This window comes from Vibrio sp. LaRot3 (genome assembly GCF_027587025.1).
Taxonomy (GTDB): Bacteria; Pseudomonadota; Gammaproteobacteria; order Enterobacterales; family Vibrionaceae; genus Vibrio.
Genome location: NZ_JAPPTI010000001.1, coordinates 690,471 through 748,141, shown reverse-complemented (window position 1 = coordinate 748,141; position 57,671 = coordinate 690,471). Strand labels below are relative to the sequence as shown.

The window sequence follows — 57,671 nt, the reverse complement described above, 5'->3', positions numbered from 1 at the left end:
CGTCACTTGCTTACGGAACATAGCATTGTTGAATGGTAGCTTACGCCCACTTGGATCACTTCTGAAAATCACTGTTTGTCCATTAAGCGCTGCTAATCGCTTTTTGCTCTCACTAGTCGATTGCTTTCTTTTCGGGTTACGGTACTCACTCAAAATATCATTAAAGCTAATCATCTGCTCTTGATAGTTCATGATATCGGATAGTGGTACTAGCGGCTCAAACCCTAGGCCTTGCGTGATCAATCCTTCTACTCGATATATAAACTTAGGGTATCGACTCAAGTCCCTTGGTGAGCCCAAGCCATAAGGAAAACCTGTTTTCTGGTGAGCATATGATTCGCCCCATTTAGCTCGGTCACTACGTGACACTTTCTCTATATGCTTTAACGCAATGGTATAGTCCCAATCTTCATCTCCGGGACAATAATTGTCGCTATCACACATCCCTAAAAAAGGTGCAGTATTAAAGTAAGTTAAGCGCTTAGGATCTTGAGTAAAAATCCAGTTTAAGTTGATACCATTTGAACGTTTCAAATACTCTAAGCCAGCAATCCCTCTTGATTTCAGCCTGCCTTTTTTCTTACTCCAACGATAGGTGGCGTAGTTATCACGTAAGTTTTTCTTTCTCACCCTACTTTTTTGGTAACGTTTCTGCGCTGCTTGCTCCACCTGATACTCAAGCGATTGATAACCACCATTATAAAATGTTCGTTCAGCCTCCTTTAGATCTTCGAACACTAACCTTGGCTCTAAAGCATGGTTAAACGAGGGTAATTTATATCGCAGCATGTCGTTATGAACCGCTACATTAAACTCAACTAACTTGAGATAGTCATTCAGAGCTTGATACATCTGCTGCTCATTTTGCTTGAAACGAGCACGAGTTAAATCATCGACCCAATGGAGACTTTTCTGTTTCCGAACGTAAGCTTCCGCTTCCGGCTTAAAACCCATACGCGCGAAAGGCTGAAAAGCTAAGTATGTGAGTGTGTCCATTTCATGGTTATAGTCTCGGCTTTGATTTATCTCTTTTAGCGGAATGTAGCGCTCTGGAAATTGAATCGCAAAGTCACGTTGTTCAATCATTAGGTGCGCTAGATTAGCTTTATCTTTATTGCCCTGTACCACCAGCTCAACAAGAAAGTTCTGGATAATATGTGCCGCAGGAACGGAACAGATTAGTATCAAAGCTAAGCGACTAAACTTTTTACCCAACTCTAACTGAACAGGAATCGCAAGCGATGCGATCATGAGTCCAAGGCCTACTCCACTTAGTGTTCGACCAAAAAACTCAACATCATCGAAAGTTTCTTGACTCAGCACCAACCCGGAAGATACGCCAGCAATATTGGCATTAAAGATAATTTCAAAAAGTAGATATAAAACATCGATAACGATGATGACTTTCAACCATTGCAGCTTTTTTGCTCGACTGTCGGTTGTTAGATGGTCTTGATAACTGCCATTAAGTTCAACTTTCTGATCATGAGCGGTATTGTTATACGCTCGAAACATACCTTGGAATATTTGCAAAACCAGCGTGCAAGTGAAAAGAAATGCCCCTACATACAACACGAACTGTATCAAGAGACTAAAGCTTGACTCCCAGTAACCAAAGGCCCTCGCTAAATAATACGGCGCGACGCCTGTAACCAATAACGCGCCGCTCTGCGTCTGCAAGTTTTCTAAGTGCTTTTTGAGCTTAAACTCTTTGATACGTGTCGTTAAGCGACCTATATAACCGTAAAAGCCAACCATAAAACACGCACTTAAAGCCAGACTGACGACTGAGAGTCCAATCAAACCAATCGCAACCGCATAAGCAATTAGAACCTGTCGCTTCTCACTCAACTGGTTATCCATTGACTTGGAAAAAGTTGGTGATGGTTTAGGCTTATTCACCAAAATATCAGCAGTGTTGCTTTCCAATGCCTCAGATTGTTCAATTCTCTCCAACTTCCGATAGATTTCTCTCGCCATCTCCATCACCTGCTCAAAACAAGCGCAGCTAATTAGCTTGGGTACGCAATAGTCAGGCGTATCTGTGCGTTGTTTTTGCATCAGTTGAAATACGTAATAGACGGGTAAGCAAGTAGGGAGAACGCCAAGCAATTGCTTTTTACTTGGGTAAGTACTGAGTGCATTAAGTCTCGCTTTAAGCGCTTTTAATTGGTCAGCCACGTATTGATCAAACTTCGCCATGCAGCCTTCGCTAATAAGCACTTTTTGCGGCAATTGGTGGCCTGAATGCGGCGTAGTAAGTTGTCTCATTGCCTCAATATCAGGGACAACCAAAAATTGTAGCTTCTCTCCGCCAATGACCTTGATTCTAGGATCAACCGTGGCTTGTACTCGCGTCATTTCCCCCGAAAACTTCCACCGTACCAAACGATCAAATTCCGTTGGAATCTCTTGTTGTTCTGTATAGAAAATCGCATTCTGCCACTGTTTCACTTCATGGCTAGCGAACAATGACTTGGAATGCTTGGCTTTATACTGAGTTATACGCTCCACGCTAGGCGTAATATGCTTAACCGCTACCGATTTCAAATCAATCTTAGCAGCGACGTCATAGGCAAGCGATGGGCCATAAGATTTAATGAAATCATTAGCTTGGGATTTTGATAATTCACCGATATCAAAATCGACTTCCATATGAAGCAAAGCTGGAGCACTACTAGATTCAATATCAATCGACTCAAAGAACGCGCTCTCTATATTCCAATTGTTAGCAATTAACTGATGGTACTGCTGGGTAATATCGCGAGAGAATTCGTCAAAGGAATCTTTGGCAAGTTGGGGCATTAAAAACGTTGTTCCATACTGCAATAATTTAAGATTTGCCCACCTTGCTGGTTTATAATAAGACTCGTTTAAGAAGCTCGGTTTATGGTTAGGACAAAATCGATTTATTGATAAAATTATATCCTAGCAACAATTGATATTTCAAAGAGTTATTAATTGACTGTCTCAATCTATGCGATTACTTAGAGATTGATTAAACTATGCTTATGCTACTTTTGACTTTCTCCACAAGGTAAAGCCGTTGCCCCATTACCTAACCATCGCCAGCGCTAACTTGTTTAACTTTGTTGCGCCGCCCAATGCCTTTTATGACTTTGAAAACATCTATGACCAAGCTCAATGGCAGGCAAAATGTGAGTGGACCAAACGTCAGATAGAGCTTCTCAATGCCGATATTGTCGGAGTCCAAGAAGTGTTCAGTATCGCAGCGGCCGAAACACTGTTCGCTGAATTGGGTTACCCTTATTTTGTCACCGTCGACACACCCCATGTTGAAGACGACTATATCTATTCTAAGCCCGTTGTTATGCTCGCATCGAGATACCCAATAACGCACCATCAAGCAGTCACACCACTGACAAGTAGCCCAGAGTTACCTGCGCCCAATTTTAGCCGTCAACCGATATTCGCGGTTGTTGATGTGCCCGTAATTGGCCATGTCGCGGTTTATGTCTGCCATTTAAAATCGCAACGTGGGACTGAACTTGCAGAGAGTTCAATAACGCATCCATTGCTTGCCTCTTGGCTCTCTAGCCAACAGCGAGGCTGGGAAGCACTCATGCTTAGATTGTTTATGGAACAGCAATATAGCCAATCGCCATTACCTACAGTATTGATGGGTGACTTCAACCAATCGCTTACCAGCGACACCACCAGCTTATTCATCAAGCCTGTCGAGAGTGAGCCTCTGACATTAGTGCTAAAAGACAGCTGGGAGGTTTACCAAACGCTACAACCTACAACCTCTCGCCCCGCAACCCATTACCACTTTGCTAAAGGTAATGTGCTTGACTACATATTGGTTTCGCAAGAGCTGCAAATTGAATCGCCCTACTCTTTGGTTGAGTCGATTGACTACACGACCTTAGATCATCATCTTATCAATCCAAGCTTTGAACAAGATAAGCAGGCCAGCGATCACGCCTTTGTCTCAGCCAAGTTTCAGTTCTCATTATAAAAATGGGCAATAAAAAGGCGCTTCCAATAAGAAGCGCCTTAGCCATTACGTTCAATGAAAATCTAAGATAACTTAAACATCGCCACCTTATCGGTCAGCTCTTGAGCTTGACCTTTTAGCTGACCTGACTCCACCGAACTTTGCTGGGTATCGACCACCAACTGATCGGCAACATCTTTAATTGAAGTGATGTTTTGAGTGATTTCACCAGTAACATGAGTCTGTTCTTCCGCCGCCGTAGCAATTTGCGTTGCCATATCGCTAATGAGCGATACCGCTTGATGTATTTCATCAAGCGCTGCGGTCGCTTGGTCTGCATCAACCACTGAGGTATTTGCGAGGTCTGAACTGCTGCCCATCAAACCCACCGCACGATTGGTGATCTGCTGTAGCGTATCAATCGTTGCTTTAATCTCTTCCGTTGAAGAGTGGGTACGCTGTGACAGTACACGTACTTCATCAGCGACCACAGCAAAACCACGGCCTTGCTCACCCGCACGAGCTGCTTCAATCGCTGCATTCAAAGCAAGTAAGTTAGTTTGTTCAGCAATGCCCTGAATTGTTGAAAGTACTGTAGAAATCTCTTGCGCGTGACGGTCTAGATCGCCAATAACACTGCTTGCTTGTTCAAGCTCATTAGCCAAGCTATTGATTGAGTCTTTGGTTCTCAATACTAAAGATTGACCAGAGTTAGTGCTCTCTGTCGAACCTTGTGCCGCTTCTGCGGTTTGCTCTGCGTGAGAAGCAATTTCACGAGTAGCACTGGCAAGCTCAGTAACCGCCGTAGCAACCATGGTGATTTCTTGTTGCTGAGCATGAATTTCAGACACTGCGTTTTGCGCACGCTGAGTACTGCTATCTGATTGCACATTAATAGATTCAGATTGTTCACGAATGTGGCGAATTAAATTCTGCAAGCTGCCAACGAACGTGTTGAAATTGTGAGCAAGCTTGCCAACTTCATCATCGTTTTCAACTTCGATTCTCTGAGTAAGATCACCACTACCATTGGCAATTTGCTCCAAAGCTTGAGAGACATTGTTTAGCGGTCTAAATAGGATATTACACAACAAATTAAACAACAGCGTACAAATTACCACAACGATGGCTGTTGCTAATATTTGTCCCCAAACCGCATCAAATAACGGTGCGACAAGCGAACTGTAGTTAAGCACGGTCACGGTAGTTAGCGATGTCCCATCAATATCTTGTGCATACAGTACAAAATCTTGACCATTAATATTAATCAACTCGTCTTTACCTGACTGAACTGCACCTTTGATAGTATTAAAGTTCAGACCAAGCTCGCTCACTGGCTTGTTTAAAAGCTTGGTATTTGAGTGAGTAAATACGTTACCTTGCTCATTAGCAATGAACATGTAACCTTCACCCGGTAAAATCACCGTTTGTAAGCTATTTAGAATATCCGTAATTTCTACGTCTGCACCAAGCACCACTTTTTGACCATGCAAATCGAGTGCTTTACCCAGCGAGACCACATTTGCGCCCGTGGCGGCAGCGACGGTAGGGTTATCCATGAAGACTTGACTAGGGTTTGCCATGGCATTGGTGTACCAACCCCATTTACGAGGGTCATCATTACCCGGCGGAAGGATCACACCATTTGCGTTATCTTGGCTGCCATCAGGGTAAGCCAAAAACACGTTATCAAATCCTGCCGATGTTTTTACTTGTTTAAGGTGAACGACGATTGCCTCTTTTGATACCTCTTGAGAAAGCGATGTCAGTGCCCTCTCTTTAGATACCAGCCAATCCGTTACATATTGGTTGTAAGACGCAGTCGTACTTTCTAAGCGCTGTTCAACCTCGATGTCCATTCTTTGTAATGAAGCATTGAACGACAACGCCTCGACCAACAGTCCCCCGACAATAATGGCCGTACTTGCTGATATCGCAAGCTTGTTTTTAAGTGATAGTTTCTTAAGCATCCGAAACCTTATTATGTTTTTAAATATGTATGGAGTTCCAAATGGAACAAGCGAATAAAAGGGGGCAACTATAATTTCTAGCCATAAAATAAATCATGACATAGGTCTAGATCTCAGAAATTCGCGACAAAAAATAACGCCATCTGTAATTTCAGATGGCGTTTATAGGGGATAAATGGGATGACGAGCTACCTATAGAATGTTTATAGATGGCTATTGAAGCTGCCCGACACAGATCGATTATTGGTGATAATCATTGCGCTCTTCAGCTTTATCAGAGTAATACTCAATAAATTCAAACTGCACATTATGCTTATCGACATAGTAAACATTTTTCCGGTGCGGATGTTCAGCGCCCCAATGGTCTAACTCAAAACCCGCTTGAGACAAGCGCGCAATGAGATTATCGACACTTAGCACAGCAATGCCGATATGTTTAACACCGGTAAAGCGGTCGGTCCACTCTCCTTGCGTACCCTCTCCCAATGAGTTCAATGCGATATAGGAACGGTCATCGCCAATATGATTCCACTCAACGGTTTCACCATCAATATTCTGATATTCACCACCTCCTCTAACTTCCCAAGATGGAATCGCGGCTAATAAGAACTGTGTAGTATGTACCATGTCTACTACTGAGATATTTGCATGTTCAACGTAACTTGTCATAAAAGTGCTCCTTGCGTTTCGATTATTCCTTATTGGATATAAACACTCTAAAACCTCAACTTAACCTGAGGTAAAGCACTTTTTTACGATTTCTGAAATACCTTACAAAAGAGGCGCAATTTAAAACGAGTCAGCATCAAAGCGAGCACGACGCGCCTGCGCTTGAGTACAATTTGTCTCGCTCATTAGTTCACTGAGTGTGATGGCCGGTTTGGCTTCAATCAGTAATGCCAATTGTTGTTCTATTGATAGAGATGGTTTTAGGGAACTTAGGTGCAACTGGACTTTATCTTGAATAAAGCGGCTGTCCGACTGCTGAGATAAGTGTGAGCAAAAGTCAGAGAGGAGCGAAGCTTCACCAATCAACTGCCAATGTCGCGAACGGCGCACGCGTTTCAATTGGCACTGATACTGATGAGCTAAGGTTCGAGCAAGCTCAAGTTGCTCACGGCCTATGCGATGAATTAATGAAGGTAATGAGATAGTTTCTTTCATAAAAACAAACACCGAGCGCAATCGCTCGGTGTCTTCTAGAATCAACGGCGTTTGGTTTTACCAAACTAAGGTCTATACATAAAACCTTATAAACAACGCCTTATGAACAGCTCGCCAAAAGCTGACGCTTACGAGGTTCCTGAATCAGTTTCCAGTGAATACCTTCAATAGCACCTGCAAATTTCCAAAGTAGCTTCACATCTACGTCACTGCCGTAAGTTTGCTTAACTTTAGAGAACACAGTTGGCGCGCCCATTTCGATAAATGTATCGACGTCATCAATGCCAGCTTTCTTAACCATACGCTCAAGGGTAAGCTGCATGTTCGGCAAATCACGTAAGCGACGGTTTGCTGACGATCGTTTAAATTTACGTTGAGAAACCGATAGGTCAATCGACTTCTTAACGATAACATCTAACTGTTCGTTTCGGGAGTCAAACAGCTCAGTAATATCGTAATAGTTTACTGTTGCTGTAGTCTGTTTTTTTACATGACGATATTTCTCACACCCTAAAGCGATCAGGTCATCATCCAACTCTTTACCACCGCGGATAAAAATGCGATCCGCGCTAAGTAATGCGAACATGGCGTCATTTTGGAAAAGGCCAGTTCCGCCAAACATTGAACGCTTCTGAAAGCTCCCATATTTGCCAACATACTGAATAAACATTTGGTCTGTCATATCCATTGATCCTTCTAATCTAGAAAAGCCCCGATTATTTATGATCACCAGATAGCAGCGTTTTAAGCGAAAATATTAGGTTGAAAATGTAGTGTATTTTATGAAACTTCAACCCTTAAATTTGATAGCTGAAATGATAGTTAACGAAACAAAATAAGTCTGGTCATACTTCACATCAATAAGACCTAATTTCAGGAAATATGAGACTAGAATCACATCCTAAAATAAACTTGACGCCATGCGTCAAAAAAATCACTATTCGACGCAGTTAAAACAACCGTGCGAATTGTCAGCAACTGGGAATGAACGATTGCTTGTTTGGTCGGAGAAACGGTACACTATGTGCCTATAATTCATCATTATTTATTTATGACTCATTTATCTTTTTATTGGCTGCCAAATAACCAAGATCTCATCATTCAGAGTCTTGAGAGCGAGTTCGCAAATTTCCTAGAGAACTCTATCGAGTCAGGCAAAATCAATTTGCCACCGATTTCCGAAGTTGTACTAAACATTCAAAAACTCTGCACGCAGGATTCCGCTACCGTCGTTGATATCGCTGACTGCCTAGTGGCAGACCCGGGCTTAACCGCTGCGGTTATTCGCGTGGCGAACTCAGTTATCTTTAACCGCCGCAATATTGAATGCACCGAAATCATTACTGCTGTTTCACGCTTAGGCATGTTGCGAGTACGCGATATCGTGACGGCACAGGCGATTGAACAACTTAAAAACTCAGTCAACCTGTCTGAAGAATGTAATGCCATCCTACGTAAGAGCGCGATCACTTCTAAAGAATTATCAGCAACAATGGTGATGGTCACTAAAGAGTTTAAGAACGCAGACCCGCAACGTTATGGCATGCTCGATACTGACAAAGCTCTGTTGACCGGACTACTGGCTGATATCGGCTTGTTTTGCATCGTAAACGAATACTACCTGTACTCTGAAAGAGGTAACTACCTTGATTGGGATCTAGCCTTACGTGTATTCGATAACCTCTGTTCTTCTGCAAGTGAACTAGTGTTGAATAAATGGGGCTTTGATGCTGACTTCGTTGACGTCGCAACCAACCAAAATAATCAGCACCAAGACGCCGATATTTCTTATCTTGATATCGCGCGAATCGCTAACCACATCCTGATGTTCAGACGCCAAGATGAAGCCATCGACGAACATACTATAGAAATAGATGTGACCGGCGCAGATGTTCTGTACAAACTGACTAATTTAGGTGATATTGAGTTCAATACGAAAATTGATGAACTTATCAGCGCCAGCGGCATTTAGTGATCAGGAAGGACCATGTTCTCAGGGATGTTATTTATCTTTACCCCACTTGTTGTGGGGTATTTTATATCGATTTCAAACCAACGCTTACTAGAAAGAATCAACAGTACCACCTCTTACCTTATCTTGGTGATCCTCGCTTTGATGGGCTTAAGCCTTGCGGCGCTTGATAACCTTGGGCAAAACTTACAAACCTTAATCAAATACACTGCCACTTTCTTCTTCTGCTTAGGCGCATGTAATATCGCAGTTCTGCCGCTTATCGATAAATTTTTGCCCATCGAAACTGACACAATCAACAGTAAGCTGCCTCTCTCAAGCATGGCTTTGGAATCTCTCAAGCTGATCTTAGTCGTCGGTGCAGGTCTAGCCGTAGGTCTTTTATTGCCTATCGACCTCTCGTGGGTAGATACAGCCAGCGAATGGATCTTGATCGTGCTGCTGTTTTTTATCGGTATTCAACTTCGCAACAGTGGGCTTACCCTCAAGCAAATCTTAATTAATAAGCAAGGGATGTGCATCGCCGCACTGGTTATCGTCAGCTCTATGCTTGGCGGCGCGATTGCTGCGCTCATCTTAGGTATCGATGTCTTTCGCGGTTTAGCCATGGCTTCGGGATTTGGCTGGTATTCATTAGCCGGCATTTTAATGGGAGATGCTTTTGGCCCTGTCTACGGTGGCGTCTCTTTTATGATTGAGCTGTTACGTGAATTGGTTGCGTTGGTACTGATCCCTATGGTGATTCGCACTAAGCCGTGTACCGCGATTGGCTATGCCGGTGCAACAGCCATGGACTTTACCCTTCCAGTGATTCAATCAACAGGCGGTGTACGCTGCGTACCCGTAGCGATTGTTAGTGGCTTCATTCTTAGTTTGTTAGTACCAGTATTAATGTTGTTCTTTGTCTCTCTTGCAGGTTAGATCTCAGGATTTTCGACAAAATGCGCTTACAATAAAGCAATACTTATAACAATTAGGAAACCTTGATGAAACGGATGATTACGGCATTAGCACTTAGTGCCCTCGCCTCTACCAGCTTTGCCGCTGATAACACTTGTTTAGCGAACAAATATGATGCTTACGTCGACGCCTCTATGCGTTGGTATCAAGATCTGGCGCAACTGACATCAGAGCAATACCCGGAACTTGCTGAAGTCAGCCAATGGTATTTGGAAGGCAGACAGCACCATTTTGCTCTCAATGCTGCGGCAGTGAAGCACTATCTTGAACAAGACCCAAATAAAGTTGCCACAGAGCGCTCGGTAGAGGGCTGGCTGCAACTCGAGCAAAAAGACATCAAAGCGCTTGCGAAACGTGATGATGAACTGGGTAAGATTGCCGAGCAAACCTTCGCTGACCGTCAATCGAAGCCTCATCCAAAAAACTACGAGCTTCGTTCCGCGTTAGCCGATTTGCTTAGCCATCCAAGTAAAATCGACAAGGCACTGCAACGCTACAATCAATCTGTCAGTGCAATTGCGCAAACCGAGTGTCCTTAAACGACCTATATCGACATATATATTGACCAACTTAAAACCGTTAGCATGCCTAACGGTTTTCTATTTATAACCTTCCATCTTACAACTCATTCCTTTTAGTGAACAAAATCAAACCGATTTGCTCCTATTTACTGAATAAGAAATCTAAGATTATTCAATTAAGGCGGGACATTAGTCCCATTTTCGTTTAGATTGTTCGGCTGCAACAAGAATGATAAGAGCAGTGTATTTGCATGGTATCGGAACAAAGAACGGCTGACGTGAGCTTCGAGAGTTTACTCCGAATCTTCACCGTCCCAGAAGGCCCAGACTCAACACTCACTCAAATTGAAGAAAAACTATCGCGTAACTTGAACAAGTTTTTGCGAGAGCACATAGTGGCAGAAGAGAAACCACTGCGTGAGATTGAAAAAGACTTTTCTAACGCCGCGATACCTGAGCAACCTGAGTTTGTCTCAGACCATACCCAGCACCTGCTTGATAATCTTGTATCCCACTCGGTACATACCTCTGCACCAAGCTTTATTGGCCACATGACCTCTGCCCTGCCGTATTTCCTAATGCCGCTGTCAAAGATCATGATCGCCCTAAACCAAAACTTGGTGAAGATTGAAACATCAAAAGCATTTACCCCATTGGAACGTCAAGTTTTGGGTATGCTGCATCGTCTCATCTATGCGCAGCAAGATGGCTTTTACGATAAATGGATGCACAGTGCTAATCATTCGCTCGGCGCTTTTTGCTCCGGTGGCACTATCGCGAACATCACAGCTCTTTGGGTAGCACGCAACAATGCGTTACGCGCTCGAAACGGTTTTAAAGGTGTAGAGAAAGAAGGCTTGTTCCAAGCCATGAAACACTATGGCTACGATGGCCTAGCCATTTTAGTCTCTGAGCGTGGTCACTACTCTCTTAAGAAGGCCGCCGATGTATTAGGCATTGGTCAGCAAAGCCTCGTAGCAGTAAAAACCAACAGTGATAATCGTATCTGCCCTGATGATCTACTCGCGCAAATACAATCACTAAAAGCGAAGAACATTAAGCCTTTCGCTGTGGTTGGCGTCGCGGGTACAACAGAAACCGGCACCATCGATCCACTACGTGAAATTGCTAAAATATGCCAGCAAGAAGAGTGTCACTTCCACGTTGACGCAGCTTGGGGCGGCGCAACCTTGATGTCTAACAACTACCGTCATCTACTCGATGGTATTGAGCTGGCAGATTCGGTAACCATCGATGCTCATAAGCAGCTATACATTCCGATGGGTGCGGGCATGGTGTTGTTCAAAGACCCTAGCGCAATGAAATCTATCGAGCATCACGCACAATATATTTTGCGTAAAGGCTCGAAAGATCTTGGTAGTCATACGTTAGAAGGCTCTCGATCAGGCATGGCGATGCTGGTTTACGCCGCGATGCACATTATTAGCCGCCCAGGTTATGAGCTGCTTATTGATCAAAGTATCGAAAAAGCACGTTACTTTGCGGAATTGATTGAACAACAAGCTGACTTTGAGTTAGTGTCTCACCCCGAGCTTTGCCTGCTAACCTACCGCTATTTACCTGCGCATATTAAACACGCGCTTGAGGTTGCCAATGCGGATCAGCGTGCAGAACTGAACGGTCTATTAAATGAATGGACCAAGTTCATCCAAAAACGCCAACGTGAGAACGGTCGCTCTTTTGTATCACGTACAAGATTAACGCCAGCGCATTGGGACCGCTTGCATACGATTGTTTTCCGTGTGGTATTAGCTAACCCGCTAACTACTTGCGAAATATTGCAAAACGTTCTGCAAGAGCAACGAGAGATCGCGAAACAAGCACCTAAGCTGACGCAAAAGATCGAGGCTCTAGCACAGCAAATCTGCGCAAAGTGAAACTTTCTTTCTGATTTGTTGTAACTTCATATCATTACAAGCCTCAATTTCGCTACTTTTGGGCGAATTCAAACTAAATTGTGTAGTTTTCCGAAAATTTTGTTTGAGGCTTGTCATATTCTCATCAATTGATTCGTATAAAAATTACTGGAACAGCGCGGGATAGGTTTATACTGGCTCAATGGCGCTGGTGAATAGAATCCAATCGAAGTGAACATTTATTAACTCGATTTGACGTGTAAGTTGTTGTCCAGCGAGTTGTTCTCTATACCCCTGTGAACACTATGAATACATTAGAAAAAATCCAAAAAAATCTAGAGAATTTTAGTAAGTCTGAACGCAAAGTTGCCGAAGTTATTATGGCATCCCCTCAGACTGCAATTCATTCTAGCATTGCAACATTGGCAAAAATGGCCGATGTGAGTGAGCCTACTGTTAACCGTTTTTGTCGCCGCTTGGACACAAAAGGCTTCCCTGACTTTAAACTGCACTTAGCGCAAAGTCTGGCAAACGGCACGCCTTACGTAAACCGTAACGTTGAAGAAGACGACGGCCCAGACGCGTACACCCATAAGATTTTTGAATCAACGATGGCGTGTTTAGATGTGGCTAAAAACAGCCTTGACCCTATGCAGGTCAACCGCGCAGTGGATCTTCTCACTCAAGCGAAGCGTATTTCGTTCTTCGGTTTGGGCGCATCTTCAGCGGTTGCTAAAGACGCACAGAACAAGTTTATTCGTTTTAATATCCCTATTACTTGTTTTGAAGACATCGTAATGCAACGCATGAGCTGCATTAACTGTTCTGATAACGACGTAATCGTGCTTATTTCGCACACAGGTCGTACTAAGAGCCAAGTTGAGATCGCGAACCTTGCTCGTGAAAACGGCGCTACGGTTATTGCTGTAACAGCAAAAGATTCCCCGCTTGATAAAGCCGCTTCTCTATCTATTTCTTTAGATGTTCCTGAAGACACTGACGTTTACATGCCAATGGCAAGCCGCGTTGTGCAAATGACAGTCATTGATGTGTTAGCGACTGGCTTTACCCTTCGTCGCGGTGCAGGTTTTCGTGAAAACCTTAAACGAGTGAAAGACGCGCTGAAAGACTCTCGCTACGACAAGCTTTCGCACTTCTAAACGCGCTACTTTAAACGCACGAATAAACAAACGGAGCCCATCGGCTCCGTTTTTGCTTTACTCGAACTGTCCCAAATTGAGGTTATTTCATATCCGCTATCGGTGGTGATAGCCCTCGCCGTCCTGATTCATCTACCACTTCGGCCAACGAGTTACGTTCAATATCAGCACTTTCACTACATTCGCCTCCACATTGGCATACCTGTTGAAGAATGTAAGTTAATCGTTCTTGCGTCAGTGGAAGTGGATTGCCTTTAATCGCGACAGATTTAAGCGCATCGTTAGCCACATCATCAAACGATGTGCTGCACACTCCAAAGCTATTTAACTTAGGTAAACCCAGCTTATCTAGCATCATATTTACCCAGAGTATGCTGTCAGTACGGCAGGCATTGGTTCGCCCAGTGAGTATTTGCGCCACTTTCTGATAACGCGCCAACACGTCAGCCCGCCCTGCATCTTGAGCCGCACGGATATTCTCTTGCATTACGTAAGGCGCAAGACGTGCGGTGATGACACTATGAGGCGCGGCAAGCTTTCCGCCTAATGCAGAGGCTAAACCATGGGCTGCCCCTAATTTAGCATTAGTGATTGCCATACCACCCAGCATGGCAGCAAAAGACAAATCAGAGCGAGCTTTGAAGTCATCTTGCAAACAGCCCGCTAAAATAGCACTGCTAAGACGCCTTAACCCCTCTTCACAAACCATATCGGTTAGCGGATTTGGATCGCCGCACACATAGGCTTCCATTAAATGGGTAAAGGCATCCATCGCCCCGCGACCGGAGGTATAGCTGTCAGTACCATAAGTGAGTGTTGGGTCAACGATTGCAACATCGGCCAACATATCCGGGCTACGCAAACTCACTTTGACTTGATCTTGCCCAGAGCGAAGCACAGCATTTCGCGTCACTTCAGAGCCGGTGCTCGCCGTTGTGGGAATAGCAATAAAAGGGATCGGCTTGGTTTTTAAAGGAACGTTGCGCCCGACCACTTCAACATAATCGTAAACATCGCCTTGGTTAGGGATGATCGCCGCTAGCGCTTTCCCCATATCGATAACACTACCGCCGCCTATAGCTACCACCATATCTGGCTTAAACTTACGCCCTGATAAAGCGGTCTCTTCAACCATAGTGATGTTTGGCTCGCCAGAAATGGCCACATGCTGATAGCGCATGTTTTGCTGTTTTAGATAATTGATTAATGGAGAGGCGCGAGAGGTGTTTTGTCCAGTGACAAGCAGTACGCTGTAACCAAATTGGTTGAGAACGGAGAGAGACGATTGCAACGCACCTTCACCAAAGATGATTCGTGTGGAGGTCATAAATTGAAACACAATTACACTCCTTAGGCTTAAATTGGGCTAAATCTAGATTGCCTTGTGGCAAACAAAAAAAAATTGACCTACAGCGCTTTGTCGAAAATAACCCTATTTATTTTGATGCTTTCGCGACTTGTCCCACGGCTTTAATAGCAACATATCCTTATTCTCGCCTGCTTTTTCAGCAATAGATTCTACCTATCAAATCAAGAGGCAAATGCCACTTTATTTTCCCTCTCGATTAATGCATAGTTGCAGCTATCAAAATAAAGGAGAAAGAGTATATGTTCGTAGTTATTTTCGGTCGCCCAGCATGTCCATTTTGTGTTCGCGCAAAAGAGCACGCAGAAACGCTTAAAGCAAAACGTGACGACTTCAACTACCGCTACGTAGACATCCACGCTGAAGGCATCTCAAAAGCGGATCTAGAAAAGACAGTGGGTAAGCCAGTAGAAACTGTACCGCAAATCTTCATCGATCAAGAGCACATTGGTGGCTGTACTGAATTTGAAGAATACGCAAAAGAGAATCTTGGTCTTTTCGACTAATCTCACACTGCGAAACAAATTATTAAAAACCGCTGCTTTTGCAGCGGTTTTTTCATATCTAACAGAAACTTAGATCAAAACAAGAGATTCGTTCACTGCTACTAAAAATAATAGTACTTTCTACTTATCTTTTTTATTTTTTCAGCTACAATTTGCACAACCTATACTTGAGCTCAAAAAATGGCCTTAAGTATTTTTTTCTGGCACAGACACAAGAATTGCCCCTGTGAACATTGACGTCGTACACTTGCTCGAACAAAACCCTATCCTCCTCATCTTTGTCGTATTGGCCATTGGCCTTGCTATCGGCAAAATCCGCTTCGGAAACCTTCAACTTGGTAACTCGATTGGCGTATTGATCACCTCGCTGATCATGGGTCACTTAGGTTTTACCTTTAACGCAGATGCCTTAACCATCGGCTTTATGCTGTTTATCTATTGTGTCGGTATCGAAGCCGGGCCAAACTTTTTTGGTATCTTCTTCCGTGATGGTAAGCACTACTTCATCCTCAGTATGGTGGTGTTGTCTACGGCGCTATTTATTACCCATTTCTGTAGCCGCTACCTCGGGTTAGACCTTGGTTTATCAGCCGGTATGATGGCTGGTGCTCTCACCTCGACTCCTGTTCTAGTAGGTGCGCAAGATGCTCTCAATACAGGTTTGGCGACATTACCGAGAAACATGGACTTTGGGCTTGTGCTAGAGAACATCTCGGTGGGTTACGCAATGGCCTATTTGATTGGTTTAATCAGCATGATCATGTTCGCCAAGTTATTGCCAAAGCTGCAAAAAGAAAACCTATCTGACTCGGCTCAGCAGATTGCTCAAGAGCGCGGTTTAGGTAGCTCGGGGCAGCGCAAAGTTTATCTGCCTATCATTCGTGCTTACCGCGTTGGCCAAGAACTGATCGATTGGACAGATGGCAAAAACTTACGTGAGCTAGGTATCTACCGCCAAACGGGTTGTTATATTGAACGTATCCGCCGTGGTGGCATTTTGGCTCATCCTGATGGTGATGCGATTTTGCAAGAAGGCGATGAGATTGCTTTGGTCGGCTTCCCAGATAGCCATGCTCGTCTTGACCCGAGCTTCCGCAATGGCAAAGAAGTATTCGATCGAAACCTACTTGATTTACGCATCGCAGAAGAAGAAATCGTCGTTAAAAGTGACGCTATTGCAGGTAAACGCCTTTCTGATTTGAACCTCTCAGAATACGGCTGTTTCTTAAACCGCGTAGTTCGTGCGCAGATCGAGATGCCAATGGACCTCGATATCGTATTGGCAAAAGGTGATGTACTGCAGGTTAGTGGTGAAAAGAGTCGCGTACATGGCCTAGCAGAAAAAATCGGTTTCATCTCGATTCATAGCCAAATGGCTGATCTATTAGCCTTCTGTAGCTTCTTTATTCTTGGTCTGCTGTTTGGTTTGATTACCATGACATTTGGCCAAGTCTCGTTTGGTCTGGGTAATGCGGTTGGCTTATTGCTAGCAGGCATTTCGTTGGGCTTCTTACGAGCAAACCACCCTACTTTTGGTTACGTACCTCAGGGTGCGCTGAACATGGTCAAAGACTTAGGCTTGATGTTCTTCATGGTTGGGATTGGCTTAAGTGCGGGCGGTAAGATGTTTGAACATTTATCGCAAATTGGCCCACAAGTTATCGGTCTCGCTTTCTTAGTCAGCGTGGTGCCTGTCGTTGCCGCTTATCTAGTTGGCGCCTACGTGCTTAAGATGAACCGTGCGTTGCTATTTGGTGCCATCATCGGTGCTCGCACTTGTGCACCAGCAATGGACATCGTAAACGACTATGCGAAATCGACTATCCCTGCTCTGGGTTATGCCGGTACTTATGCCATTGCTAACATATTAATGACCTTGGCAGGCACAGTGCTGATCATATTGAGTTAGCCCTCCGATAAGAATAGAAAATCCCCGCTCTGGTTAACCAGTCGCGGGGATTTTTTTAGGTCTATAGATTTAAAATGTTTGAGCCTAGTCGTTATGCTTGGGCAAACTCTTTACGTAGCTTCTTCGCGGCTGACACCATATTGGCAAGCGAGGCTTCTGTCTCTGCCCAGTTGCGCGTTTTCAAGCCACAATCAGGGTTTACCCAAAGACGCTGCGCCGGAATTTGCTCAGCGGCTTTGTTAATTAAGCCTTCAATCCATTCTTCCGTAGGAATATTGGGTGAATGAATATCGTAGACGCCCGGGCCAATCTCATTTGGATAGTTGAACTCTTCAAAGGCTTTGAGTAACTCCATGTTAGAGCGCGATGTTTCAATGGTAATCACATCAGCGTCAAGCGCAGCAACCGAATCGATGATTTCATTAAACTCCGAATAACACATATGAGTATGGATTTGAGTTTCTGGTTTAGCACTTGCAGCTGAAATCTTAAATGCATCCACTGCCCATTCTAAATATTCTTTATGGTCACGCTTTTTCAGTGGTAAGCCTTCACGAATTGCAGGCTCATCAATTTGAATAATGTTGATACCCGCATCTTGTAGGTCAGACACTTCATCACGCAGCGCCAGTGCAAGTTGGTTAGCAATCTCTTTGCGTGAGATATCTTCCCGTGGGAATGTCCAACATAAGATAGTCACAGGGCCTGTTAGCATGCCTTTCATCTGTTTGCTCGTTAGCGACTGAGCATACGTCGACCACCCAACAGTCATTGGTTTTTCTCGCTCAATATCCGCTACCACTATGGCTGGTTTTACGCAGCGAGAGCCATAGCTTTGCACCCAGCCAAACTTAGTGGTCTGAAAGCCTGCTAAATTTTCAGCAAAGTATTCCACCATATCATTACGTTCTGCTTCACCGTGTACTAATACATCCAGATCCAGAGCCTCTTGGCGTTTAACTGCGTCTTCGATATGGCCTTTTAATGCAATTTCGTATTCAGATTCCGATAACTTACCAGTACGGAAGGCACTACGCTGAACTCGGATCTCACTGGTTTGCGGGAACGAGCCAATCGTCGTCGTTGGGAACAGAGGCAAACCAAGCACTTCCGCTTGATGGGCTGCGCGTTCATTGTAAGGTGCACTTCGCTCCGCTAACGCTTTGGTGATGCCATTAAGACGCTGCTGAACTTGCGGCTTGTTTACATGAGTCGCGGTCTTACGTGCTTGAATTGGCGCACTGTAGGTATCACAAGCGAGTATCGCGTTTTGATCGCCATCTAATGCAGCACCTAGCAATGACACTTCCGTCACTTTTTGCTTCGCAAAAGCAAACCAGCTTTGCACTTCATCCGTTAAATTTGGCTCTAGCTCCAAATCCACAGGGCTGTGAAGCAACGAACAAGATGAACCGACCCAAAGCTTATCACCTAACTTGTCTTTCAGCGGTTGAAGTGTTTGCAACTGAGCAGAAAGATCAGCGCGCCATACATTGCGACCATTCACAACACCCGCCGAGAGTATCCAGTCTTGCGGAAGTTTTTCTGCCACCTGTGCCAATTGGTTCGGCGCAGCAGACAAATCCACGTGAAGGCCATCCACTTCCAGTTCAATAATGCGGTCGAGGGAGTCTACAACCGAGTCAAAATAAGTCGTCAGTAGAACTTTAATATCACTGCGGATCACTTGGTATGCCAATTTGAACGAATCTAACCATGGCTTCTCGAGCTCAAGCGATAAAATCGGTTCATCGATTTGTACCCATTCGATGCCTTGTTTAGCTAGCTTCGCTAAGATTGCTTGGTAAGCGGTGAGCAAACGTGGCAACAGCGTCAGGCGGTCAAAGCCCTCTTCCACTTCCTTTCCTAAATATAAGTAGCTTAGAGGGCCAAGTAATACTGGTTTGACGGTATGCCCCGCTTTCACTGCTTCGTTTACTTCTTCAAACAATTGCGGCCAGCTTACTTCGAAACTCGTCTCTTTTTTAAATTCTGGCACAATGTAGTGATAGTTAGTGTTAAACCACTTTGTCATGTCAGACGCTGCGCTGCCCGCACAGCCGCAATTTGCTTGCGATTGACCACGACCCACTCGGAACAGGGTATCAAGGTCTGGAAAGCCTTGATCATGACGCTTAGGCACGTTTCCCAGCAAAAGAGTCGTGGTAAGAACATGGTCATACCAAGCAAAATCACCTGCACTTACAAAACTCAAATTAGCGTCGGCTTGGGTTTTCCAGTTTTTCGCTCGTAGGTCCGCACCCACTTGTTTGAGTTCTTTCTGTTCAATCTCACCGCGCCAATACTTTTCTAGCGCAAATTTGAGTTCGCGTTTTTCACCAATTCGTGGGTAACCTAAGATGTGCGTTGTCGTAGCCATAATCCAAATCCTTCATTCAATATTTTATTTCGTATGTTTGGTTCAGCGCCCTTGCGTTGCTCGGTGGAGCTTTCTTAGAACCTATCGGGCGTCTGGATGGCTAAACTATCTCTCTTAGCGCCAAGATGAACAATGTCCAATTATTCAACTTGTTTATTAGAAAAATTCATAGTCACCATTCTTAACCTTGAGAAAAATAAAATAGACTTATGGACGTCTAGATGTTTACTTTTCTTAATGACAAAGGTAAGTTAGAAATATTCATGGAATGAAATACTGGATTAAAGGGATTGATGATAGAACTCAAGCATCTAAGAACACTCATCTCTTTGCGCGAAACGGGCTCATTAACCGCAACCGCAACCGCGCTGCATCTCACCCAATCAGCTCTGTCTCATCAAATTAAAGATTTAGAAGCACGTATCGGTGGTCAGCTATTTTTACGTAAAACACGACCGGTAAAATTCACCTCTGAGGGTGAAATTCTACTGCGCCTTGCTGACGATGTGTTACCTCGTTTGGCGAGAGCGGAAAATGAACTGGCAAGTTTAAAAGAAGATGTGAATGGCCGATTACATATGGCGATTGAATGCCACTCTTGCTTCCAATGGCTCATGCCCGCACTCAAGGAATATCAGGTGACATGGCCAAGCGTCACTTTAGATTTCTCATCAGGCTTTGGCTTTGAGCCTTTACCTGCTCTACTCAATGGCGAACTGGATTTGGTGATCACATCCGACATTCAACCAAGATCGGAAGTTCATTATGAGCCGTTGTTTGATTTTGAAATGCGCCTTATAACCTCAATCAATCACCCGTTGGCTGAGCTGAAACAGGTATCACCTGAACATTTAGCCGATCAAACAATGATTTCTTACCCCGTGCAAAAACAACGTTTGGATGTGGTGAAACACTTTCTACAACCTGCCGGGGTAGAACCTGCGAAATGGAAGCAATGCGATAACACATTAATGTTGGTACAAATGGTATCCGCTGGGTTAGGCGTCGCCGCATTACCAAACTGGGCAATCAGCGAGTTTTCTCGCCAAGGGTTAATAACCAGCATTCCGCTCGGGGATGGCTTACAACGCAGGCTGTTTGCCGCAACGCGCAATTCAGAAAAGGATAAACGCTACCTTCAGGCATTCTTTTCTACCGCTAAACAACAGTGTAAAGCCCATTTAGAAGGCATAAAGCTCGCCTAAGAGTAATTTGAAAAACGAAACCAACAAAAAAGGCGCTTAAAGCGCCTTTTCTCTTTCATCGTTCGTATGATTTAAATTGATTGGTGAGCGGGTCATATTGATAACCGAGTACGTCCAGTTTACCCACTACATTCTCAACATCCATCTCATACATGCTAACTAGCTCATCAAAGCTATCGCATTCTAGTCGTAGTTTTTCGTTAACGATACCTAAAAGAATAATGCTATCTAGGCTTCGGACATTGCTCAGATCCATAGCTCCACTCCTACTCTACCGACTTATCTTTAGCCTAGACCTAATTTGCCAAAATTGAAGTGAAGCGGATCTAAATTTTACAGCACTTGCGTAATGAAACCCGACGCGAGCAGCATAACCAAGCTCACGATCAGTTGGGCTTTCGCCACCGTTTTTTGCGTAAAGATGTGCCAGCACCAAACAACAACACCACTAATCAATAGTGCCAATCCAAACAAAATCGGCTGAGTAAGTTGGCTCAGTTGTTCTTCGCTTAAACCATATGCTTTGAACAGAACCGTCAAACTCATCAGCATGGCTGATACAACACCCGCAGCAGGTAGGATTTTATGGAAAGCTTGCAGGCGAGTACGAGCAACCGTCAGCAACACATGTGCAAACGACGCACCTAATAGTAAAACCTCGATAAATATCGCCATGCCCGCAGACCAAGAAGCCGCCTCACCAATCATTATGCCGACATAAGCAAGAGCAAGACCGTTAGCCAAATACATCACCCACAACGGGCCTGAATCACGAGTCTTTTTGGTTTGAACTTGGGTATAGAAATAACCCAACGCGAACACAACCATGATTGCTTGAATTTTCAACGATGCTACTGCTAACCACAAAATAGCAAGTACAGGTAATAGTTTATGTATGCGTCCTCTTTGTCCCGGACAAATATCCCCTTTGACTAACACTAGGGTTAAAACTAACTGCGCACCTAAAAGCATGGGTGCAAACATTGCTAACAATTGCTGAACCATGTGTGAATTACTCACTAAAATAATAATAGGTGCGGATTCTAACAAACCTGCGATTTTTCGCTATATGACAATGAGCTTCTGGTACACAGTTTAGAAGGTAAACAAGCGCAAAATTCGTTACCAAACGGCTATAGATACTCGTATCACAAGTCGCTATAATTCGCGCTCACTGGAATTAAGAGCAATATATGTACAACAATATCACGCCAATTCACGAGCATAAGAAATATTGGGCGGAGTGCTTTGGCACTGCACCATTTTTACCGACCAGCCGTAAAGAGATGGATGCCCTCGGATGGGATAGCTGCGACATCATCATCGTCACCGGTGATGCGTATGTCGATCACCCAAGCTTTGGCATGGCCATTATTGGTCGCTTGCTTGAAGCGCAAGGCTTTCGCGTCGGCATTATTGCTCAGCCAGAGTGGAACAATAAAGATGCCTTTATGGCATTAGGTAAACCAAACCTGTTTTTTGGTATTACCGCAGGCAACATGGACTCAATGATCAACCGCTACACTGCGGACAGAAAGTTACGCCATGACGATGCCTACACACCAAATAACGAAGGTGGCAAACGCCCAGATCGCGCAACATTAGTCTATTCACAGCGTTGTCGTGAAGCCTACAAAGGCGTACCAATCGTTTTGGGTGGTATTGAAGCTAGTCTTCGCCGTCTCGCGCACTATGATTACTGGTCGGACAAAGTTCGCCGCTCAGTCCTATTCGATGCCAAAGCAGACATCTTACTATTTGGTAATGCCGAGCGCGCACTCGTTGAAGTGGCTCACCGCCTAGCTGACGGTGAAGAAATCTCGACCTTAACCAACATTCGCGGTACAGCAGTAAACCTACCTTGTGAGCCAGAAGGCTACACCATCGTAGACTCTTCGCGTATTGAAAAGCCACGTAAAGAAGCTTTTATTCCGCCAAACCCGTATGCGGTTGAAGAGCAGTGCGATACCAAAGCAAAAACAGAAGAACCAGAAGCGAAGCCAATTACGATTCGCCCTTCTCGTCACGATGCAGCAACCACAGCGGTTCGATTACCGCCATTTGAAAAGCTGAACAATGACCGTATTTTGTACGCTCACGCTAGTCGCATCATGCACCTTGAAACCAACCCATATTCTGGTCGTGCATTGATTCAACGTCATGGCGATCGCGAACTTTGGGTAAACCAAGCGCCTATTCCTCTTTCAACAGAAGAGATGGACTACGTATTTGGCTTAACCTATGCCCGTGTTCCTCACCCAAGCTACGGTAAAGCGAAAATCCCTGCTTACGACATGATCAAAACCTCAGTGAACATCATGCGTGGCTGTTTTGGTGGTTGTTCATTCTGCTCAATTACCGAGCACGAAGGTCGAATCATTCAAAACCGTTCTCAAGAATCGATCATTAACGAACTTGAAGAAATCCGCGATAAAGTGCCGGGCTTTACTGGCACAATTTCCGACCTTGGCGGCCCTACGGCAAACATGTATCGCCTAGGTTGTAGCGACCCTAAAGCAGAAGCGAACTGTCGTCGCCCTTCTTGTGTGTTCCCGGGCATCTGTAATAAGCTCAATACCGATCACAAACACACCATCGACCTTTACCGTGAAGCGCGTAAAGTAAAAGGTGTTAAAAAAGTAATGATCGCCTCAGGTGTGCGTTACGACTTAGCGATTGAGTCGCCTGAATATGTCAAAGAGCTGGTAACTCACCACGTGGGCGGCTATTTGAAGATTGCGCCAGAGCATACTGAAAAAGGCCCTCTCGATCTAATGATGAAGCCGGGCATGGGTACTTATGATCGCTTCAAGGAAATGTTTGAGAAATACAGCCAAGAAGCAGGTAAAAAGCAATACCTGATCCCTTACTTTATCTCTGCGCACCCGGGCACTGAAGATGAAGACATGGTTAACCTAGCGCTATGGCTGAAAAAGAACAACTTTGAAACTGACCAAGTTCAAAACTTCTATCCATCGCCAATGTGTAATGCAACCTCTATGTATTACTCAGAGACGAACCCACTTAAGCGCGTTAAATACAAAAAGCGTGAAGAAGTGCCAGTGGCAAAAGGTGATCGTCAACGTCGTCTGCACAAGGCGCTATTGCGTTACCACGATCCAGCCAACTGGCCGATGATTCGTGAAGCGCTGATTAACATGGGTAAGAAGCACTTAATTGGTGATAAGCCGGGCTGTTTAATTCCTGCGGAAGACTCCGATGTGCTAACGCCAGCACAACGCCGTAAGTCTGGCCGCCACGGTTCACAACGCTTTGCCACTAAGCATACTAAAAACCAACCGGGCTTTAGCAAAATGAACGGTAAGCGAGGCGAGAACAACGGCCAACGCAATTCGCCTAAAGGTGGTAACGGCCAAGGTAACCCTAACAACCGCAATGGCGGCAAACCTAACTCTGGTGGCCAAAATCGTGGTAAAGGTAATCCACAAGGCGGGTCACAAAACCAAAATAACAACCAGAGCGGTTACCAAGGCAAAAACGGCGGAAGCACTAGTAATCGCCGTGGAACAACCGGAAATAATACCGGTAACGCGCAAGGTAAACGCAAACAGAGACAACGCTAATAATTCAGCGAATACTAAAGAGGCTGACCATATGGTCAGCCTCTTTCATTTCTATCAACTCATTGCGTAGTGCAACGATATCCGATTGAACTTAAGCGTTTTTCTCTTCAAACTCACGCATAAACTCAACCAAGGCTTGTACACCTTCTAATGGCACGGCATTGTAGATTGATGCACGCATACCACCTACAGCGCGGTGACCTTTTAATGATACTAAACCACGTTCTGCAGCTTGTTCCAAGAACAGACCATCTAGCTCAGGTTTCGCCAATTGGAATGGCACGTTCATACGTGAACGGTTTTGAGGGTGTACATTGTTGCGGTAGAAGTCTGAACCATCTACGTAGTTGTAAATCAATGCCGCTTTTTCACGGTTGATTTGCTCCATTGCCGCGACACCGCCCTGCGCTTTTAGCCATTTGAACACTAAGCCAGAGAGATACCAAGCAAACGTTGGTGGCGTGTTAAACATCGAGTCTTTTTCTGCCAAGACTTTGTAGTTAATAAAGCTTGGTACAACTTGGCTCGCAAGATCTAACAGATCGTCACGAACGATAGCGATGCAAAGACCCGCAGGGCCAATATTCTTTTGCGCACCTGCGTAAATCACGCCGTACTTGCTGACATCAATTTGACGAGAAAGAATATTGGAGGACATATCTGCAACGATCGGCAAATCGGTTTCAGGCAGTTCAGAAATTTCTACACCATCAATGGTTTCATTCGGGCAAAAGTGAACATACGCAGAATCAGCGGCGGCTTTCCACTCGCTAGTTGGTTTTACTGCAACTTTGCCATCAATGGTTGTTTTCGCATCGAAAACATCCACTTCACAATATTTTTGCGCTTCATCGATGGCGCTTTCTGCCCAGTAACCTGCATCAACGTAGGTCGCTTTCTTTTTGTCACCAAGAAGGTTTAAAGGCACCGCTGCAAACTGCGCTCGCGCACCACCTTGGCAAAATAGAACTTTGTAGTTATCTGGAATATTGAGCAAATCACGTAAGTCTTGCTCAGCTTGCTCGGCCACTTGGATAAACTCTTTACTGCGATGGCTGATTTCCATTACAGACGTACCCAAGTTGTTCCAGTTAATGAATTCCGACTGGGCTTGCTCCATTACCGCTTTCGGTAAAGCCGCGGGGCCGGCACTAAAGTTAAAAACGTCACTCACAGTTTCTTTCCTTGCTGGTACTTTATATAAGCTTCCATTAATACCACTTTTTTCAAGAGTTAAAAACAACAAAAGAGGTCTTAAGACCTCTTTTGGTTCGCTAATGCTTTTTATTAATAACTTTTCAGCTTATAGACCAAGCATCAAAGGTAATATCATGTCTTGCAAAGCAATTTTTTGGCCGCTTTCAAATTGTAGTTGACCATCTTTAAGCTCTGCTTTTAGCTGATAGCCTTTACCGACTTGCGAGACAAATTCCATCACAACACCTTCATCAACCGCTTGCCCAAAACTTGGGTTGTCCGCAACGAATTGATCAGAAACAAACGTGTCTACATGACCAGTAAGCTTAGGTAGTACGATCATTGGGTTCATCGAGTAACCATTTTCAAACTCTGGCAGCTCAATCTTCCAATTCGAAGAGAAAGTCCCCTCACCCATCTGCATGGTTAATTTGTTCAGCTCAACGTAAAAACCACGATTCATCATTGAATCGAGGGCATCCATAAACTGACGTTCACCTTCAACAGTACCTACAGGTGCGTTTTCATACGCAAGCATCAACTTTTCAAAACCCGTCGCATCAAGCTGACCAAAGGTCATATCAGCCGAAAATTTATCCATTTTATCGGTACCCATGATCACGTCATTTGCACTGATGGCATGGTTGCTATCTACACGTTGATTCTGCTCATCGTATTGCGCCGAGTAGAGGTATTGGCCTTGATTTATTTCAAACTCTTTGCCATTTTCCGGCGTCACAATGTTCATGTTTTCAATCAGCACAGACTGATCACCAATCCAGAAGCCCTTCTGCTTCTTACCGTTACCTTTCGCTGTTAAGCCGGTAATCATCCACTTTTCAGAAGTAGCGGAATCGCCCTGAATCGATGGAATGTTAAGCTCAAAATCAACTTCACCCAATACCGTTACATGACCTGTCAGTGTCGAAGGTGCGAACGAGAACATGCCCGCAGGCTCAGCCGACAACTCCGCTGCCCAGCTATCCAGTTTGAAAGCAAAATCGGTGTTACCGTTAAGCTGAGTATCCGTGTGTAGTGTCAGCTCAGGCCATGCCTCTGAAGATGAGTCCGCACTTAAGCTCAGTAAGCCATGTTTTACTTCGCTGGTGACTAGGATTTCGGTAGGAATATTGTCAGCTGCAAACATTTCTGCGGTGAACTCATCTTTAACCACATATCGAGTCACTACGGTTGAACTTAGGTAACCACGATCGTAGCTCACGATTTCAGCCTCAACGGCATCACTATTAAGCTGAGCCATACCGTCGTTAATTACGTTGTAGCCAATCTGACCAACCGCTAAAGGCCAACACAGCGCCAATGAAATTGCGCCGCCAATAGCGCCATATTTTTTAAGTTGTTGCATGATTTATTGTCTATGTTTTATTAAATATCAACTTACAGTCTACACGAAAAAACCTTGAGTTAAATCAGAGTATTGGTCAAATAAAGTGCCAGGCGATATTTCTATTAACTAGCTCTCAGCATATTTGCGACAAACTTGCTACCGTGTCTATATAAGCATCTTATCTGTTTGGAGTTTCAGTTAAGTGAACCAATATGCCGTACTATGTGTAGACAATAACCCTGTAAGCGTAGAACAGCTACGCCAAGAGCTCAGCTCCTTTTCATCACGCTTTGATATTCACAGCGCCGACACCATGGAAGATGCTCATGCTGCGCTGCAATACTGTCTCGATAATAGCCAGCCTGTCGCTTTGGTTATCGCCAGCCATCATGAAAGTTTTGATGGCGCAGATTTACTGATTCAACTCGACAAATCACCTCTTACTCAGACCGCGCGTAAGATTCTCATCAGTTGTGGCCAAGATATTCAAGCTATTCTTGCTGCGGTCAATGAAGGGCGGCTCGATCACTGTCTCACTAAACCTTTACAAGACAACTTAGTATTCAAAACCGTCAAGAAAGAGCTGACGACCTTTGTCATCGAACACGATAAAGAAAACCTGCTTCACTATAGCCAAGTGCTTGACCAACAAAGATTGCTGCGTAGCCATATTGATTTGAAGATGCAGTCCTACCAAGAGGGCTTTATCTCAGAACATCACCGCATGTCAGATGCTCAACTAGCGGAGCAAGTGATCGACAGTCTATTAAATTTCTTCTCTAACGAAGATGACACGCGAGCAGTCAGACGTTATTCGAGCGACCATTTACTGACCGTTGAAGGTGAAGAAAACCGCTTTCTTTGGTTCATTACCAGCGGTGAAGTCGCGCTATACAAAAAAGACGACCTTGGGATGCAGCGTGAAGTTGTTCGCCACAGTAAAGGTAATTTAGTTGGCGGAATGTCGTTTGTAACCGGCGAGCTATCCTTCTCCACCGCCATAACTTTGACAGATACAGAAGTCATTAAACTTGACCGTGCAGTATTCACCAAAGTGATGCATTCCAACACGGCGTTACTTCCTCTTTTCACCAACTTATTGTTACGCCATTTCAACCGAAGATTACAACGCAGTATCAACACCAAGCTTGAGCTACAAAAAACCCTCGAATCACTTGAAACCGCACATCAACAGCTCATTGAACGAGAAAAGATGGCCATGCTCGGTCAATTGGTCGCAGGGGTGGCTCACGAACTTAACAACCCAATTGCGGCAATACTGCGCGGCACTGAAACCTTAACGGACAATATTCACCGCTTAGTGGCAGACAGCAGCCGCAATGTGGTTGAGCAAGGCAACCAAATATTGACTCGCGCCTTAGCATCACGCCCTGAGTCCACCGCAGATGAACGCCAAAAATCCAAACAGCTCGAACTCCAAGTTGCCAATCGTCGTATCGCAAAAAAGATGGTGCGTTTAGGTTTAGAGCAAGACCAACAATGGATAGCTAAGGCGAAAGCCAATACCGATGCCGCAATGGCAGAGCTAAACGAGCTCGAAAACTTTCATCTAGCAGGATCAACTCTGCGCTCTATCAATGTTTGCGCTCAGCGCATTGCCGATATGGTGAAAAGCTTAAAGGGTTATGCTCGACCTGATGATGAAAAGTATCACTATGTCGATATTCATGAAGGCATCGAAGATACTTTGGTGATTTTTGAAAACAAACTCAAACGTCACCAAGTAGAAAAGAGCTACGCCCCCCTGCCCGAGATAAAATGTTTGCCAATTGCGCTGCAACAGGTTTGGACAAATTTGGTTTCGAATGCCATCGATGCCTTCCCTGAGCAAGGCTTGCTTACTGTCACCACCAGCATGGCAAACAAACAAGGCCAAACTTGGGCAGTCATTGCCTTTAAAGATAATGGTTGCGGCATATCACAAGAGCTTATAGAACAAGTATTTACCCTTAACTTCACTACCAAGAAGGAAGGAAATTTCGGCTTAGGTATCGGTTTGTCAGTATGCCAACAGATCATTCAACAACATGGTGGCACTATTGAAGTGGAGTCAGAACTCGGTCACTTCACTCAAATGTCAGTTTGGCTACCGATTGAAACCCCACCCTACAACAGCGAGGAAAACAACCAATGAACAAATACCTCATACTATGTGTCGACGACGAGCGAGAAGTATTAGATAGCGTCATTCAAGATCTCGACTGTTTTGAAGAGCACTTCTTATTAGAAGCGGCTGAATCTGTTTCTGAGGCAAAAGAGATCATTCAAGAGGCGGCATCGGAAGGCACACATTTGGCGCTTATCTTATGTGACCACATTATGCCCGAGCAAACTGGAATTAGTTATCTTATTGAATTAAATGAAGATAAAGAAACCAAAACGGCAAGAAAGCTACTATTGACTGGCCAAGCAGGCTTAGAAGATACCGTTGAAGCGGTTAACCACGCGAGCCTTGATTTTTATTTGGCCAAACCATGGCACGGCGATGAAATTCGCCAAATCGTCAAAGACCAATTGACTCAATATATGATCGCCAACGAACCAGACTTAATGCGCTGGGCTTCAGTGCTTGATACTGAAAAAGTATTTAATGCGTTGGCCGAGAATCGCATCAACTTTGGTGAATAATCGATTAAATAAGGAAGTTACATAGCTCAATATGGCATGGTGTTTGCTTAATTTTAGTTATTCCGACAAAACAATGACATTGTGCCGACAAATAGGTTATCAAAACGTTTAGGATAGCCGCTGCTTTAATGGCAAGATGTCGCCGAATAAAATTAGATAAAAGATAGGTTAATCTCCTTATGCGTAAATCAATCTTAGCTGCAGCGCTAGTGCTGGTATCTGGTCAAGCTTTGGCTCAAACTGACCCAAATAGCCCATCGGTAATGAGCAACTTTAGCTACGATTACATCGAGGCTCGTATTGGTGCTAGCCCAGGTACTTTCGGTGCTGGCATGAACAAATCGATCCACCCAAATGCACACGCAATTGGCCGTATCGACTCTGAATTCTCTGGTGACTTCGATGCTGCTGCGGGTGTGGGCTTCCACGCTCCTATCAACAACTGGGCAGACCTAACCGGTGAAGTACTGTTCCGCATCGGTGATAACGGTACAACTGGCACTGAATCAGGTATGGAACTGAACGTAGGTGTTCGCCAGTGGTTAGGCCCACAACTTGAAGTTGGCGGCAAAGCAGGTTACGTATCATTAGATAATAACGAAGATTGGGTTGGCTCAGCATACGCTCGCTTCCACGCAACAGAGCTATTTTCTCTAGGTGCTGAAGCGCGTTTGAACGACTTCTACGACGATCAAGTGATGTTCACTACTCGTTTTAAGTTCTAAACTTAAACACTAGACATGAAAAAACCGACCTTGAGGTCGGTTTTTTATTGCTTCTTATCAACCAAATACTCGGAGCTATTCGAGCCCCATCTGTTCAGCAATCGCTTTGATCTGTTCTAGATCCATTTGATGTACTCGAATCATCTGATTGATTTGGCTAATACGCGAGTTCGCGTCATCCTGTTTATCACACGAATCAGACTTCGCATCCCATGATGTGCCATCCAAATAAGCATCACACTGCTTCTTCAATGTCACTAACTTAGGTTCTAGCTCTTCACGTTCTTTTAGTAAGGAATCCAGCTCTTGTTTTACTTTCAACTCACGTTGAAACAACTCACGCGAGCGCTCTAGTAAAGTCACCTGCATGTCCGCTTGATGATTTAACTGATTATTTTGCTTATCCGCATCGGCGATACGTTGCTTTTGCTGATCGATCTGTTCTTCTAAAGAGATATTCACTTTTTCTAATTCAGCCACTTGCGACTGCATCGCCGCTAATTGCTGTTCGAAATCTTGTTGCTGCTTTGTCATTGCCAACTTAAGTTTGTTAGCCACTTCATCATCAACTTTCGCGACCTTCTGTTCAACTTTCACCACCAACTGTTTTTTATCTTGTTCAAGCGTTTGAACTTGTTTCTCTAGCTGTAGGTAAGTCTGTTGCCATTTATTAGCCGTCATTGATGAGCCAATAAGCCCGCCCAAAGCCAAACCGAGAGCACCCGCAATAGCAATATAGGCATAGGTGCGTTTATCACGCTGCTCAATCACTACTACATCTTCATTGTCATCGTGCTCATTATGTGTGTTCACGTTATCGCTCCTACTGACTTAGCGCATCAACTCAGTTACCACCAAACTAGCGGTATATAATAAAAAACCCGACACCAGAGTAACCACAACCCATTTTTGAACCTTTTCGTTGGTACGATAACGAAAAATTACAAACGCTAATGCAATAAGAAATACGATCGCAATCAGTCTTGTCATAGCCACTCCTTAGATGCCAGCACGCATAACCTTGGCGTGATTTCATTATTTTATACCATTAATCAAGGCGAAATGGTCAGAGCCAAGTCGTTTTCTTGTTGTAAATTTAGATCGCAGACCCACCAAACGGATAAGTTGGACAAATAGCATACTGTTGTCACTCAGACATCGCATTATATTTGGGGAATGGCTAAAATTGAGGTATAAACAGCTAACCCTTTTCTTTGAGGCAAACTAATGAAACCATTTAAACAAGAAAACAAAAAACGTCGTATCCTGAAAAAACTATTTCTAGGCGAATTCGCGATGCTAGGCTTTGATGTTAGCTGTAAGACAAACATCCAAGATTTCGATCGTTATGATGTGTTTGTTGATGAGTTCATCGACTACATCGATAGCCTAAGCCTATGTTTTGGCGGTGGCGGCCTTGAGTTGTTTGAAGGTTTTATCTGTGCAAACAAACGCTACCAAGACGTAACAGAAGAGCAAAAAGCACAAGTTGCTGCTTGGTTAGAAGCTCGTGAAGAAGTAAGCGCTGTGGAAACCAGCGAATTAGTAGACGCAAACTACTTCTAAGGTCGGCGCATCGTACGCATGCTTACTGACTGTTACCTTCCTATTGAACGGCGCTCATTGAGCGCCGTTTTTTTATACTTATTTATCGACATCAGATTTAGTCTCAAAAATCTGTTGAAATCATCAAAAATAGTGATAAAGTTCCCTCATCAATAGCCACCAGTGCTATTGACTAACATTCATTCGCTAACCCGAATGATTGTTCCGTTGAAGACTGCAGGAGAGTGGTTATTAACCAAATATTAACATTTGGTTAGACTAACCTACCGAAGAAGTAAATCTTTCAGGTGCTGCCATAGGTAGCAGGGACTGTAGTTGGAGGAACCTCTGGAGAGAACCGTACTACTTAGTTGTAGAAATCGGTCGCCGAAGGAGCAAGCTCAGCGCAAGCAGAGTGAAACTCTCAGGCAAAAGGACAGAGGAGTGGAAAGTTACATCCAGCGATCTGGCCTTGCCTTATTTGCTCATATTTGATGATCTTGCTGTCTCATGCGGCTTTATCTCGCCTTTCACTCTTCTCCTTAAAAAAGTTTTATCACTTAAGGGGAAACCATGGATAACCTTCAATCTTTACTAAAGACCATAGACAATTTTGTCTGGGGTCCACCATTACTTATTTTACTCGTTGGCACGGGTATCTATTTTACTTTTCGTTTAGGTCTACTTCAGTTTAGATACCTGCCTCGCGCGCTAAAAATGGTGTTTAGCAAAGAGGATTCAAACAAACAAGGCGATGTTTCAAGTTTCGCCGCACTATGTACAGCACTTTCAGCCACTATCGGCACGGGTAATATCGTTGGTGTTGCCACAGCAATCAAACTTGGCGGCCCTGGTGCTCTTTTTTGGATGTGGCTAGCTGCCCTATTCGGCATGGCAACCAAATATGCTGAGTGTTTACTGGCCGTAAAATATCGCCGCGTTGACGACAAAGGTGAGATGGTCGGCGGCCCGATGTACTACCTGCAATATGGCGTGGGCTCGAAAGCATTGGCAATAATGTTTGCCATCTTTGCCTTAGGTGTGGCGTGTTTTGGTATTGGCACTTTCCCTCAAGTCAATGCCATCCTTGACGCTAGTGAGATTTCATTCGGTGTATCACGTGAAATTTCAGCCAGTATTCTCACGTTATTAGTGGCGTTCGTGACCTTAGGCGGCATTCAATCTATTGCAAAAGTGGCAGGTAAAGTTGTACCAACTATGGCGCTATTCTATGTTTTGGCCTGCCTGAGCGTCATCATCATGAATGCCGATAAACTGCTGGATGCGGTAGAGTTAGTGATTGTGTCTGCTTTCACCTCTTCAGCTGCAACAGGCAGCTTCTTAGGCGCAAGCATCATGCTGGCAATCCAATCAGGTATTGCTCGCGGCGTATTCTCTAATGAATCTGGCCTTGGTAGCGCACCGATGGCAGCAGCAGCAGCCAAAACAGATTCATGTGTAAAGCAAGGCCTCATTTCAATGACAGGTACTTTCTTTGACACCATCATCATTTGTACCATGACGGGTCTAGCTCTCATCTTAACGGGCGCTTGGCAAAGTGACTTTGCTGGTGCAGCTATGACCACACACGCGTTCGCGGTGGGCCTTAATGCAGAAACCTTTGGCCCTATGTTGATCTCAATTGGCCTAATGTTCTTTGCGTTTACGACGATTCTAGGTTGGAACTACTACGGTGAGCGTTGCGTGGTATTTTTGCTCGGCACTAAAGCGGTGTTGCCATACAAAATCATTTTTGTCGCGCTAGTCGCTTCGGGTGCTTTCTTACACTTAGATATGATTTGGATTATTGCCGACATAGTTAATGGTTTGATGGCTATCCCTAACCTAATTGGTTTAATTGCCCTACGCCAAGTTGTGGTTGAAGAAACTAAATTGTTCTTTGCTAGTTCTTCCAACTCAAATGGCATCAACGCCGTTAACGCTTAATCAAAAAACGCGGCTAATCAGCCGCGTTTTTTAATGTTTATCAAAGACTACTCTTCAATCAGCAATTTCACGCCCAATGCCACCAGCACGGCACCTGTGGTCGCTTCCATTCTGCGCATAAACGTTGAGCTTTGTAACAGCCCCTTCGCTTTGTCTAAAGCGCCCGCTAAACCACACTGCCAAATCATCGCAATCACAAAGTGAATGGCCGCCATTAATAATGATGGCATGAATGCAGAGCCATTTGGATCAATAAACTGTGGCAGAAATGCTAAGTAAAATACCGCGGTTTTTGGGTTTAAAACATTCGATAAAAACCCTTCTCTTACTGAACGTTTCAAGTCAATTCCGCTGGATGCCATAGCGATATCCATCCCATCAGCTTGCCCTCGATATAAAGAGACCAAGCAACTTGCGCCCAACCAAATCAAATACGCGGCACCGACCATTTTCACCAATGAAAACAACTCAGCCGACTGGGCTAAGATGGCGGAAATGCCGACCGCAGAAAAAGTGGCATGCACAAACAAGCCAAGGCAAATACCTAAACTGGTCATTGCCCCATCTGCCAATCCACCACGAGAGGAGTTTTTAATGACTAACGCGGTATCTAACCCCGGAGTAAGAGTCAAAATGGTAATCGCGATAAGAAACGCTTCAAAGTTAACAATCATAATTAGACTTCCTTGTTGATGCTTTAATATACACAAGTTGTTCAGTTGTGAAAGCCATTCTTTAGTCGGTATTACATAAAGAAATCAGGGGATATTCCTACATAATACCTCTTACACGCTGCTATTCTCGGTATATTTATCAGATACTTGGATGATAATCATTGCCTTGCTACACTCTAGTCCTGTTTTATATCGCTTTTATTTACTCAGTCAGGGAAAGGCAAACACCATGAGCGCATTCGAAAAACTCGTCGAACATTCAAAAACCATTGATCACTTTAACCACTTAGCGTCTATTTGTGGCTGGGATCAAGCCGCTGTTATGCCATCGGGCGGCAATCAAGCTCGTTCAGAAGCCATGGCGCAGCTTTCAGTACACATTCACTCTCTTCATACTAAGCCAGAGCTTAATGATTGGTTTGCTCAAGCAGAGCAAGAAGCGCTAAGCAGCCAGCAACAATCGGAACTTCGAGAGCTAAAACGACAATGGCAACAGGCGAATTTGCTGCCTGAGAAGCTAGTGCAAGCTAAATCATTAGCTGGTTCTAAATGTGAGCATGCTTGGCGTACTCAACGCGGTGAAAACGATTGGGTTGGCTTTGAGAAAAATTGGGCTGAAGTGGTTGCCCTATCTCGAGAAGAAGCGCAAATACGAGCGGAAGCAAACAACCTAACTCCTTACGATGCCATGCTTGATATCTATGAGCCGGGCACTTCTTCTGCCGCACTAGATACGCTATTTAGTGATGTGAAAAGTTGGCTACCAAGCCTTATTGACCAAGTAATCGATAAGCAAGCAAGCGAACAGTTTGTTCAAGCGCAAGGCCACTACGCGACAGAGCAACAAAAAGCCCTTGGTCTTGATGTCATGAAGCTACTTCAGTTTGATTTTAACCATGGCCGTTTGGATGAAAGTGTTCACCCTTTCTGCGGTGGCGTACCTTCTGATGTGCGTATTACCACTCGTTATGATGAAGCCGAATTTGTACAAAGCCTGATGGGAATCGTACATGAAACCGGCCATGCCCGTTACGAACAAGGTCTGCCGAAAGCGCTTGCTGGTACACCTGCGGGTGAAGCTCGCTCAATGGGGATTCATGAATCTCAATCGCTATTTTTTGAAATGCAAGTTGGCCGTAGCGATGCCTTTATCGAGCATTTATCGCATTTCGCAGGTAAGCATTTCAACCTGCCAGATAGTGAACTGTTTTCACAGCAAAACTTCCAAAAGCTGTACACCCGTGTGAAAAAAGACTTTATCCGCGTTGATGCCGATGAGCTAACCTACCCTGCTCACGTTATCTTGCGTTATGAGATTGAACGAGATCTTATCAACGGCAACATTAAACATACGGATGTTCCTGAGCTGTGGGATAGCAAAATGCAGCAATACCTCGGTCTTTCAACCCAAGGCAACTTTAAAAATGGTTGTATGCAAGACATTCATTGGACGGATGGCGCTTTCGGTTATTTCCCGTCATACACATTAGGTGCAATGTATGCAGCACAGTTTATGGCGTCAATGAAACAAACGGTTGATGTAGACGGTGCAATTCGCTCTGGGGATCTTTCATCTATCTTTACTTGGCTGTCAGACAACATCTGGAGTAAAGGCAGCTTATTAACAACGGATGAGTTGGTAAAAGCTGCGACGGGTGAAACCCTAAACGCGCAATACTTCCAACAGCACCTTACTGCTCGTTACTTATAACGCTTTCCTCTCATTTAGCAGAGCGTGCTCATTGCGTGGCACGCTCTATTTTATAAGTCCTACCCGCATCACGCTTTATCTCTATCTATTGCCTTGGTGAATGCTATAGAACGCTTAATTTGCAACATTAATCAAGTTTTCAGATCTCAGCCCTAAAACATATACTCAACCAGTTGCTATAATGACCTCACTTCGGTTTATAGACGCTGCTGTCATAATTAGTTTCAAAGTAAACAATTACTTGTGCATAAATAAATCCAACAACTTCGTCAGCATTTATCCTAACAACCTAACGGTTATTTATCGTCTCGCCTTTAAACCTTATGTATTTTGGCCCCCGAACACGCAGTGGGCTTACGTTACTTTTGTCACCATTAAACAAGTATTGCGATGCCAAACATTACCCAAACAAACCTTCCTCAGAAAAGATCGAAAGGTAAAATTAAGCTTTCAAAGCGTAAAATCAAACAATTACGGGTACTTAATGGTTATAGCCAAGACTCTTTAGCCACCGCGCTGTATGAAAAAAACTATCAAGTATCTATCGCGACATTAAAACGTGCGGAAACAGGCAAAGAAGTCAGTTTTAGAGTGGCCAGTGAGCTAGCCAATTTCTTCAACACCACCATTGAAGCACTACTGCCAAGTAAGAAAAATCCCCCAATTGAAGCTCAGATTCAGCCGAGCAAAATCCACCTTTTTGCCATTTTGATCACCAACAACGGACAATGCGACCACCTCAGAGAAGACAACAGTCACTACATAGCGCATCATGTCGCCGAGCTGAAAGATAACAACTTAGAAGTTGTCGATATAGTCGGTAACTATATTGTTGGCTTTGGCTATTGTTACCCCGAACCAACTCTTACACCATTAGTTCTCAAAAAAATCTACAACCGGTATATTGGCTCTCACCACTGCTACGATTTAAAAATCGCCTTAACAAGCAGCAAAGTCGATAAATACCTTGCAGAATACGTCTCCGTCAATAACTTCGATTTAAACCAGTTGATTACCATTTTGCAGTCAACCGAACAATGTGGACTGCATATCTGTGACCCCGAAATCATCGCTTACACCAATTTTCATTGCCTTACTCACCCGAATGTAGATTCCGTTAAACCCTATTGGGGATTTAGCCATCATCGAACTTCCGTCATCGATACCTTTGGCAGAGATCAAGAGCTAATTCAATTTCTTAAACAACAATCAGACTACTTGAAAGCACCTCGTGGGCCTTTAATTGTTCAGGTATCTGGAGCAAGTGGCATCGGTAAATCTCACCTATGTGAACTGTTCTTGTCGTCATTAGAGTCAGTTGAAAGTGACCAAATTGTTCGTCTAAGCCCTCTGCCTTTCCCGTTTCAAAAGCGACCAATGATCGCTGAGTTGTTGATACTTGCACTGGACGTAAAAGCGCATTTCGATTTGCAATCGATAATCGAAAATATCAGCGAAACATTGCCATCATTGCCACCAAATCAGATAGACAAACTGCTCGCTTTAATTCGGCAGCCATGGAAGCAGAATGAACAGCGGCCTACACTTCCCATCACCACCGATATGATAAAACTCATCTCAGCGGTCATTCGAGCCAGCAGCCTGCGAGGGCTCTTTATCGACGACATAACCCTGTTCGATCAAGAAAGCATTCAACTCCTTCAGCAATGCCTAACGAATGAGATAGATAACTTCGTTTTTATTTTCAACACCAGTTCTGATGAAGCGTTATTCAAAGGAACGGTGTTGGAAGACCATCCTAAATACTTGCTCACTCCACTCACTCACTACGACTGCCGGTTATTAGCGGAGTACTGGACTCAGCAAAACGCCTCTAAACACTTCGTTGACCAATGTGCTGACATCGCTAAAGGCTACCCTAAATTTTTAAAACAGATGCTACTGAACAAAGAGCCGGTAGTGGAGTTAAATGCAGTATCGCTTACCTTTGTCGACCAACAGTTACAAGCTCTGACCACGCAGCAGCGCTCAATACTAAATACTGCAGTGATTCTTGGTATTAGCTTTTCAAACGACTTAATTGAGACTGTATTCCCTATGGCAGGGCCAGACATCGCCGCCCTTTGCCAATGCGCTTTGCTCGACAAAATCGGTCACCAAGAGTTTAAGTTTACCCACTCTGGGATCTACCAACACATCAAAGACAACATTTCGAAGCCCGATTGGATTGCTAGCAACAAACTGATCATCTCTGTATTAAGTCAATCTCCGAACAAACATGCTGATGGCCTCATTACGCTCGCCATCTGCTACAAAAATCTAGGAGATACTAATCAAGCAGCTCAGTACTATATTCAAGCGGCTAAACTGCTCAAAAATAATGGCCAATTTGATCAGGCTGCAGATTTACTTCATCAAATCGAACATACGCTACCGGGCAATTTAGGCCTCAATCAATCCATTGAGATATTACTGCTACAAGGCTCTATCTGCCGTTCGCAATGTGGTTGGTCATCCCCTCAACAAAAGATCATCAACGAACGTTTGACTATCCTACTCTCAGGCAATTCCCAGCACTCGAGCTTAAACAGCGTGATATTCAATCGTTGGTTAGAAAAGCTAATGGCGTTGGATCTCGTCGACGCTAAAGATACCGCGTTAAGCCTGCATGAAATCAGCCACCGCACCAATGATGATTGCGCTCGCGTTAACTCACTCATAGCTCTATCTAATACCTATTATTGGATAGGACAAATTGAACAGTCTATTGAAGCGGCAAACAATGCGTTACAGCTACACCAAGCCGAGCACCTTGAACGAGACTTAGCAGAGTTTGGCCAAGATCCTCGTGTGGTCGCTTACTTATTCTTAACACTGAGTTACTCCCGACAAGGCCAATTAAGAAAGGCAGAGTCCGCTATAAATAATTTGTATCAGCTTAACCGTCAAACGAACAATATATTAACCGAAGCGATTGCATTTCAAGCTCAGCTCTTCTACTACTTCCACTTAAATCAAATTGAGAAAGTCGAACACAGTGCCAATTGTTTACTTCATCTGGCGAACCGACACAATCTCCCTTTCTTCATCGGTATCGCTAAGCTATTTCTCGGTTGGTCATATGGCCATACAGGAAAAGTAGACAAAGGACTCACCTACATTCGAGACGCATACAATAATTGGCTAGCGAAATCTAGCCACCTTATATGCCATTCACTTTACTACTTATTCTCTGCTCAGCTGCTTTATATTGCAGAGCAATTTCACCCAGCACTGCTAATCGCACAAAAGGGCCAAACCTTTATGCACAAAAAAGGCGAGCTTTGTTATCTAACGGAAATTGACACACTAATTGAAAAAATAACGAGCAACGTCAGGCCGATGTAACCGTACACGGCCAGCCTCTAATCCATCCCAAATAGGACAATAACTATGGAAATCCTCAAGATTGAACACCTCTTTGAAATCGCAAATGGCTCTACATTACTGGCAAGTGGAGGGGGTGGCTCTATAAAAACGGCTTACGGGTTTATTGCAAAAATCGCTCAAGAGCAACAGCAAGGTAATCCGGTCAAACTGGCAAAATTGGATGACTTAAATACCAATGATTACGGCGCAGTAGTCGCAGCAATGGGCTCGCCGAAAAGCTTTGAGCGAATCGGTTTAAAAGGTGCGGAAACACGCGCATTCAGCACATTAGAGAAAAATGTACAACAACAAAACATCGCCGATAAACTCTCTTACACCATTTCAGTGGAAACAGGGTCTAACATCTTTGTTGCGATGCTAGCAGCGCTCAAGCATACACCCGCTATTCAATTAGTAGACGCGGATGGAGCTGGCCGTTCTGTACCAACGTTGAGTTCATTAACCTTTACTCAAGAAGTGCCCGCTACACCGTTCGTTTTAAGGCCCGCACATGAAAACGTACCCGGTGCGCAGTTTGCCAATGGCCTAACACTCAACCTTACCTCAGACAGTAATCCCGTTGAACAAGCGCAAATTACCGAGTTTACTATCCGTCCTATGCTGGCTAACCCAGACTCATTTGACGGTATCGGTGCAATTGCTGGTTGGCCGATGTCAGTGCAACAAGCAAAATCGGCACTAGTACCTAACACCATTTCTTTGTCTCGTGATATTGGCCACAGCCTTGCCACCAACAGTGACAACCAACCACTAGCCGCGCTGCGTCACTATTTAGCGATGCAACATGATATTGCCCTCACGCCACTGTTTGACAATGACCTACCGTGCATTGTCGATAAAGTGAGTGCAAAATCGGAAGGTGGGTTCGACTTTACAGAGCTGAGGTTCAAACAAACCAAAGAGATATTGAATGACCCCAATGCAAAAGAGCAAGAGATGGTGGTCTTAAACCAGAACGAAAACCTCATTGCTTGGAACACTAGCCAGCCAGCGCCTATCGACATGTGCCCAAACCTCATTTGTATGATTGGCAAAATCGACGCGGAGTTAATTGAAGAGATAATTGCACCATTAACAGAAGAAGATAAACAGCTCGCCTACCCTCATTTAAATAGCCTACACGGGTTATCCGTAGAAGATGTGAAAGAGAAACAGCAAGTTTACTTATTCTCACTGCCTCCACACGCCAAACTGAAAACCGAACAAGCGGTACAAAATTTTAATTCTATGCTGCAAAGTTTTGGTTACTTTGGGATCAACACCTGTGTTTAACAAATCAAACTAAATAAGGAAATATCACGATGACACACAAAAGAATCATGGTCATTGTTCCTGTCTCGAACCAAAGCGCTCAATCTTTTATCCCTGGCTTTGAGCAGGAAATCTCTCCTGTCCTCTCCCCGGACTTCTCCGTGGAGTATGTTGCATTAGATGAAGGTGCAACCCCTTTTATTCAAACTCGAACTGCCGAATTGTGGAACTCTCAACAGATACTTACTAAAGCGATTCAAGCGGAAAAAGCAGGGTTCGATGGTATCTTTGTAAACTGCTTTGGTGAGCCTGCAGTAGAATCATTAAAAGAAGCGTTGAGCATTCCCGTAGTAGGCGGCTTTGCCCCTGCAGCGATGAATGCCATGATGGTTGCCAATCGTTTTTCCATTGTTACCGTTGTTGAATCCGTCGTACCCATGCTTTGGGATTTAGCGCGACAACAAGATATCGCCAATCATGTGGCATCTATTCGACATGCTGATCTACCCGTCGATCAGCTACACGATACTGATAAACTCAAACAAAAACTGCTTGAGCAAAGTGCGATTGCAATTGAAGAACAAGGTGCACAAGCGATCATTCTCGGTTGTACAGGTATGCTTGAAGTACATGACTATCTATGCCAAGCACTAAGTCGCAAGTATCAACGTTATATCCCAGTTATTGCCCCTGTTGGTTCCGCTATTGGGATGTTGCAAAACTTGGTGAACAACCAGTTGAAGCCAAGCAGGTTGGCGTATGGAGAACCCACTGAAGTGATGCCTCTGTATCTATAATTGGCCAATACACGCCGCGCAAAGGAGTCATTTTCGGCTCCTTTATTTTTTAGTATTCACCACCTCCCGTGATAGGTATTTATAAAGTTGCCAATAGAATTAACGCGGAGAAGTGAACTTGATACTAACTTGATACCAACTTTGCTGATATTTTCAGTAATACTGCTTGGCATTCTCTTTTGAGCCGAAGTCACTGTCACTTTCCTCATAGAGTCGTTTATCACGCTAAGGAGTATAGAATGTCACAACAAAATGCAGCATCGAATGACTATGGCACGCTGATTTTAGCGCGGGACTTCACCTTAGAAGTCATTGACGCGTTTGAAATCATGAACTCTATCGTCGGCGTTCAATACACACCACTTGCGGTACAGCAGCAAAAGAGTGATAGCATTAATTACGCATTTTTCTGCCAAGCTCAAGCAACTCATCCCGGAGCAAAAGCCTACATGACTAAAGTAACAATAAACGCTTCACTTCCAGACGAAGATAAGAAAACCCATTATTCTATTACCCAAATAGAGCACCTGCTTCCTTAATTATTCAAAGACTAAAATAGCTGTGAAAACCCAACTTAAGCCAGATACAAAAACACCCTGCAAGCGTCATCCTAGCAGGGTGTTTATTATTCAGCGCTCGGCTACAGAACGTATTCACTGATAAAGCGGTTAAACTGCACAATATCGAAAGAGCCTTTTATTTCAAAACGCACTCTTCCCACTTCACTTAGATAAAGCTCAATCTCACAGTCCATATCGAATGTTCCAGACGTTTCGACAGAGAACGCGTTAATTTTGCTAAAAGGAAGCGAGGTGTAATCCACTTTCGAGCCAGTAATACCTTGTACATTAGCAGCGATAACACGCTTATTGGTGAACACCACTTGGTCGCGAATAGTCTTGAAAGCCGCGAAAATCTGCTCGCCATTAATCAAGAATTTATGGAAATCGTCTCGTGCTTTCTCTACTTCAATAGGCTTAAGCTTAAACACTGAGGAGTTATTGAAATCTATCATTTTATTACCTTCTAGCCGCTGTAATTAGGTGCTTTGCCGCTATTAACCAGCACGAGCACCGTTTGGAATTTGATTTTCTGGGCACGCTAAGCATGGCTGTAATTTGTCTTCGTAGCCAATATCAAACAACATGCCTTGTGATAACTCACCTGCCATTTTTCGTTCTGGAAGATTGACGACGAAGAGTGCTTGTTTACCTTCAATCTCTTTCGGGTTTTCACGCTCTTGTTTGATACCCGCCAGAATAGAACGAGTGTGGTCACCAAAATCGACAATCAGCTTCATCAACTTGTCTGACTTTTCTACTTCCAACACTTCAACAATTTCTCCAACTCGGATATCAAGCTTAGCAAAATCATCGAACTGAATTTCTGGTTTAATTGGTGCTGGTTTCATAATGACTACCTATGAATTATGATTTTAGATGGCTATTCATGTACACGTATTGCTTTCAAAACAACACGTTATAGAGTGGCCATTATGGATGTTATAAAACGTTTTGGAAGTAAAATTGGTCACAGAAGCGAGAATTGAGCTTGTCGAAGAGTAATAAGGCTTTCGGCTTTACGCTTTATCCCTTTAATTTCGTCTCGCTTAAAGTACGCTTCGGAAATCAGCCAACCACTTGTTGCCATACTTATTGCCACTCGCCGGATTCATCAACCAACACGTTCCCTTTGGCATCCCACACTTCCAAATCACCGAAGACAGAAACAAAATAATTCACGTCACCATTTTTAAAAGAGTAACCACGAAACATACACGGGGTTACACCATCTGCGCATATGGAATGCACTGTCTTACCGACCAACTCAATTTTATTGCCTGAGATTTTTGACTCCCCCGAGTAAAGCACGTTTTCACACGTCACCTCACCTTCCTCACACTGCACATTCACTGTGACAATGTAACTCTTGGTTTCTAAAGTCTCCGCACTTGCACTCGGAAAGAACGACATATTACTAATTGCGGTAAGCAAAAACGCGGTACTCAATACCCACTTTCGTTTCATACTCAGTACTCTCCTATGACTATTAACTGACCACCTTTCGATTCAAGCGCTAAAGCGAGATGCTGACCGTTTTTGGTAAACGCAGCCGAGCAAATAGAATCCAGCCCGCTGCCGCAGTCTACTTCTGGAAGCGTTTTAGCATTTGTGTTCGCTTTATCTTCAGCAACGGTCCAACCATCAGAAACTAATTGTCGCTTTACTTCTAAATAGCTTTTGCCCTCAAAGCTGCTCTCTTGAGCGATAGAGTGTGAACTGAACAAAATCAATAAAGCGATAATGCTCAAATGTTTCATTGATTACTCCCCTCAGCTTTAAACACCAAAGGCGCAACCAGTAGAGTTAAAACAAGCGCATAGAAAAACGGCAATATGGCAACAGACAACCCCATAACAAATCCATCCGCATCAAATGGATAATGACTTAATGTCAAAACTGCCCCATAGACAAATGTAAGAGTGGCACTGACCCACATGATTTTGGCCGATAGCTTAAACCGTTGCGTTATTCCTTCACCTGCAATTGCCAAGGCAGCAACCGCAGGTACTAAGGTACAGAGCAACGAGAAACCGTCAAAGAACTGCATCCAATCGTGCATTAGAAAGAGATGTGACAATACATAACCACAGCCAAGCCAATACACTGCGTAGCCCACTTTATTCATAACATTCCCTTCTTAGTTGGACGCATTACTTGAATGACATTGATTGGGCGTAGAAGGCAACTCAACGTTGTGTAAACCTACCCGCGCACCACAAGAGAAAATGTATTGCCCGCAGTGGTAGTTCTCATCGATGATTTTCACCTTTCCGTCTTGCACACTGAGCTCTAACTTACAGCTAATATCGTATTCTGGCTCTTGCTTCTCATAGACTAATTTATCACCAACTTTACGCATTTTGAGTGGCGCTGGGTCAGCGCCTTCAGTTGGGTCGCCGACTCCACAAATGTGATAATTCGCTCCCCACAGCAACGCATCGACTAGGTAGTCATCACCCTGCTTTACAATATTTATATAAGACTGTTTCATTTCAGACTGACCATCACTAAAGCTAGTAATCAAATCTTCAGTAGAAAAGCACCCTTGTAGGTCAGTTGCTTGAACAGAACTAGAGATTAGTATCGCAGGCAGAACAAGAGATTTAAGCATAATAGATAGTACCTTTAAGTTAAATTGGGGCGCGAAACAGATGCACTCCAACAACTCGATTTTGAATTAGATTATTGATTTTTCTTATAAGTACCATTGAAGGTAACATTCATTCCGCCACAGCTTACAAGGTCATCAGTGACGATGATTTCATCGCCCGCAAAGGTCATGACGAACTGGCATTCATCATTTTGAAAATGGATTTGATTGCCTTTCAGAGGGTATTCGCCATAAACATCACCAATATTTACTTGGCCTGTTTGTGCGTTCCCCACCCATACCGCAGAACCTGAAATCAAATAGTGACCATTAGGCTGACGAGTAATGTCAAAAACAGCGCCATGTTCATCTAATTGATCACCTCGGTAGCGTTTGTATTCGCCTGATAGATCCGAGCTTGCAAGGACTTGTCCAGTGATGAGCAATAAGCCAAGGCTTAACCAATTAATTTTCAATTTTCGTTCCTTAATGACGGTATACCTCTATCTTTCCCCACATTCATAGCAATAACGGTAATAACAACAATGCCATTGTCATTGCTAAAAATAGATACACATTAGCAAGAAAAGCGATTTTCATTCCTTTACTGTGTTTAACCAATTCACCCGTTAAATAGCAACGCTGGTAATAGAACTTACTGCACATTAATCCCACTAGGCAGACCATGAACAACGCCACTAACACCAATGCCCAATAATCACCAAAAGGCGCGATCAATGCGAGCACAACTGCCATGGCAAACACACAGCCGATCAGCATTAGCCACAGAAATAGAATCGATTTACTGGCGAAAAACTGAAACTTTTTCGCCAACCATTTTGGCAACGTTTCCATACTTGCCCCCTATCAAAACCAGAGCATATTGGACATGAAAAGCTGAGTTATTTCAATCAATTGCACTATTGCCATCCACGTAGGTAGCCAGATAATTGAATAATGTGATGTTCAGCCCATTCAAAAACGTTGCTACTCAATAAACCGGATATCGCTCATGATAAACTCATAAAAAAATAATCAATGATGCAACCCCTATGAGTTACAACAACAATTACTACATCATGCACGGCAATTACTCCGATAACACCGAGCCTTGGCAAGTCATCCCTACCGAGCAAACTGCACTGCGACGTTTTCACTTTCGTAAACTAAACCTTGAAGATGGTGCCGTTCATTTCAACGCGAAGTCCCGTCTCGCCCTTAGCGAAACCAGTAACCTATTCTGCACCCCTAGCTTATTATTTACCGAGTCATTTAAAGCCCAATTAGAACAACACATCTATGGCGGTCAATTATTCCCTGCGACGGTTGAATACAAAGGAGAGAATACTCAACAGCCATTTTTGCTACTCAACATGTACCAAGACCTCGATTGTTGGGATAGAGAAACATCTGACTACAAGGAGTGCGATGACGAAGACGATGAGCCCCGCGTCTATCAATATCGATTGGATGCAAACGTGCTCGATAAAATCGACGAAGATCAGCGCCTAATCTTTAAAATGGGCGGATGCGATCTAAGCCCTCTGTTTATTCATGAGAAGCTTAAACAGCAAATTGAACCGCTAGCGCCAAATCTTAGATTTATCCGAGTCAGTGACTATCAATTTGGCGATGAATACGAAGACGAATAAGCAATAAGAGTGACTACAATTTAAAAGTTCAAACTAAATAAACTTAGGTAAATAGAAATGCTAAATAAACTACTTTCTGCTGCGGTCATCAGTTTTGCGCTGCTATCTACTATTGTTCAAGCAACGCCGAGAGCAGAACAAGGCTGGCAACTCATTGAACAAGGAGCACTCCTTGTAGATGTCAGAACGCCACAAGAGTTCGAGCAAGGCCATCTTAAAAATGCGCTCAACTACCCTTTGTCTGACCTCGACAAACACTTTGCCAACATTAATAAAAATACACTTATCGTGCTGTACTGCCGCAGCGGCAACCGCTCTGGTCAAGCATATGATTACTTAACAAAGCAAGGCTTCACCAACCTTTACAATGCGGGTGGTTATCAAGAGATGCTGAGTAGCGAAGAATAAGAGGTTCGATCACTTTAGAAGGTGCGCGTACATATTGATGCAGTATACTTACGAAAGCACATAAATCTTATATTTAATCCATTGATACGTAATTTTACTTTTGAGCATAGGTAAGGTAAGCTTTTCGTTTCAGAATTAGACAGCTACGGTCAAAGTACGGTACTTTTCTATAACCAACTTAATTGGGTCTAACCCTGAAATTTACTCTGGTGACTGGGGTAGATAGCTTCATTCAGACTGATGTGGACTATCACGTGCCTGATCCTGTAATGGACCAAATTTCTTCTTTCAGCTCTGGTATCTGAATAACAATCTCGCTACGAATACCCCACATAATCATACCCTAACCGTTAAATTAATTCCTGCCCGGGCCCGAAACACCCTAATTCACAGTCTCAACACCCCAGGGTATGATAATATTTCCCCGTAGCTAACATCACTGGAGGTTGATGTTTTTGGTGGAGAGAGAGGACTATATATCTCCTCAGCTCCGAAATGCTAGATCAACGGTTGGAACAGGCAATAGAAGAGAACAACAACACAAATTACAAAGCTTATAAATCTGGTAAATTGTGTTCCTTCACTACTCACTTCGTATCTAACTAATATCGCTCCTACCGGCATAGTTCTATTGTTTAGAAAACACCAAACTAAAAATATCAGATATACAAAAATTAGTTGAGGCGCAGAAACTTCATTAATCGTTTTAATGCTAAAGACTATTGCGCTTACCCATGCAATAACAATCAGGCTGAATAGTGTAATTCTTACTGCTGTGCTTACACATTTTTTAGGCCATATTAGATCATTCATTTGTGTTTACAGGCAAAAATAGTAAACCAGTAAGCTAAGTGATGTTATTATCAGTCTAGAAAGCTGTTTACTAGCATTCATTGGTTCAAACTCAAATGAAATAGTTCCAATTGGAAGTTCTTTATCATATAAAAAGCTTCTGACAACTAGGGTCATATAAAGAGCCAGAAAGTGTGACACTTTAATTGTGCTGAAAGCCCCCCAATGCTCTACAGCCCTGAACAATATAAAGCCAATGAGGGTAAATACTATCAATAATCTTGACTTTTCACCTAAATATTTGTTTGGCCATAAGACCTTATTCTGTAGCACCTTGAACATATGATTTAAACTCTTCTTCTATAGCTTTATCTTCAGGCAGAACTTCGCCTATATCTCCAATACCCAAGGTATCAATATAAACATTTACCTTTTCTCCTTTACCCTTCCCAAGCGTCTCTACCAACATTTTACCCAACGTTCTAGAAAAAGCTTCTTCGGTAACAAATTTACCAATTTCTCCATTCAAGTATGCACTACCAAAACTAGTCCCCTGATTCAAAACTTCTCCGACAACTTTAATCTTATCGAGATGTTGAACATGTCTGACGTTACTCGCAGTACCATACGGGGTTAACAATAAGGCTCCATTTGCCAAAGTAGATGCATCATCCAATGCCTTAGCACTAGTTGCATCTATGAACGCTTCACTGGCAGCATTTTTCACCATATTACTATTAGTCGCCACACACTCTGGAGTAGCACATGAGTGATAATCTACCACGTAGGATTTTCCATCAATGATGTGTGATACTTGGTATGTACCATTCTGGGAATTTATCGGATTGCCTGTTAAGAATTCAATCTCAATCACTTTCGTTTCTGGAACGTCAAAGAAACTAAAGCCTAGATCTTGATCGAGCAAATACTGCTTCGCTGACTCATCTAAAGGAATCGACCTTATATCCTGAACAATGTAACGACCTTTTCCTGTTCCGTCTTGTGCTACGATCAATTTACCCTCGCTGGTATCAACGAAACTCTTATCGTCTACTTTAGAAGTATCTACAAAGTAGGGAGAAACACCTGAATCATACTTCTCACTTTCCTGAGCTTTGGTATGACGCATTGCATTTCGAATTTCTTCCGCTGTATATTTTCCATTGCTCTCAGCTGCTAGCGTATTGGCTAGCTCATATTCACGTTTACTTAAGAACCGATTGTCCACAGTCACTCCCGGTGTGTTGTGTTGAATGGCCGAGTTGACATTGTTTAACCAGATCAATGGCGAACTGTCATTGCCGATATGTTGGTTTACATCACCAGACTTATATTCACCAAGCCCATAATTTTCCAAAACAAACTTAAAGGAATCCTCTGCATAGTTACCGACTAAACCAGCATACTGCTCTTCATATTCTCCTTTTTCACCAATCCTACCTTGACTAATCGCTGCATGTGTACCTTCGTGAATTAAAGTATTCGAAGCATCGCCACCATTGGTTGTTTCGGCATCGTTCAATTCAACGATAGTCTTATCACCTTGAGCGATATGGTTACCCTTTGCTGTGTCACTAAATGCGACAACACGAGCCTCTTCAATAGTGATCCCCATCACTTGCGCATATGTTTGAACATATACCTCCGCCGCATACTGCTTAGCTTCAGGGTCTGCTGAATCAAGGTTATTCAGTATCTGTGCCGCTTCGGGGTTCGTTAGTGCAACTTGTTTGAGTACATCAAACTCTTTTTGCACTACATCTATGTGCTCAAACGTGTCATCGAGTGTCACTGAATCTTCCGTTAACACGTCCAACAACGATTTATTGCCCAAGTCGGTGCGTTTTATATCTTCCTTAATTCCAGCTCGGCCTTCCTCAGTTACAATACGGTGGTCTAAGGTCGCATCAATATTGCCTTGCTGACGATTAACGCTATACAACTCTTTTTCAGTATTAGTGACATCACGATTTAGACGTTCGATATCGCTTTGTTTGTCACCTATCTCAAGCTGACCTTGACCCACTGTGGCCAAAGTTTTGCTCTTGCTGATATTACTGTTGTTGGCGTACTGTACTGACGTGGTCGAGTTGGTAAAATCTAGCGACTTACTTGGCGTTTCCCCAGCGTTCTCACCCGGCTTACTTGGCTCATTTACCACCGAAAAATTCGTGCTCAGGCCGCCATTTTTGCTTTGCTCATAATGGCTGTTGCTTAGGTCTGCAAAGGTAAGCGAACCTGTACTTAATTTCAGCTGACCGCTATCATTACCCTGCTCATCTAATGCGGCAATTTTAGCCCCAGTAATATCAGTATTGCCGGCTACATCGATCTCCAGTTCACCGTTGGACGTAATACTACTGACCACGGTTTCCGTGGTTCGGCTGCGACCTTTCGAGAAGTTCACACCACCGTTACCACCGACCACATTGCCAGCATCAGTACTGATACCTGCGCTAAAACCTTGGCCTTTGTTATTGGCATTGTGATTGTCTTGGACTGAAGCCAGATTCAGATCACCACCCACAGTGAGTTGCGTCGAGCTGTCACCGTACACGTTACCACCTTTTATGTTGGTATCTTGCATGGAACTTATCGTTACTTGGTCACCATTTAGTTGACTGTTGGTGTGAGTGGTTGAGTTAGAGCGTTGCTTGTTTTCATTAAAGCTCGCATTAATACTTGGTCCACCAAACGTCGATTCGTGAATCGACATCGAGATATTCACCGAACCCGATTTCGAATCCGTCTCATTACGACTGGTATCTTGCGAAGCCAAAATGTTCACTTCGTTACCACTCAACGCGAGTGCTTGCTCTGCGCTAACATTCGAACCCTGGACTGTTAGTGTGTTGTTGTCGTTATTACCTGATCTTATGGTGACATTTTGACCACTTAAATTAGACGCCAGCGAAGAGGTATGTTCGCTTGAACTGTTGGTTTTGCTGGCTTCTAAATCGATGTTTAATCCAGCATTAAAACCATAAGTAGACGCGCTTTGATAAGTTGCTGCCGACTGTTTAATTAGCGCTGTAGTTTTAGAGGCGACATCTGCCGTCGCCATGGTTATATCAGCGATGAACCACGCTTCATCACTTTTCACTTCACCAATCAATGATTCCAGTTCAATAATGTCATCACGGGATACACCCGGCGCCTTATCAGCAAACTCTTGCTTCAACGTCGCCAGCGTCGTTTCTAACTCGGTGATTTGTTTTTTATACTGCTTGTAATCGCTATTGGCTTTTTCCAATTTGTCTTTAGAATCTTTGAGCGCTTGTGCTGACTTAGCCAACTCGACGGCTTGGTGCTTGACGACCAAGCTCACTTCCGCTTTGCCATGAACCTCTTCTGTTTGGCTCGCGTGAGTGTCTTTCGCTTCTTTAATCGTGACGTTGTCTTTCGCCGCCAGTGACATGTCGCCCTGACCTGATTGATCTGCATTGGCATGCAACTCAGAGCCTTCGACTAAGATGTTTGATTCGGCATCGATGGTTAGGTTATTGCCAGCCAGAAGTTGGCTGCCTTTATTTGTCTGGCTTTGGCTTTGCTCATCGACTTTGTCGTAGGTTGCTTCACCAATGGTGTATTTCACTTGGCCATTTTCGACACTTAGCCCCGTCAACACGTCCGCATTGAGTTTGACTTTTAAGGTCTCTTCACTGGAGAACTCTTCACGCGATTCTTTCGCGGTCAAGATCTCTACACTGCCCGTGTCCGCAGACAAATCAATGTTCTCACCCGCTTCCAGTTGCGAGCCCACCACTTTAACTGAACCCGTGTCAACCGTCAGGTTACCCGCCGCTTGAATAGTGCTCGCTTTTGCGGTTTGCTCTTGCACTCCGCTACGCTTTTTCTCCATTTCAAACAGACTGCCGCCCGTTAAGAAACTGGTTTTCTCACTCCACTCTTGGGCTTTCTTAAGCTCTTCTCCTGCGCTGAGTAACACTTGGTCTAACGCTTCAAGGTTTACGTTGCCCCCCGACACGACATTGCTGGCAATCACCCCAATGTCGTTACCCGAGTTGAAATTAACGTCGGCTCCGGTAATAACGTTAGCACTGTCGAGTAAGGTCGCCTCTCTCACACTGCCTTTATCACTACCACTTAGACCAGCAAAACCTTTTTTCACCGTTTGCTCACGGTCGAACTGTTTGTATTGCTGCGCTGCTAACACAATGTCGCCATCGGCATTGAGGTTAACGCTTTGCTCTGCATTGAGGTTAGCGCCCACCAAAGTGATGTCACTATCCCCACCCGCCAGTTGTTTGCCTTTAATTCGATTTGCGGATATTGAAATGTTATTGCCTGACAAATCAGCGCTGTTAACAGTCTCGTGGTAGCTTTCTTTGGTCGTGGTCGATGAACGACCAAACGACTTTTTATTAGTCGATTGGTGATAACGGTAGTCACTGTCGTTCACGGCCAGCACATCAACATCACCTTTCGCGGCGATAGCAATGTCATTACTTGCCTCCACCGACGAACCAATAAGTTTCACATCCCCCGATGCATCAATGGTGACATTATTACCCGCAATGCTGGAGCCTTGATGACGTTTGCTGTGGCTCTTATCCTGCGTGCGTCCATCTTGGCTTGCTAAGTATTCTTCATTCAATGCTGTCTCTATCGTGACATTATCTGCCGAAAGTAGCACGTCATCACTAGCCGCTATTTGTGTGGCTTTAGCTCGGATATCCCCGTCCGCAATCATGGACAATTTGCCGCCACTGCTCACCTGACCTTGCAGATGCTCGACCGATTTTTCATGTTGATGACCAAAGCGCGTTTTACCCTGAATCTCGGTAACCACCGCTTTAGAGTCAAACTGAATATCATTACCCGCAATCAGTGCAGCATCGCCTTGCGACGCAATTGTTGCTGAATCGTTGATAATGTTTTGACCTGCATCTATGGCTAAAGTACCCGAGGCAACAATGCCCGCGTTATTACCCACTAAAGTGTTCACCACTTTTTCATGCATGCCGTAGTTTTGCCCATCAAACAACACCTGTTGCTCAACCACGGTTTGGTTAATCACTGAACCCGACTCGCTGACCAGTTTCACATCTTGGCCACGAATGTCGCCACCAATGTTTTTGATATCTTGCTGCGCTTGAAGCGTCAGCGAACCATGGCTGGTTAAACTGCCATTGTCATTGACTATCTCTTGCGCGCTGACAATATTTAACCCGTTGTTTGCTTGAATTTGTGCATGTTGGTTAACAACATTACCCGCGTTAATATCGACTTGCTTGCCCGCAATCAGTGCTCCGTTGGTTACGTTATCGCGAGTGGTTTTCGCTAGATAAAGCTTTGGTGCCAACACGGTTTTACCGTCGACTTCAATCTCTTCCCACCACACGATATCAGACGTTAAGTTGGCAATTTGCTGCTCAGTAAGGCCCACACCAAAGCTCAACTTCAAATCACCACTGACCTGCGCGGCATTATCGATCAAATGCTGCATCTGCTCGAGATCATTGCCTACCGCGTCATTGAGGTAACGCTGACCCGTTTGCTCAAAAATAGCTTGGGTGATCACTCGGGTGTCGTAAAACGCATCGCCCAAAAACGTCACGTCTTTTTCAGGGTCAAAATCTATTTTGCTTAAGAAGTAATCTGAACCTAAGAAGTTGCCAATATCACTCAAGTGAGGATTGGTCTCTATGAGGTAGCGACCTTCCGGTTTATCGCTGATGACAAACAGTCCATTTGGCGCGCTCGGGATTTTATACTCAGGGAAAGCCACGCTGTTTTGGCCGGGTAACTCTATACCATCCCGATCGATGGTGGCCGCCGTGTGCTGCTTCGGTTGTTGAGTCGTTGCATCAGTAGCGTATTTGCCAGCATTTCCAGTTAACACCGAGTTATTAACTTGATTACTCGCATTAATTTGCAAATTGCCCGCGGCTTTAATGGTTGAGGAGTATGAACCATTAGTTGTGGTTGAAGTGTTGGTACCAGAAAGTCTTGCGGTAACTTCTGTCGTTTTATCAGACGCACCAAATGAGGTATGCTCGATATACGAGCCTGAATTTGACTGGTAACGAGCATAGCTCTTTACAATTTTGTCAACATAACCTTCATTGTTTAACGAATTTACATTAATGACAGCATCACTGTTCGCCGCAATTAAAGAGGCTTGATTGTCTAGATTTTGAGCATTGATCAATAAACTGCCATTGGCTAACAGTTTTGCAGGATCTCCCTGAACAATAGCTCGTACTATTTCTGTTTTATAGTGCTTCGTTGCGGTTTTTGCATCATATGTATAGGAGCATATTTGTTGGTCTTCAGCTCCCCCGTCTAACCCCCCACTACCATGAGCAGGTCTACAACCTCCACTTTTCAAGTTTACCGAGAGCTTGATAGCGCTAGGAACTGAACTGTGCGTTTGAGTGCTAGAAGAAGAACTCACCGCTAGACGCTTGTTCTCTATATGCTCAGCCGCGATACTTAATCCCGCACCCGCTTCTATCGAACCAGAGACATTTTCTACCCGCTGACTACGTTTACCCTCTGCATCACCCGCTATTACCAAGTCTCGCCCAGTCAGTATATCACCCTGCTGATTCGACAACGTATCTAGCGCATACAGCGCGCCATCACGCCCTGCATAAATCACCCCAGAGTTAGTTAACTTGCTATTGGCCTCCACCGTCATATCATTCAGCGCAATCAATGCCCCGACGTTGTTCAAGTTGTTAACTGTTAAGCCCAAATCATTCAGTGCTTGCAAGGTGCCTTCGTTATGCACCTCCCCAACTTGTAATACAGTGCTTTGACTGCCTGTAATTAAACCGGTCGCTTGGTTGTGCAGGTTGCTTGCCACCACTCGCACGTCTTGGCTAGATAACTCTCCGCTGTTTACCAATGCGTTAGCTTGCAAAGCCAATTGCTGACCAGCTATCACTTTGCCTTGGTTGTCCACCTTACCGCTGGCTGTCAGTTCAATTTGATTGCCCGCCTCTAACTGGCCCGTTTGGGTAACTTGGCTAGCTTGTAGTGCGATATCATGCGCTGCCTTAATCTCACTATGGTTATCGACTGTTGCATGGTTTATCACGATATCTTGTTGGCTTTCTATTGAGCCACGGTTAACCAAGCGAGTACCCGTTAAACGCACTTGCTGACCAGCAGAAAGCTGGCCAGTATTGGTGATAGTGTCGGACTGAACATCCAGTGCATCATTCGCACTCAACTTACTCGATGATGTAAGTTCGAGTTCATCGGCGTCAACTTGAGTTTGCTGAGCAACCAGTTTGCCTGAATGCACCAAGCGCTGCGCATTTACTTGCGCTTGCTCATGACTCGTTAAGTCGGCATGGGCACCTGTTTGCAACTCACCTTGTGTTTTGAGTGTTAACTTAGTCTTGGTGACCAGTTGACTATCGACCTGTAACTGCTGATTACCGTTCAACTCCGCCGTATCCGCTGCAATACTGCCGCTGCCTGTGATAGACAATTGCTCACCTTGCACGAGCAAGGTGTTTTTGGCACTTAGCTTACCGTCGTTCGTTAGCTGATTCAGTTGCTCAATGGTAATGTTATCAGCACTGATCTGGCTCTGCGCATCCGAGGCTAGATTTTGGGCTTGAATCACCAGCGTGTCTTCCGCACTGACGACCGAACTTGCCACATGTAACTGGTCAACACTGACGTTCAGATTCGCGATTGAGTCCGTTGGGTTTTCTGTACCCGCATGTATCTCACTGCTATTCACCTGCAAACGTGCCGCCGTTATCGCTACACCTTGTTCTGCCGCAACTTTTGTCTCTTCAAAGGCAATATCATCGGCTTGGAAGTTGGCCTTACCTTTGGCAAGCTGCAGATCGTGCGCCTTAATTGCTTGCCCGCTGGCTACTTGAATATCTTGTTCAGATTTAACTTTCCCCAGTACTACTTGCCCCGCCGCGTTGATGGTCAAGTCACCCTGCGACGTCGCTAAGTTACCAACATTGACTCCAACCCCCTCTTGCGTTGAAACCAACGTGATACGTCCGGCATACATACCACCCAGTGACGCTGTATCAATCGCTACCGTTGGTGTGGCTTGTTCATCCGTTGGAGTGCGTTGCTCGACTTGATTGGTTTGGTATTTAACTCGGTTGTTACCTACCACAATGGCTAAGTCTTGAGCGTGAATATCGGCAGTCACTTTTGCGGTATGCGCAATAATGTCAAAGTAACTTTGACGGCTCGCATCTAATCCTTGTCCCTGCACTACAACACTGCCTTGGGAAACATCAAAGCCAGACACTTGGCCCGCAGCAAACTCTGGCTTACCAGTTACTAAAGACACGCGCGGTGTATTGATAAAACCACAACCATCACAAGTAATACCATACGAGTTAGCAATTATAACGTTAGCTTGCTGGCCCAGTACTTCCGTATAGCCCTCTAACTGGCTTCGATTGGCTTTAACGACTTCGTTTAATATCACATCCGCGGCGCGGCCTTGCAGTTGACCGTTGGCTTCCACCACACCACCTAACTCAGAAACGGCAAACTGGTCAACTGAGTTATTAAGAATCAGGCCACTTTTATCAACGTTATATTTATCGAACTTGTTGTGAGACAGACCTTTTTGGTTTGGCTGCGCAATATTGACAACATCGACCCCATTCGGTGCTTTCGTGACAATCGTATTGGTATCATGAGCAACTACATTTGCCATAACCGGTTGCATATTAAATACATACAAGACCGAATAAATGAAAATGCGATTTAATGAAGTTATATGCTTAGCCATAACGTCGCCCTGTTTAAATTAAAATGAAATGTCGATGGTGTAATTTAGCGAGTAATCGTCTGGATTCAGACGATCTGGATGATCTATAGGAGCCCCTATAGACAATTGAGTACTAACGTATTTATTTCGTGTTTTAATGGCGAGGGCACTACCAATAAGCGAACCTTGCTCATACTGATCGTGCTTATCTTTTACTATTGCGCCAGTATCTATAGCAAGTTCTAACCTGACATCACCAATAATACCCACCTGACCAAACGAGTAACTAAGTTCGTTCCGCCAGTAATAACCTTGGTCTCCAGATATTGAGGCATTCTTAAAGCCACGAACTGAGTACTGACCACCGATGCTAATCCTTTGACTTCCGTACAAAGTATCATTACTCCACTGACCAAATAGCGTAGTTCTATATCCCAAACTTGACACGAGCTGAGTGCTGTAACTTGTCGTTAACGCTCCTTTGAAAAACTCAGCTTGAGGTAACCGATCATCATTACTTAAGCTTTCTTCTCCGCCAAACCAATCAGTCCCCCAAAATAGCTGTGGGTAAAGAGTGATAAAACCACTCCCGATTCGAGAGCTATATTCCATACCCGCCATTCCATGAGATAAGTTTCTGCTGCTGGCCTCAATAAGCGAACCCATCATGAAGTTTTTGTCTCTGCGATGACTTAAAGTTGTCGTAATTTTGGCTTTACTTTTGTTATCACGAAATAGCAGGTAGTTGAGCCCGACATTGTGAGTATTTGTCCGACCAGATGAATCTATCAGGAAACCATTGTGTTCAAATGAAGTAAGATAAGAAGAGTATGAGGAACGATAACTAGCATTCCAGTAACCATATGGAATATCTAAAGAAAAATTCAAACTTTCTGAATCAAAAAGATCTGAAGACTCCGCGCTCTTACTTCCAGAAAGAGTCCACTTCTCTAAGAGATTAAGAAGATCTCCTGTTTCAAAATATCCACTAACCTGCTGCTCCCCTGTATTTTCAGAACCACCGTTATTGTAACCAACACTAACAAACCAAGGTTTTCCTTCAGTACTCTTAATTTCAACAACACTAAAGCCTTGTTGTTCTGAAGGAACAATTTGAATTTGCGCGTTATAACGTTGCAATCGGTTAATTTGGTCAAGTGCTT

General features: G+C 44.1%; 46 protein-coding genes and 1 riboswitch (2 of these 47 cut by a window edge). Of the genes, 22 read left to right on the top strand and 24 right to left on the bottom strand.

Going from position 1 to position 57,671, the window contains the following annotated elements:
* Positions 1–2,805 carry the 5' portion of a hypothetical protein gene (locus tag OH461_RS03495; RefSeq protein ID WP_270019236.1) on the bottom strand. Its footprint begins 582 nt before the window's first position, so only the first 2,805 of its 3,387 coding nucleotides appear in the window; the start codon lies at positions 2,803–2,805; the stop codon falls past the left edge of the window.
* A 241-nt stretch (positions 2,806–3,046) separates the two neighbouring features.
* Between OH461_RS03495 and OH461_RS03490 the strand changes: the two genes are divergently transcribed.
* Positions 3,047–3,982, top strand: a complete 936-nt coding sequence (locus OH461_RS03490; protein ID WP_270019235.1) for an endonuclease/exonuclease/phosphatase family protein — start codon at positions 3,047–3,049, stop codon at positions 3,980–3,982.
* A gap of 62 nt (positions 3,983–4,044) precedes the next feature.
* Here OH461_RS03490 and OH461_RS03485 read toward each other — a convergent pair whose 3' ends face one another.
* From OH461_RS03485 to OH461_RS03470, 4 genes are all read right to left on the bottom strand, one after another.
* Positions 4,045–5,931 carry a methyl-accepting chemotaxis protein gene (locus tag OH461_RS03485; protein WP_270019234.1) on the bottom strand — a complete coding sequence of 629 codons (1,887 nt, stop codon included), beginning with the start codon at positions 5,929–5,931 and terminating at the stop codon, positions 4,045–4,047.
* A 240-nt stretch (positions 5,932–6,171) separates the two neighbouring features.
* On the bottom strand, positions 6,172–6,600 hold the full coding sequence (locus OH461_RS03480) for a VOC family protein (RefSeq protein WP_270019233.1): 429 nt from the start codon (positions 6,598–6,600) through the stop codon (positions 6,172–6,174).
* Between the two features lie 120 nt (positions 6,601–6,720).
* Positions 6,721–7,095 carry a ribosome recycling factor family protein gene (locus OH461_RS03475; protein ID WP_270019232.1) on the bottom strand — a complete coding sequence of 125 codons (375 nt, stop codon included), beginning with the start codon at positions 7,093–7,095 and terminating at the stop codon, positions 6,721–6,723.
* 100 nt (positions 7,096–7,195) lie between these two features.
* Positions 7,196–7,783: a TfoX/Sxy family DNA transformation protein gene (locus tag OH461_RS03470; protein ID WP_270019231.1), complete on the bottom strand. Its 588-nt coding sequence runs from the start codon at positions 7,781–7,783 to the stop codon at positions 7,196–7,198.
* A gap of 363 nt (positions 7,784–8,146) precedes the next feature.
* Between OH461_RS03470 and OH461_RS03465 the strand changes: the two genes are divergently transcribed.
* The 5 genes from OH461_RS03465 (at position 8,147) to OH461_RS03445 (ending at position 13,585) form a co-directional block, all read left to right on the top strand.
* Positions 8,147–9,067, top strand: coding sequence for an HDOD domain-containing protein (locus OH461_RS03465; RefSeq protein WP_270019230.1), 921 nt, complete (start codon positions 8,147–8,149; stop codon positions 9,065–9,067).
* A 15-nt stretch (positions 9,068–9,082) separates the two neighbouring features.
* The gene (locus OH461_RS03460; protein ID WP_270019229.1) at positions 9,083–9,988 is read left to right on the top strand and encodes a lysine exporter LysO family protein; all 906 of its coding nucleotides are present in this window, start codon (positions 9,083–9,085) and stop codon (positions 9,986–9,988) included.
* Positions 9,989–10,053: 65 nt separating this feature from the next.
* Positions 10,054–10,566: a hypothetical protein gene (locus OH461_RS03455; protein WP_270019228.1), complete on the top strand. Its 513-nt coding sequence runs from the start codon at positions 10,054–10,056 to the stop codon at positions 10,564–10,566.
* Positions 10,567–10,799: 233 nt separating this feature from the next.
* Positions 10,800–12,446, top strand: coding sequence for a pyridoxal-dependent aspartate 1-decarboxylase PanP (gene panP / locus OH461_RS03450; protein ID WP_270019227.1), 1,647 nt, complete (start codon positions 10,800–10,802; stop codon positions 12,444–12,446).
* A 284-nt stretch (positions 12,447–12,730) separates the two neighbouring features.
* The gene (locus OH461_RS03445) at positions 12,731–13,585 is read left to right on the top strand and encodes a MurR/RpiR family transcriptional regulator (RefSeq protein WP_260258577.1); all 855 of its coding nucleotides are present in this window, start codon (positions 12,731–12,733) and stop codon (positions 13,583–13,585) included.
* 82 nt (positions 13,586–13,667) lie between these two features.
* Here OH461_RS03445 and OH461_RS03440 read toward each other — a convergent pair whose 3' ends face one another.
* Positions 13,668–14,924, bottom strand: a complete 1,257-nt coding sequence (locus OH461_RS03440; RefSeq protein WP_270019226.1) for an iron-containing alcohol dehydrogenase — start codon at positions 14,922–14,924, stop codon at positions 13,668–13,670.
* A 269-nt stretch (positions 14,925–15,193) separates the two neighbouring features.
* On the opposite strand from OH461_RS03440, the gene OH461_RS03435 reads away from it, so the two are divergent.
* Both OH461_RS03435 and OH461_RS03430 read left to right on the top strand, forming a co-directional pair.
* Positions 15,194–15,457, top strand: a complete 264-nt coding sequence (locus tag OH461_RS03435) for a GrxA family glutaredoxin (RefSeq protein WP_260258579.1) — start codon at positions 15,194–15,196, stop codon at positions 15,455–15,457.
* 226 nt (positions 15,458–15,683) lie between these two features.
* A complete protein-coding gene (locus OH461_RS03430; RefSeq protein WP_270019225.1) occupies positions 15,684–17,366 on the top strand; it encodes an aspartate:alanine antiporter in 1,683 nt (560 codons plus the stop codon).
* A 91-nt stretch (positions 17,367–17,457) separates the two neighbouring features.
* Here OH461_RS03430 and metE read toward each other — a convergent pair whose 3' ends face one another.
* Positions 17,458–19,746 carry a 5-methyltetrahydropteroyltriglutamate--homocysteine S-methyltransferase gene (gene metE, locus OH461_RS03425; RefSeq protein WP_270019224.1) on the bottom strand — a complete coding sequence of 763 codons (2,289 nt, stop codon included), beginning with the start codon at positions 19,744–19,746 and terminating at the stop codon, positions 17,458–17,460.
* A gap of 293 nt (positions 19,747–20,039) precedes the next feature.
* Here metE and OH461_RS03420 point away from each other — a divergent pair, with 293 nt between their 5' ends.
* Positions 20,040–20,951, top strand: coding sequence for a LysR substrate-binding domain-containing protein (locus OH461_RS03420; RefSeq protein ID WP_270019223.1), 912 nt, complete (start codon positions 20,040–20,042; stop codon positions 20,949–20,951).
* A 55-nt stretch (positions 20,952–21,006) separates the two neighbouring features.
* On the opposite strand, the gene OH461_RS03415 is transcribed toward OH461_RS03420, so the two are convergent.
* Entirely contained in the window at positions 21,007–21,207 is a 201-nt protein-coding gene (locus OH461_RS03415; protein ID WP_260258583.1) for a DUF4250 domain-containing protein, read from the bottom strand.
* 77 nt (positions 21,208–21,284) lie between these two features.
* Entirely contained in the window at positions 21,285–21,956 is a 672-nt protein-coding gene (locus OH461_RS03410) for a hypothetical protein (protein WP_270019222.1), read from the bottom strand.
* 188 nt (positions 21,957–22,144) lie between these two features.
* Between OH461_RS03410 and OH461_RS03405 the strand changes: the two genes are divergently transcribed.
* Positions 22,145–24,535 (top strand): YgiQ family radical SAM protein, encoded by a 2,391-nt coding sequence (locus OH461_RS03405; protein ID WP_270019221.1) that lies wholly within the window; start codon positions 22,145–22,147, stop codon positions 24,533–24,535.
* A 91-nt stretch (positions 24,536–24,626) separates the two neighbouring features.
* Here OH461_RS03405 and serC read toward each other — a convergent pair whose 3' ends face one another.
* Positions 24,627–25,709, bottom strand: a complete 1,083-nt coding sequence (gene serC, locus OH461_RS03400; RefSeq protein ID WP_270019220.1) for a 3-phosphoserine/phosphohydroxythreonine transaminase — start codon at positions 25,707–25,709, stop codon at positions 24,627–24,629.
* Between the two features lie 129 nt (positions 25,710–25,838).
* The gene (locus tag OH461_RS03395; RefSeq protein WP_270019219.1) at positions 25,839–27,098 is read right to left on the bottom strand and encodes a DUF945 family protein; all 1,260 of its coding nucleotides are present in this window, start codon (positions 27,096–27,098) and stop codon (positions 25,839–25,841) included.
* 184 nt (positions 27,099–27,282) lie between these two features.
* On the opposite strand from OH461_RS03395, the gene OH461_RS03390 reads away from it, so the two are divergent.
* The 3 genes from OH461_RS03390 (at position 27,283) to OH461_RS03380 (ending at position 30,454) form a co-directional block, all read left to right on the top strand.
* Positions 27,283–29,235: an ATP-binding protein gene (locus OH461_RS03390; protein WP_270019218.1), complete on the top strand. Its 1,953-nt coding sequence runs from the start codon at positions 27,283–27,285 to the stop codon at positions 29,233–29,235.
* Positions 29,232–29,729, top strand: a complete 498-nt coding sequence (locus tag OH461_RS03385) for a response regulator (RefSeq protein ID WP_270019217.1) — start codon at positions 29,232–29,234, stop codon at positions 29,727–29,729. The genes OH461_RS03390 and OH461_RS03385 overlap by 4 nt, the downstream gene beginning before the upstream one ends.
* 179 nt (positions 29,730–29,908) lie before the next feature.
* Positions 29,909–30,454, top strand: coding sequence for a hypothetical protein (locus OH461_RS03380; protein WP_270019216.1), 546 nt, complete (start codon positions 29,909–29,911; stop codon positions 30,452–30,454).
* 75 nt (positions 30,455–30,529) lie between these two features.
* On the opposite strand, the gene OH461_RS03375 is transcribed toward OH461_RS03380, so the two are convergent.
* Positions 30,530–31,267, bottom strand: a complete 738-nt coding sequence (locus OH461_RS03375; protein ID WP_270019215.1) for a chromosome partitioning protein ParA — start codon at positions 31,265–31,267, stop codon at positions 30,530–30,532.
* 18 nt (positions 31,268–31,285) lie between these two features.
* Positions 31,286–31,444, bottom strand: coding sequence for a hypothetical protein (locus OH461_RS03370; protein WP_270019214.1), 159 nt, complete (start codon positions 31,442–31,444; stop codon positions 31,286–31,288).
* A 237-nt stretch (positions 31,445–31,681) separates the two neighbouring features.
* On the opposite strand from OH461_RS03370, the gene OH461_RS03365 reads away from it, so the two are divergent.
* Together OH461_RS03365 and OH461_RS03360 are read left to right on the top strand one after the other, a co-directional pair.
* Entirely contained in the window at positions 31,682–32,020 is a 339-nt protein-coding gene (locus tag OH461_RS03365; RefSeq protein ID WP_270019213.1) for a 50S ribosome-binding protein YggL, read from the top strand.
* 317 nt (positions 32,021–32,337) lie between these two features.
* A riboswitch (glycine riboswitch) is annotated at positions 32,338–32,449 on the top strand.
* Positions 32,450–32,572: 123 nt separating this feature from the next.
* On the top strand, positions 32,573–33,946 hold the full coding sequence (locus tag OH461_RS03360) for an alanine/glycine:cation symporter family protein (RefSeq protein WP_270019212.1): 1,374 nt from the start codon (positions 32,573–32,575) through the stop codon (positions 33,944–33,946).
* A 47-nt stretch (positions 33,947–33,993) separates the two neighbouring features.
* Here the strand turns inward: OH461_RS03360 and OH461_RS03355 are convergent, their stop codons facing one another.
* Positions 33,994–34,623, bottom strand: a complete 630-nt coding sequence (locus tag OH461_RS03355) for a LysE family translocator (protein ID WP_270019853.1) — start codon at positions 34,621–34,623, stop codon at positions 33,994–33,996.
* Between the two features lie 226 nt (positions 34,624–34,849).
* On the opposite strand from OH461_RS03355, the gene OH461_RS03350 reads away from it, so the two are divergent.
* The 5 genes from OH461_RS03350 to OH461_RS03330 all read left to right on the top strand — a co-directional run bounded on the left by OH461_RS03350 (position 34,850) and on the right by OH461_RS03330 (position 42,308).
* Entirely contained in the window at positions 34,850–36,331 is a 1,482-nt protein-coding gene (locus tag OH461_RS03350; RefSeq protein WP_270019211.1) for a carboxypeptidase M32, read from the top strand.
* 390 nt (positions 36,332–36,721) lie between these two features.
* A complete protein-coding gene (locus tag OH461_RS03345) occupies positions 36,722–39,679 on the top strand; it encodes an XRE family transcriptional regulator (protein WP_270019210.1) in 2,958 nt (985 codons plus the stop codon).
* A gap of 45 nt (positions 39,680–39,724) precedes the next feature.
* Positions 39,725–40,993 (top strand): S-methyl thiohydantoin desulfurase domain-containing protein, encoded by a 1,269-nt coding sequence (locus OH461_RS03340; RefSeq protein WP_270019209.1) that lies wholly within the window; start codon positions 39,725–39,727, stop codon positions 40,991–40,993.
* A gap of 29 nt (positions 40,994–41,022) precedes the next feature.
* Positions 41,023–41,769, top strand: a complete 747-nt coding sequence (locus tag OH461_RS03335; protein WP_270019208.1) for an aspartate/glutamate racemase family protein — start codon at positions 41,023–41,025, stop codon at positions 41,767–41,769.
* Positions 41,770–42,008: 239 nt separating this feature from the next.
* On the top strand, positions 42,009–42,308 hold the full coding sequence (locus OH461_RS03330; RefSeq protein WP_270019207.1) for a hypothetical protein: 300 nt from the start codon (positions 42,009–42,011) through the stop codon (positions 42,306–42,308).
* 101 nt (positions 42,309–42,409) lie between these two features.
* On the opposite strand, the gene OH461_RS03325 is transcribed toward OH461_RS03330, so the two are convergent.
* The 8 genes from OH461_RS03325 to OH461_RS03290 form a co-directional block, all read right to left on the bottom strand.
* The gene (locus OH461_RS03325) at positions 42,410–42,784 is read right to left on the bottom strand and encodes a PH domain-containing protein (RefSeq protein WP_260258601.1); all 375 of its coding nucleotides are present in this window, start codon (positions 42,782–42,784) and stop codon (positions 42,410–42,412) included.
* A gap of 42 nt (positions 42,785–42,826) precedes the next feature.
* On the bottom strand, positions 42,827–43,180 hold the full coding sequence (locus OH461_RS03320; protein ID WP_270019206.1) for a tRNA-binding protein: 354 nt from the start codon (positions 43,178–43,180) through the stop codon (positions 42,827–42,829).
* Positions 43,181–43,421: 241 nt separating this feature from the next.
* Positions 43,422–43,796 carry a hypothetical protein gene (locus OH461_RS03315; protein WP_270019205.1) on the bottom strand — a complete coding sequence of 125 codons (375 nt, stop codon included), beginning with the start codon at positions 43,794–43,796 and terminating at the stop codon, positions 43,422–43,424.
* Positions 43,797–43,798: 2 nt separating this feature from the next.
* Positions 43,799–44,089 (bottom strand): hypothetical protein, encoded by a 291-nt coding sequence (locus tag OH461_RS03310; RefSeq protein ID WP_270019204.1) that lies wholly within the window; start codon positions 44,087–44,089, stop codon positions 43,799–43,801.
* Positions 44,086–44,457 carry a hypothetical protein gene (locus tag OH461_RS03305; RefSeq protein WP_270019203.1) on the bottom strand — a complete coding sequence of 124 codons (372 nt, stop codon included), beginning with the start codon at positions 44,455–44,457 and terminating at the stop codon, positions 44,086–44,088. Before OH461_RS03305 ends, OH461_RS03310 begins: the two co-directional genes overlap by 4 nt.
* 12 nt (positions 44,458–44,469) lie before the next feature.
* Positions 44,470–44,943: a hypothetical protein gene (locus OH461_RS03300; protein ID WP_270019202.1), complete on the bottom strand. Its 474-nt coding sequence runs from the start codon at positions 44,941–44,943 to the stop codon at positions 44,470–44,472.
* 71 nt (positions 44,944–45,014) lie between these two features.
* On the bottom strand, positions 45,015–45,398 hold the full coding sequence (locus OH461_RS03295; RefSeq protein WP_270019201.1) for a hypothetical protein: 384 nt from the start codon (positions 45,396–45,398) through the stop codon (positions 45,015–45,017).
* A 43-nt stretch (positions 45,399–45,441) separates the two neighbouring features.
* Positions 45,442–45,777, bottom strand: coding sequence for a hypothetical protein (locus tag OH461_RS03290; RefSeq protein WP_270019200.1), 336 nt, complete (start codon positions 45,775–45,777; stop codon positions 45,442–45,444).
* Positions 45,778–45,974: 197 nt separating this feature from the next.
* Here OH461_RS03290 and OH461_RS03285 point away from each other — a divergent pair, with 197 nt between their 5' ends.
* Both OH461_RS03285 and OH461_RS03280 read left to right on the top strand, forming a co-directional pair.
* Complete coding sequence (locus tag OH461_RS03285) at positions 45,975–46,574, top strand: imm11 family protein (RefSeq protein WP_270019199.1); 600 nt, start codon at positions 45,975–45,977, stop codon at positions 46,572–46,574.
* Between the two features lie 57 nt (positions 46,575–46,631).
* Positions 46,632–46,982 carry a rhodanese-like domain-containing protein gene (locus OH461_RS03280; RefSeq protein ID WP_270019198.1) on the top strand — a complete coding sequence of 117 codons (351 nt, stop codon included), beginning with the start codon at positions 46,632–46,634 and terminating at the stop codon, positions 46,980–46,982.
* A 1,111-nt stretch (positions 46,983–48,093) separates the two neighbouring features.
* Here the strand turns inward: OH461_RS03280 and OH461_RS03275 are convergent.
* Together OH461_RS03275 and OH461_RS03270 are read right to left on the bottom strand one after the other, a co-directional pair.
* Positions 48,094–56,529 carry a two-partner secretion domain-containing protein gene (locus tag OH461_RS03275; protein WP_270019197.1) on the bottom strand — a complete coding sequence of 2,812 codons (8,436 nt, stop codon included), beginning with the start codon at positions 56,527–56,529 and terminating at the stop codon, positions 48,094–48,096.
* Positions 56,530–56,547: 18 nt separating this feature from the next.
* A protein-coding gene (locus OH461_RS03270) for a ShlB/FhaC/HecB family hemolysin secretion/activation protein (protein WP_270019196.1) crosses the window boundary here: on the bottom strand, positions 56,548–57,671 show its 3' portion. The gene runs 574 nt beyond the window's last position; only the last 1,124 of its 1,698 coding nucleotides appear in the window; its start codon lies beyond the right edge, outside the window; it ends in the stop codon at positions 56,548–56,550.

What these genes read in the sequence shown, in the direction of transcription:
- OH461_RS03485 (WP_270019234.1), bottom strand. Translation starts at nt 5,931, where the DNA reads ATGCTTAAGAAACTATCACTTAAAAACAAGCTTGCGATATCAGCAAGT.
- OH461_RS03480 (WP_270019233.1), bottom strand. Translation starts at nt 6,600, where the DNA reads ATGACAAGTTACGTTGAACATGCAAATATCTCAGTAGTAGACATGGTA.
- OH461_RS03475 (WP_270019232.1), bottom strand. Translation starts at nt 7,095, where the DNA reads ATGAAAGAAACTATCTCATTACCTTCATTAATTCATCGCATAGGCCGT.
- OH461_RS03470 (WP_270019231.1), bottom strand. Translation starts at nt 7,783, where the DNA reads ATGGATATGACAGACCAAATGTTTATTCAGTATGTTGGCAAATATGGG.
- OH461_RS03465 (WP_270019230.1), top strand. Translation starts at nt 8,147, where the DNA reads ATGACTCATTTATCTTTTTATTGGCTGCCAAATAACCAAGATCTCATC.
- OH461_RS03460 (WP_270019229.1), top strand. Translation starts at nt 9,083, where the DNA reads ATGTTCTCAGGGATGTTATTTATCTTTACCCCACTTGTTGTGGGGTAT.
- OH461_RS03455 (WP_270019228.1), top strand. Translation starts at nt 10,054, where the DNA reads ATGAAACGGATGATTACGGCATTAGCACTTAGTGCCCTCGCCTCTACC.
- panP (WP_270019227.1), top strand. Translation starts at nt 10,800, where the DNA reads ATGGTATCGGAACAAAGAACGGCTGACGTGAGCTTCGAGAGTTTACTC.
- OH461_RS03445 (WP_260258577.1), top strand. Translation starts at nt 12,731, where the DNA reads ATGAATACATTAGAAAAAATCCAAAAAAATCTAGAGAATTTTAGTAAG.
- OH461_RS03435 (WP_260258579.1), top strand. Translation starts at nt 15,194, where the DNA reads ATGTTCGTAGTTATTTTCGGTCGCCCAGCATGTCCATTTTGTGTTCGC.
- metE (WP_270019224.1), bottom strand. Translation starts at nt 19,746, where the DNA reads ATGGCTACGACAACGCACATCTTAGGTTACCCACGAATTGGTGAAAAA.
- OH461_RS03420 (WP_270019223.1), top strand. Translation starts at nt 20,040, where the DNA reads ATGATAGAACTCAAGCATCTAAGAACACTCATCTCTTTGCGCGAAACG.
- OH461_RS03415 (WP_260258583.1), bottom strand. Translation starts at nt 21,207, where the DNA reads ATGGATCTGAGCAATGTCCGAAGCCTAGATAGCATTATTCTTTTAGGT.
- OH461_RS03410 (WP_270019222.1), bottom strand. Translation starts at nt 21,956, where the DNA reads ATGGTTCAGCAATTGTTAGCAATGTTTGCACCCATGCTTTTAGGTGCG.
- OH461_RS03405 (WP_270019221.1), top strand. Translation starts at nt 22,145, where the DNA reads ATGTACAACAATATCACGCCAATTCACGAGCATAAGAAATATTGGGCG.
- OH461_RS03395 (WP_270019219.1), bottom strand. Translation starts at nt 27,098, where the DNA reads ATGCAACAACTTAAAAAATATGGCGCTATTGGCGGCGCAATTTCATTG.
- OH461_RS03385 (WP_270019217.1), top strand. Translation starts at nt 29,232, where the DNA reads ATGAACAAATACCTCATACTATGTGTCGACGACGAGCGAGAAGTATTA.
- OH461_RS03380 (WP_270019216.1), top strand. Translation starts at nt 29,909, where the DNA reads ATGCGTAAATCAATCTTAGCTGCAGCGCTAGTGCTGGTATCTGGTCAA.
- OH461_RS03370 (WP_270019214.1), bottom strand. Translation starts at nt 31,444, where the DNA reads ATGACAAGACTGATTGCGATCGTATTTCTTATTGCATTAGCGTTTGTA.
- OH461_RS03365 (WP_270019213.1), top strand. Translation starts at nt 31,682, where the DNA reads ATGAAACCATTTAAACAAGAAAACAAAAAACGTCGTATCCTGAAAAAA.
- OH461_RS03360 (WP_270019212.1), top strand. Translation starts at nt 32,573, where the DNA reads ATGGATAACCTTCAATCTTTACTAAAGACCATAGACAATTTTGTCTGG.
- OH461_RS03350 (WP_270019211.1), top strand. Translation starts at nt 34,850, where the DNA reads ATGAGCGCATTCGAAAAACTCGTCGAACATTCAAAAACCATTGATCAC.
- OH461_RS03345 (WP_270019210.1), top strand. Translation starts at nt 36,722, where the DNA reads ATGCCAAACATTACCCAAACAAACCTTCCTCAGAAAAGATCGAAAGGT.
- OH461_RS03340 (WP_270019209.1), top strand. Translation starts at nt 39,725, where the DNA reads ATGGAAATCCTCAAGATTGAACACCTCTTTGAAATCGCAAATGGCTCT.
- OH461_RS03335 (WP_270019208.1), top strand. Translation starts at nt 41,023, where the DNA reads ATGACACACAAAAGAATCATGGTCATTGTTCCTGTCTCGAACCAAAGC.
- OH461_RS03330 (WP_270019207.1), top strand. Translation starts at nt 42,009, where the DNA reads ATGTCACAACAAAATGCAGCATCGAATGACTATGGCACGCTGATTTTA.
- OH461_RS03325 (WP_260258601.1), bottom strand. Translation starts at nt 42,784, where the DNA reads ATGATAGATTTCAATAACTCCTCAGTGTTTAAGCTTAAGCCTATTGAA.
- OH461_RS03320 (WP_270019206.1), bottom strand. Translation starts at nt 43,180, where the DNA reads ATGAAACCAGCACCAATTAAACCAGAAATTCAGTTCGATGATTTTGCT.
- OH461_RS03315 (WP_270019205.1), bottom strand. Translation starts at nt 43,796, where the DNA reads ATGAAACGAAAGTGGGTATTGAGTACCGCGTTTTTGCTTACCGCAATT.
- OH461_RS03310 (WP_270019204.1), bottom strand. Translation starts at nt 44,089, where the DNA reads ATGAAACATTTGAGCATTATCGCTTTATTGATTTTGTTCAGTTCACAC.
- OH461_RS03305 (WP_270019203.1), bottom strand. Translation starts at nt 44,457, where the DNA reads ATGAATAAAGTGGGCTACGCAGTGTATTGGCTTGGCTGTGGTTATGTA.
- OH461_RS03300 (WP_270019202.1), bottom strand. Translation starts at nt 44,943, where the DNA reads ATGCTTAAATCTCTTGTTCTGCCTGCGATACTAATCTCTAGTTCTGTT.
- OH461_RS03290 (WP_270019200.1), bottom strand. Translation starts at nt 45,777, where the DNA reads ATGGAAACGTTGCCAAAATGGTTGGCGAAAAAGTTTCAGTTTTTCGCC.
- OH461_RS03285 (WP_270019199.1), top strand. Translation starts at nt 45,975, where the DNA reads ATGAGTTACAACAACAATTACTACATCATGCACGGCAATTACTCCGAT.
- OH461_RS03280 (WP_270019198.1), top strand. Translation starts at nt 46,632, where the DNA reads ATGCTAAATAAACTACTTTCTGCTGCGGTCATCAGTTTTGCGCTGCTA.
- OH461_RS03275 (WP_270019197.1), bottom strand. Translation starts at nt 56,529, where the DNA reads ATGGCTAAGCATATAACTTCATTAAATCGCATTTTCATTTATTCGGTC.